Origin of the sequence: Stenotrophomonas rhizophila, from assembly GCF_003751305.1 — a bacterium.
GTDB classification, from domain to species: domain Bacteria; phylum Pseudomonadota; class Gammaproteobacteria; order Xanthomonadales; family Xanthomonadaceae; genus Stenotrophomonas; species Stenotrophomonas rhizophila_B.
Map to the genome: position 1 here is coordinate 1,292,151 of NZ_RJKV01000001.1, position 56,747 is coordinate 1,348,897.

Genomic DNA, 56,747 nt, shown 5'->3' on the forward strand with positions numbered 1-56,747 from the left:
GATCGGGGGCAAGCCAGCGCACGGCAGCGTTCACAGCATGGCCTCCGCATTGCCACCAATGGTGACGGTGCCTTCATCGGCCATGCGCTTGACGATCGCCAGGATCTCGCGCTGCGCCACTTCCACATCCGACAGGCGCACCGGACCACGGGCTTCCATGTCTTCCAGCAGGATCTCGGCCGCACGCTGGGACATGTTGCGGGTGATCTTGTCGCGCACCTTGATGTCGGCGCCGCGCAGGGCCAGGCCCAGGCGCTCGCCGCTGACTTCGCGCAGCACCAGCTGCAGTTCGCGGTCGTCCAGATCCACCAGATCGTCGAACACGAACATCAGGTCCTGGATGCGGCCGCTGAGCGGCGCATCGATGCGCGCGATCTCGCCCAGGATCGCCTGGTCCTGGCCACTGTCCATGAAGTTCAGGATGTTGGCCGCGCACTGCACGCCGCCGATGTTGGAGGACTTCAGGTTCTGGTTGCCGGCGAACTGGCGCTCCATGATCTCGTTGAGCTCATTGAGCGCGTTCGGCGGAATGCCATCCAGGGTCGCGATGCGCAGCAGCACATCCACGCGGGTACGCTCGGGCAGCAGCTTGAGCGCGTCGGCGGCCTGGTCGGTTTCCAGATGAGCCATCACGATGGCGATGATCTGCGGGTGCTCGTTGCGGACCAGATCGGCGACGGCGCGCGGATCCATCCACTTCAGGGCATCCAGGCCGGTGGTGTTGCGGCCGAGCAGGATCCGGTCGATCAGGTTGCCGGCCTTCTCCGTGCCCAGCGCCTGCACCAGCATGTTGCGGATGTAGTCGTCCGAGCCCACGCCCAGCGAGGTCTTGGACCCCAGTTCGGCACCGAACTGGTCCATGACCCGCTCGACCTGTTCGCGGGTGATGTCGGTCATGGTCGCCATGGCGATGCCGATCTTCTGCACTTCCTTGGGTTCCATGTGGCGCAGCACTTCGGCCGCATCCAGTTCACCCAGCGACAGCAGCAGCACGGCAGCGCGTTGAACGCCGGTCAAGGGCACGTTCTCAGTCATTGGCCACCCACCCCTTGACCACCTGGGCCACGCGCTTGGAATCGGTCTTTACAGCTTCACGCGCCATGCGCAGTCGTTCCTCGTAAGAGTCCACCGGCAGCGCCAGGGGTTCATGTCCAGCCGCGTTCAGGCGTTCGCTGCCGATGGCGGGCAAACCCTCGTCATCGTCGACCAGCTGCACGTCGGCCGTGTGGGGTTCCAGCTCTTCTTCCTTGCCCTTGTTCTGGCCGGTGATCGAGCGCAGCGCCGGGCGCAGCACACCAAACACCAGGGCCAGCACCACGATCGCGCCGAGCAGCAGACGCAGTGCGTCCTGGACCTGCGGCAGCTCCCACCACTTCGGGCCTTCGACCGGGGTGACTTCCCGCACGAACGGGGCATTCATCACCGAGACCGTGTCGCCACGCTCGGCATCGAAGCCGACCGCCTGTTTGACCAGCGCTTCGACGCGGGTGAGTTCGGCAGCGGAGAGGGCCTGGTCGGCCATCTTGCCGTTGGCACCGGCGCGCGGCACGTTGTCCACCAGCACCGCCACCGAGACGCGCTTGATGCGACCGGCCGGCTGGCGGGTGTGCTGCAGGGTGCGGTCCAGCTCGTAGTTGCGGGTCGCGTTCTTGGAGCTTTCCGTCGGTGCCTGCGCGGTGGCCGGTGCGGCAGCGGGGCCGGGCGGGGTATTGCTGGCGGCACCAGGCACGCCCTGCGGGCCGGGCACGTTGGTGCTGTTTTCGCTCATCTGCTCGCTGCGCAGCTTCTGCGGCTCGCCGTTATAGAGCTCACGGGCCTCCTCGATCACCGAGAAGTCCATGTCCACGCTCACTTCCGGGTTGACGCGGCCGGGGCCGGTCATCGGCTCGAGCAGCTCGCGGATGCGCTGGTTGAACGAGGTTTCCTGGCGGCGCACCTGCTCGAACTGCGCGGCATTCATCGCCGCCTCGCTGTTCGGGTCGGAGACGCTGAGCATGCGACCGCTCTGGTCGACCACGGTCACCCGTTCCGGGGCGAGGTCGGGAATGCTGGCAGCGACCATGTGCACGATCGCATCGATCTGGCCGCGCTCCAGTTGCTGGCCGCCGCGCAGCTCCAGCACTACCGAGGCGCTGGCGACATCGCGCTGGCGGGTGAAGGCGCTGGGCTTGGGAATGGCCAGGTGCACGCGCGAATCGCGGACCGGGCGCAGCGTATTGATGGTGCGCGAGAGTTCGGTTTCCAGCGAGTGCTGGTAGCGGGCGTTCTCCATGAACTGGCTGACGCCGAAGCCGGGGTCACGCTCCATCAGCTCAAAGCCCAGACGACCGCTGTCGGTCAGCCCGGAGCTGGCCAGCTTGAGGCGGGCATCGTGCAGGTTCTTTTCCGGCACGGTGATGCCACCGGTGGCCTGGTCCAGTTCAAACGGAATCTGCGCGGCGCGCAGCAGGTCGGTGGCTTCGGCCGTGGCCTTCTGGTCCAGCCCGGTGTACAGCGGCACCATGCCGGGCTTCTGCGACCAGAAGAACACGAACAGGCCTGCCGCCACAGCCACGGCGATCATCGCCATCAGGCCGAGCCGACGGGTGATCTGCAGGCTTTGCAGCCGGTCGAACCACTGCCCAGCCTTTTCGGTGTTCAGCGATTCTTTGGAGAGCGACAGGGCCATGCGTTTCTATCCTTACAGCGGCATGTTCATCACGTCCTGGTAAGCCTGGACGAGACGGTTACGGACTTCCACGGTGGCGCGGAAGGCGATCTGGGACTGCTGCGAGGCGACCATGACCTTGGCCAGGTCCGCACCGGGTTCACCCAGTTCGAAGGACTTGGCCAGGGCGCCGGATTTCTGTTGCGCATCGTTGACGCCGGCGATGGCGCCACGCAGGGTTTCGGTGAAGCTGGGGCCCTGGATCTCCTGGGGGGATACCAGGCCCTGGATGGCATTGCTGCGCGGCATCTCCGTCAGCGGGCTGACGGCAGGCTGCCCAATCTGGGTCTGGAAGGTGCGGATCTGAGAAAGGATCGAGGTGACGGAGTGCGACATCTGGAACGTTCCGAAGCAGGGGATGGGTTTCGAGTGAATACGTTGCAAGTGCCGTGCCGAAAGTGATGAGCGATTCAGTTTCGTAACGGTGGCGGGGGTTTGCGGGGTCAGCGGCTCCGGCGGGGGTGGCCGTGGTGTACGTGAGGTGCGGCTGCGTGACCCAGTGACGGTTTGACGCGCTGACGTGCCGGAGAGTCGACGCCGGAAAACCGGCGGAGGGTGCTCTGATCCTTCGAGGCGGAGACCGGCGGGTCGGTCGGGCGGTGGGCCACGATGCCCTTGCCGGCGAATGTCCCCCGGCGCCGGCCTGCGGCCGACCCCTCCTCCCTTATTTCGCCCACAAGGGCATCGCGACCCACCGTATCGAGGCTGCTGGCGGCCACCCGTCAGATCCACAAAAAAGCCCGGGACATGCCCGGGCTTCTGGTTTCCTTGTGGCGTTCTGCTCAGCCAGTCAGTTCGGTCTGGTCGCGTTCGATGCCGTACTTGCGCAGCTTCTCCACCAGGGTGGTGCGGCGCAGGCCGAGCAGTTGTGCGGCATGGGCGACGACGCCCTGGGTGCGCTCCAGCGCTTCGTTGATCAAGGTCAGCTCGATGTTGGCCATGTGGTTGCGCAGGTCCAGGCCGTCGTCGGGCAGGGCCGGAGCGCGGTTGGCCGGAGCGCCGCCGTTCTCCGCCGAGGTGGTGCCTTGGCTGCCCGGTGTGTGGAACGAAAAGCTGCGCAGGTCCAGGCGTTCATCGGCCAGCGGCGCCGGTGCTGCGGCGGCCACCGGTGCAGTGATGGCGAAATCACCGCGGTAGCGGGCCGGAAGATCCTGCACGCGCACGTTGCCACTGGGGTGCAGCACGGCCAGGCGTTCGACCAGATTGGTCAGCTCGCGTACGTTGCCCGGCCATTCGTAACTGGCCAGCGCCTGCATTGCTTCGGCGGTGAAGCGCACTTCGCCGCGGCCGGTGCGGGCCAGCTGGCCGGCAATGGTGGTCACCAGCGCCGGCAGGTCTTCGCTGCGCTCACGCAGGGCCGGCACATCGATGGGGAATACGTTGAGGCGATAGAACAGATCCTCGCGGAACTTGCCGTCGGCGATGCGCGTTTCCAGATCGCGGTGGGTCGCGGCGATCACGCGCACGTTGCAGCGGATGGTCTGGTTGCCGCCGACGCGCTCGAAGCTGCGCTCCTGCAGCACGCGCAGCAGCTTGACCTGCATCGGCAGGCTCATGTCGCCGATCTCATCCAGCAGCAGGGTGCCGCCTTCGGCCATTTCGAAACGGCCCTTGCGTGCGCTCAGTGCACCGGTGAAAGCGCCTTTTTCGTGACCGAACAATTCGCTTTCCAGCAGGTCAGGCGGGATCGCGCCGCAGTTGATCGCCACGAACGGCCCATCACGACGCGGGGAGCGCTGGTGGATGGAGCGCGAGACAACTTCCTTGCCGGTGCCCGATTCGCCCAGCACCAGCACGGTGGTGTCGAAGGCGGCGACCTGCTCGATCATGCGGCGCAGCTGGGTGACCGCAACGCCTTCGCCGGTCGGGCCCTGGTCCTGCACGGCACCGGCCTGGTGTTCGGCATCCAGGCGCTTGAGGCTGGCGCGGCGCAGCAGGCCTTCCATCTGGGCGTGGCGCAGCGGCGCCTCCAGCGGCCAGACGTTGGCTTCGTGCAGACCGTGCTGCTGTGCGAACGCGGTGGTATCGCCGTCGATCAACATCACCGGCGGGGGCAGGGCGCCCTTGCCCAGCCACGCGAACAACGCATCGCTGCGGTCGGAATTGTCCAGGCTGCCGATGATGGCAGCCATCCAGTCATTGGGGCGGTGGCGGGTGACGTCGAAATCGTTGGCATCGGCCACCCAGCGCGGGTTGAAGTCCATGAACTCCAGCAGCGCGACGGTGCGCTCAGCCCGGACCGCGTCGTTGTCCACCACCAGGATGCGCGATTCACTCATGGCCTGGTTCCTTCAGGCCTTCCAGGATCGGCATCACTTCCTGGATGTAGGAGAGCTTGCTGACGAAGTTGTCCGCCCCGGCGCGCAGGGCGTGCTCGCGGTGTTCAGCATCATCGAAATGGCTGGCGATCACGATATACGGCGCGTCATCCTGCGATTTGATCAGGCGCGTCGCCTGCAGGCCGCCCATTTCCGGCATGGCCAGATCCATCAGCACCACCTGCGGGCGCAGCGACTCGGAGCGTTCGATCGCTTCCAGGCCATTGGCAGCGCTGCCGATGACATCGAGCCAATCGACCTTGCGGAAGTGGCGCATCGCAGCGTTGATGAAACCCTCGTGGTCGTCGACCAGCAGCACGGTGAGCTTGTTCATGTCGTCCATTTCCTTCAGCCCACCCGGGCCAATTGCGGTGTGCTGGCATGGCTGCGGCGGCGTTCGCGCGCCGGAGCGATGTCCAGTTGTTCGCGGTATTTTGCAACGGTCCGGCGGGCAATGTTCACCCCCTGGCGCGAAAGCAGGCCGGCGATGGCCTCATCGGCCAGCGGGCGGGCCGCCGGCTCGGACTCGATCAGGCGACGCACCATGGCTTTGACCGCCTGGCCGGAGACGCTCGCACCTTCCAGGCGCACGGCGAAGAAGTGCTTCAGTTCCAGCGTGCCGCGCGGCGTCTGCAGATATTTGCCGGTGGTGATGCGCGAGACGGTCGACTCGTGCATGCCGATCTCATCGGCTACTTCCTTCAGGGTGAGCGGCGCCATCGCCTCCTCGCCACGGGTCAGGAAGCCGGACTGCCGTTCGATGATCACCCGCGCGGTGCGCAGCAGGGTGTCATAGCGCATCGACAGGCCACGGGTCAGCCAGCGGGCTTCCTGCAGCATGTCGCGCAGTGGCTGCGCCGCTTCGCTGGTCTCGGCCAGGGCCTGTTCGTAATGCGGGTTGATGCTCAGGCGGCGGCTGGTGGCCGGGTTCAGCGCGACGCGCCACTGGCCATCGGCATGCCAGGCGACCACGTCGGGGATCACCACACCATTGGTATCGGGCAGCAGGCTCTCACCCGGGCGCGGCTGCAGCGACAGGATCAGGCGGACGGCTTCGTGGATGTCGGCGACTTCGGCATCCAGCTGCTGGGCGAGCGCGGCGTAGTCATGCGTGGCCAGCGCGGCCAGCCCATCGTCTAGCACGCGCTGGGCCAAGTGACGGGCCGGCACGCGGCCGGGCAGGGTGCGCAGCTGCACGCTCAGGCATTCGTGCAGGTTCTGGGCGGCCAGGCCAGCCGGGTCGCCGTGCAGAATGCGCTGCCGGACTGCTTCCACGCCGGCGGCATCCACGTCGCAATGCGCGCTGGCGAGCAGGGTCAGCTGCGCCAGCGGGGCATCGAGATAACCGGTGTCATCGCAGTGTTCCAGCCAGAAACCGGCGACGGCCAGTTCGCGATCGTCCAGTTCCATCGCCAGGCGCTGCAGGACGCGCAGCTGCGGGTCGGTGGATTCGCCGGCGGCGACGCGCTGCATGCGGTCATCATCGCCGTCCTGCCAACCAGCACCGGCCACGTCCCACATGGTGCTCTCGGGCAGCTCGTCGAAGGCGGCCACGTCCTGGGCCGTGACGGCCTCGGCGGTGTCGGCAGCGACGGGCTCGGGGGCCTCTTCGATCTCCAGCAGCGGGTTTGTTTCCAATGCGCGGCGGATTTCCAGCTCCAGCTGCATGCCATCGAGCTGCAACAGACGGATCGACTGCAGCAGTTGCGGCGTGAGGTGAAGCTGCTGACCCATCTGGGTCGACATGGAGGCTTTCAAGGCGTTTCCCCGATCACGCCGAGTCCCCGGCGCGTTATGGAACACATCTTGCTTCTGTTCCGGTGGCACCGGAATCAGGGGGTTCCTGAGCGGGGTCGTCAAATCCCCGACACCATGTAGGGAAAACCACTACACCGACACGTCATTTTGACGCATTTGCTGGTGCAGCCCCCCATGGCAGCGGCCTGGCGGCCGTGTGCCGCATCAGAATCCTGACGTGGGAGCCAGTCCGTGGCCGAAAAGCGCCACCGAACCGTCGCCGATCATTCCAGCTCGTGCTGGTGGCGCGCGGCGAGCAGCACCAGATCGGTGGCGCGGCGGCAGCCCAGCGACTCCATCATGCGGGCACGGTGGGTCTCCACCGTCTTGACGCTGATGCCCAGGTCGGCGGCGATTTCCTTGTTGCTCTCGCCTTTCCCGATCTGGCGCAGGATCTCGCGCTGACGCGGCGACAGGGCCGCCACACCCACCGGCTTCTCCTTGCCGAGCATCGGCGCCAGCATCTTTGCCGAGATCTGCGGGCTCAGGAACACCTGGCCGGCATGGGCGGCGCGCAGGGCCAGTTCCAGTTCCTGGGGGGCGGCATCCTTGACCACGAAGCCGACGGCGCCACGGTCGAGTGCATCGCGCACATGCACGGCGTCATCGTGCATGGTCATCATCACCACGCGTGAGCCGGGGGTACGCAGCAGAATGTCGCTCAGCGCTTCCAGCCCGGTACGGCCGGGCAGGGAGAGGTCCATCAGCACCACGTCCGGCGCATGCTGCAAGCTCAGCTGCAGGGCCTGCTCGGCATTGCTCGCCTCGGCGACGACGTCCACGTCGGTGAAGCCCTGCAGGAGGCGGCTGAGGCCGGCACGGACCAGGGTGTGATCGTCGACAATGAGTACGCGCACAGGCTACTAGGGGAGCGGGGAGGCGGTAACCTTAACGGAGTGGCGGGCCAGCGCCAAGCCGACTGGGTCACAGTCGGTACCGTATGGTCAGCGCAGACGCCGCGCTTCGGCAATCTGGCGGCGATGCAGGCGGAACAAATGCCGCTCCAGTGCCATTTCCAGCGCGTCGCTCAGGCCCTCGAAGCGCAGCCACAGATAATGCGCGCCCGCGCCATTGGCGGTCTCGGCCACGATCACCACGGGCAGGTCGATGTGGTCGGGCAGCCAATCGCAGGGCTGCAGCCGGATCACGCCCTGGCTGCCAGCCGCGGCGCCGGTACGCATGCCCTGTTCAATCCGGATACCCCGGCGGGACCAGCGCAGCGGACGCAGTGGCAGATCCTGGGCGCTCTGGCGGACCAGCCTGCCCAGCAGCACCATCACCAGGTCCAGCTTGGCTTCCAGGCGCTGCACCTGCAGCGTGGCGTCGCTGCGGTCATCGTGCCCGTCATCGCTGCGGGCATCTTCCACCAGGGCCACGCTGCGCAGCAGGGTTTCGGCGGTGCCCGGGCGGATCACCGCGCTGCCGATGCGGAACTCGGCCGGCAGCGCCAGTTCGCAGCTCAGCGTCTCATCGAACAGCTCGCTTTCGGCGGGGTGATGGATCTCGCTGGCGCGAAGGTCGGTCATGACAAGGATTCTGCGGTCAGGTACGCATGCGCGGCGCGAAGTGACTGGCGGCCGTTGTGGAGATGCCGGCTGGCTTCTTCGCGCTGACGCATCATGAACAGCATGATGCGCTGCTGGCGTGCCTGCAGCGAAGACAGGCCCGGGACGTCGAACAATGCCGACGGGCCGGCCAGGTAGGTGGTCTGGGCGGCATCGAGGGCATCCAGCTGCAGGCCGGCCTCATCGAAGTTCTCTTCCTGCAACGCCGTCTCCAGAGCGTCCAGACGGGCGTTGAGCGAGCCCAGCGACGTCATGGGGTGGCCTGCTCAGCGTGGCGCTGCTGGTGCGGGATGGCATTCCAGGCCGCATCGATCTCGCCCAGCAGTTCCAGCGCCTCGGTCAGCGCGGCCGGATCGTTGTGCAGATTGGCTTCGGTCAGGCGCTGCATCACGTAGTCGTACAGCGAGGACAGATTGCCGGCGATCTCGCCACCCGCTTCATGGTCCAGCGAGCCGTTGAGGTGACCGACGATCGCACAGACCTCGCCGATCGCCTTGCCCTTGCGCGCCTGGTCGCCGCGTTCCAGGCAGGCCAGGGCGAGTCGAAGTCGTTCGCAGGCACCGGCGAGCAGCAGCGCGACCAGCTTGTGCGGGTCGGCATCGGTGATGGCGCTCTGTACGCCGACCTGGCGGTACTGCTCGGTGAATTGACGGTTGGAACCGTACATCAATCATGTCTCCTTCGTTCGGGGCCGCGAGGTTCGCGACATCGTCGGCACCGGGTGGAGCCTGCGGGGTGTCCTGCGTGTGGTATCGGCAGCGGACCGGTTCAACTTGAGTCCACTGCCGTGATCGATCAGCCGTTGAGCTGCGAGAGCTGGGTGGTCAGGCTGGACATCGTCTGGCTCATCTTGCTCATCAGCGAATCCAGCGCCAGAAACTGCTTCTTGTAGCGTTCCGACACGCCTTCCATGCGCACGTCCAGCGCCTTGCGACGCTTGTCGATATCGGTCAGCGTGCTGTTGATGCTCTTGGTGCGCGACACGAACGCGCCTTCCTTGCCCACGGCGGTGCTGACGTAGCCATCCACCACGGCAAACAGCTTGGCCGCCGCGCCATCGTCGCCGGTCAGCGCCTCACGGACTGCACCGCCCTGGTTGACCAGGGCCGCGTCGAACTTGGCGGCATCCAGGACCAGGCTGCCGTCGGCATTGGGATAGCCGCGGGTCTGCAGGCCGAGCGTCTTCGGGTCCAGCCCGTTGGCGGCCAGGTCCTTGAGAATGCCGCCCATCAGGCCGCGCAACTGGCTCGAGGCACCGCGCATCTGCGCATCGCCGGTCAGCGAAGACGGGGACTTGTTCTCGATGTCGTACTTGGTCGCGGTGTTGATCGCGGCGATCGCGCCGTTGTAGGCGGTCACGAAGTCCTGCATCACCTTGCGCGCTGCGGCGGCATCGGTGGTGATGGTGACGGTGCTGTCGCCTTCCTTCTTCAGGTTCAGGGTCAGGCCCGGCACCACATCGGTCACGGTGTTTTCGCTGCTGACCACGGCCACGCCGTCGATGGTCAGCTTGGCATCGGTCGCCGGGGTGCGCTCGCTCAGGCTGTCGGCCAGTGCCGTCAACTTGGCGTTGGACGGGTCGGCGGTCAGCTTGATCGCATTGGCCGTGCCGGACTTGCCCTGGGAGATCGACAGGAACTGATTGTCGCCCGAGGTGATCAGGGTGGCCTGCACGCCCGAGGCACGACCGGCCTTCTCGATCTTGGTCCGGATCGAGCTGAGCGTGTCATCGGCTGCGACGTCGATGTTGAGCGTCTTCTGCTTGTCGCCGACGCCGACGGTGAGCGTCAGGGTTCCGGCGCCGAACGTATCCGTCTTGGGCAGGGAGGTGTCGGCGATCCACTTGTGCGCCGTCGCCAGCTGTTCCACATGGATGGTGTGCGTACCGGCGGCGGCCAGGTTGGTACCGGTCGCTGTCAAGATTTCGTCGGTACCGGATTTGCTGGCGCTCACGGTGCGCGCATCGAACGCGGTCTCGGCCTTCAGCGCTTTGAGCGCCGTATTGAGCGTGTCGAACGCGGATTTGACCGTGCCGATCGCCGAAAGCTGCATCTTGGCCTTGGACTGCTGCAGGTTCAGTGCATTGTCCGCCGGCTTGCGATCGGCAGCCACCAGGCTGCTGACCATGCCGGAAATATCGAGTCCTGAACCGATGCCGCCGTAACCGAAGTCCGCCACGTTGTATCTCCTGTGTGTTGCCACTGCCACATAGTGCAGGGCGATGCCATCAACGAAATTAGCGGCCGTAGCCGCCGGGTCTTTAGAACTCTCGTTGATGCAGGAGTTGTGCCAGCAACCTGGCGCCGGATTTGGCACGGCGGTTGCAGGTAGCTCGGGGCAGGGCGGCGATGTGCGCTCATGCCAGAGGGTCTGTAAAAAACCCTCCTCCAATGCAGAGGAGGGGTCAGGCTACTGAAAAACGGGGGGAGACGAAGCCACCCGAGGTGTTCAGTCAAACAACCAGCGCTGATAACAGTTCTGCCGCAGGGGCGGGCCATGGCCACGAAGATGTGGCGACCGGGAGAGAGTCCGGCTCATGGCCATGGCCCGTTCCTGCGTGACGATTGCGATGCTTCGGGTTGCTCCCGCCGCCGGCCGAAGCCGGCGGCGGAGGCGGTACTTCTTTGGATCAGCGCAGGAGGCTCATCACGTTCTGCGGCACCTGGTTGGCCTGGGCCAGCATGGCCGTACCGGCCTGCTGCAGGATCTGGGTGCGGGTCAGCTCGGCGGTTTCCTTGGCGAAATCGGTATCGCGGATACGGCTGCGCGAGGAGGCCAGGTTTTCCGACGAGGTCTGCAGGTTCGCGACCACCGAGGTGAAGCGGTTCTGCACGGCGCCCAGGTCAGCACGGGTGCTGTTGATAGCGTTCAGTGCCTGATCCACCACCTCAAGGGCCTGCTGGGCGCCGAGCACGGTGCTCACGTCCAGGTCCTGTACATTGGCGGCGGTGGCGGTGCCGGCGGTATAGCCCGCAGCTGCGGCTTTGGCGCCCCACACGCCGGTGCCGGCATTCAGATCGCTACGTTCCAGGTCGATGTCGGCGGCAACAACCGCAACGCCTTCCTTCACCGAGCTCAGCTTCAGCGTGCCGTTGGCGTTGGCTTCAGCATAGATGCCAGCCTCACCGATCTTGGCATTGATCCCCGTGGCCACGGCCTTGGCGGCTTCTTCCAGCGTTGCGCCGGCCTTGATCTCGACCGTACCGATATCCACGCCCATCACCGTACCGGTGAAGCGTGCGCCGTCGCCGCCCACAGCCACCGCCGCGGTGGTGCCGGTGGCGAAGGTGGTGGTGCCCAGGGAACCTGCCTTGGCATCGACAACCTTGTCGATGGCGATGGCCTGACCGGCGTTGGCGCCGACCTGGAACAGCTGGCTGGAGAACGAACCGTCCAGCAGCTTGGTGCCGTTGAACTCGGACTGCTTGGCCACGCGGTCGATTTCGCTGACCAGCTGGGTCACTTCCGACTGCAGCGCCTTGCGGTCGCTGGCAGAGTTAGTGGCGTTGGAGGACTGCACCGACAGCTCACGGATACGCTGCAGGTTGTTGCCGATTTCGGTCAGCGAACCTTCGGCGACCTGGGCCAGCGAGATGCCGTCGTTGGCGTTGCGGATGGCGACGTCGGTACCGCGGATCTGGGTGCCGAAACGCTCGGAGATGGCCAGGCCAGCCGCATCGTCCTTGGCGCTGTTGATGCGCGAGCCGGACGACAGGCGCTGGATGGTGGTGGCCAGCGAGGCGCCGCTGCTGCTCAGGTTGCGCTGAGCATTGAGCGACATCGTGTTGGTGTTGATGACTTGTGCCATGGAAATTCCCTCAGGCAGTAGTAAAACGTAACGTTTGGGGCGCGGCGCCGGTCATTCCCGGCGCCGCGTACTCAGCTGGATCAGCGCAGGAGGCTCATCACGTTCTGCGGCACCTGGTTGGCCTGGGCCAGCATGGCCGTACCGGCCTGCTGCAGGATCTGGGTGCGGGTCAGCTCGGCGGTTTCCTTGGCGAAATCGGTATCGCGGATACGGCTGCGCGAGGAGGCCAGGTTTTCCGACGAGGTCTGCAGGTTCGCGACCACCGAGGTGAAACGGTTCTGCACGGCGCCCAGGTCAGCACGGGTGCTGTTGATGGACTCCAGGGCCTTGTCGACGATTTCCAGCGCCTGCTGGGCACCGGCAACCGTGTCGATCTTCAGATCGGACAGGTGCGACTTCACCGCGTTTGCAGCGACATCGGTGGTGGTTGCCACTGCGGCACCCAGGCCAGTCACCGCCAGCTTGGTCACATCTGCATCGGCCTTGATGGAGGTCAAGGTGATTTCACCTGCAATAGCAGCACCGTTGGCATCGACGGCCTGTGCAGCCATCAAGCCGGTTTCGCCGAGCTTGGCGTTGATCGCCGCGGTAACCGCGTTCAGCGCATTCTGCTTGTTGCTGGCCACGGTCGGCGCCCGCGATGCATTGGAGGCATTAGCGGCGTCAATGGCGGCCTGCTCAGCAGGCGTGGGGCTGCCAGGAATGGCCGGGGTCGGAACAGTAGCAACAGCGGGAACTGCGGAGACGCTGAAGCTGATCTTGCCCAGGTCGATGTCGCCGACCTTCATGCCGGTGATCTCACCGCTGGCCAGGTTCGGATCGGCGGCCAGGACGATGCTGCCCGCCGTAGCAAATCCTGCAGCGCCCAGCGAGCCGGACTTCGCATCGACCACCTTGTCGATGGCGATGGCCTGGCCGGCGTTGGCGCCAACCTGGAACAGCTGGCTGGAGAACGAACCGTCCAGCAGCTTGGTGCCGTTGAATTCGGACTGCTTGGCCACGCGGTCGATTTCGCTGACCAGCTGGGTCACTTCCGACTGCAGTGCCTTGCGATCACTTGCCGAATTGGTGGCATTGGCCGACTGCACCGACAGCTCGCGGATACGCTGCAGGTTGTTGCCGATTTCGGTCAGCGAACCTTCGGCGACCTGGGCCAGCGAGATGCCGTCGTTGGCGTTGCGGATGGCAACGTCGGTACCACGAATCTGGGTGCCGAAACGCTCGGAGATCGCCAGGCCGGCCGCATCGTCCTTGGCGCTGTTGATGCGCGAGCCGGACGACAGGCGCTGGATGGTGGTGGCCAGCGAGGCGCCGCTGCTGCTCAGGTTGCGCTGAGCATTGAGCGACATCGTGTTGGTGTTGATGACTTGTGCCATGGTGGTTTCCTTTTGCGATGCGTCAGGTGTCGCCGTGATCGCCTGCGCTGGTCAAACCAGCGCAGGCCTTGAGTAGGCTGCTTAGCGCAGGAGGCTCATCACGTTCTGCGGCACCTGGTTGGCCTGGGCCAGCATGGCCGTACCGGCCTGCTGCAGGATCTGGGTGCGGGTCAGCTCGGCGGTTTCCTTGGCGAAATCGGTATCGCGGATACGGCTGCGCGAGGAGGCCAGGTTCTCCGAGGAGGTCTGCAGGTTCGCGACCACCGAGGTGAAGCGATTCTGCACGGCACCCAGGTCAGCACGGGTGCTGTTGATCGAGTTCAGCGCCTTGTCGACGATTTCCAGGGCCTGCTGTGCACCCTTGACGCTGTCGATGTTGACGTCGCTCAGCAGCTTGCCGGCCGGTGCGGCCGTGGTAGCCGCCGGGGCAGTCGAATTGAAGCCGGTGATGCCGGCGCTGGTGCCAGCAGTGACGGTCATCGCGGTGAAGGCACCCGCGCTGTTGACGCTTTCCTTGACCGAGGTCAGGTTGATCTTGCCGGCGGTGGCGTCGATCTCGGCGTACACGCCAGTCTCACCGATCTTCGCATTGATCGCGGTGGTCACGGCATTGACCAGCGCCTTCTGATCGTCAACTGCAACGCCGGTGGAGGTGACCTCGACCTTGTCGATGGTGATCGCAGACGCGACACCGCCGCCGCCGATCTTCAGGCCGTCGAACGAAATCTTGGTGCCCGCGTTGGCAGCGGTGACGGTGCCGGCGGCGATGGTGATCGCACTGGCATCGAACACGGCGTTGCCCAGAGCGTTGGCTTTGGCATCGACAACCTTGTCGATGGCAATCGCCTGACCGGCGTTGGCGCCGACCTGGAACAGCTGGCTGGAGAACGAGCCGTCCAGCAGCTTGGTGCCGTTGAACTCGGACTGCTTGGCCACGCGGTCGATTTCGCTGACCAGCTGGGTCACTTCCGACTGCAGCGCCTTGCGGTCGCTGGCAGAGTTGGTGGCGTTGGAGGACTGCACCGACAGCTCACGGATACGCTGCAGGTTGTTGCCGATTTCGGTCAGCGAACCTTCGGCGACCTGGGCCAGCGAGATGCCGTCGTTGGCGTTGCGGATGGCGACGTCGGTACCGCGGATCTGGGTGCCGAAACGCTCGGAGATGGCCAGGCCAGCCGCATCGTCCTTGGCGCTGTTGATGCGCGAGCCGGACGACAGGCGCTGGATGGTGGTGGCCAGCGAGGCGCCGCTGCTGCTCAGGTTGCGCTGAGCATTGAGCGACATCGTGTTGGTGTTGATGACTTGTGCCATGAGGAGAGGTCCTTGAGCAGTTGCACGAGAGTTGGGTTAGACGCCCCTGACGTGCTTCAGGAGCGGCTCATGTCAGCGCTGCAACAGGCTGAGCACGTTCTGGGGCACCTGGTTGGCCTGGGCCAGCATTGCCGTACCGGCCTGCTGCAGGATCTGGGTGCGGGTCAACTCGGCCGTCTCCTTGGCAAAATCGGTGTCGCGGATGCGGCTGCGGGAGGCCGACAGGTTTTCCGAGGAGGTCTGCAGGTTCGCGACCACCGAGGTGAAGCGGTTCTGGATGGCGCCGAGGTCGGCACGGACGCTGTTGACCGATTCCAATGCCTTGTCGACGATTTCCAGGGCCCGCTGTGCGCCGACGTACGACGAGACATTCAGGTCCTTGACGAACTGGCCGGTGGCCGTTGCGGCCACCGAGGTCGGGGCGGCTGCAGTGGAATCCGCCAGGCCCAGCGTCGCTGCACCGTCGATCACCAGGTCACGGTCGGCCTGGACCGAGGTCAACTTCAGGGCATGGGTGTCCGGGGTGCCGGCGGTGGTGACCACCTCGGCATACACACCGGTCTCGCCGATCTTGCTGTTGATCGCCGCGGCAGCTGCCGCCGAGTACTCGGCGGTGGTGGCCTTGGCCGGGATGGTGCCGATGCTGGCACCATTGATGGTGACACCGCTCAATTCGAGCGTTGCAGCCGCGGCGATGTCGGTGCCCGTCGAGGCGGCGGCAAACTTTGCGTTGCCCAGCGCATCGGCCTTGGCATCGACGACATTGTTGATGGCGATCGACTGGCCGGCGTTGGCGCCCACCTGGAACAGCTGGCTGGTGAAGCTGCCGTCCAGCAGCTTGGTGCCGTTGAAGTCGGACTGCTTGGCGACGCGATCGATTTCGCTGACCAGCTGCTCGACTTCGGCCTGCAGGGCCTTGCGGTCGCTGGCGGAGTTGGTCGCGTTGGAGGCCTGCACGGCCAGTTCGCGGATACGCTGCAGGTTGTTGCCGACTTCGGTCAGCGAACCTTCGGCAACCTGCGCCAGCGAAATGCCGTCATTGGCATTGCGGATGGCGACGTCGGTGCCGCGGATCTGGGTGCCGAAGCGCTCGGAGATCGCCAGGCCGGCGGCGTCGTCTTTTGCGCTGTTGATGCGCAGGCCCGACGACAGGCGCTGGATGGTGGTAGCGAGCGAGTTGCCGCTGGTGCTCAGGTTGCGCTGAGCGTTGAGCGACATCGAATTGGTGTTGATTACCTGTGCCATGGGTCGTCTCCCTTATTGGAATCCCGGTGGTGAAAGGAACGAAGCGCCGCCGTTTTTTTGTTTTTGGCTGTGTGCTTCGCTGTTGCCAAATCAATAACGGCGCTTTGTCAACAACCTTTAGGCGGAGATTTGGCTGGGATTGACGGGGAGGCCCGATAGGGCGGAATTCACGGGCCCATGTGGCGTTGGCTGGGGCAGGGGCGACGGGAGAGGGCACTGCGGGCAGGCAGGAAAGTCGCCGTGGAGACCTTCGAGGGGAGGTGGTGCCGGCCTAGGTGCCGATGCCTGTACCACGCCCAGAACGAAAAAGGCCGCGATGCTCAGAGCATCGCGGCCTTCAGGCCAACCCAGGTTGTAGGGGGGGTCAGCGGATCGTGTTGAACAGCGACATGGACTGCATCTGTGAGAACAGGGTCTGTGCCGCCTGCAGGGCGGTCTTTTCCAGCTGGTACTGGCTCAACGCATCGGCGTAATCCAGGTCGCGCATCTGCGAGAGCGTGGTCTTGAGGGTCACGACATTCGATTCGCGCATGTCCGCAGCATTGTCCAGCATCTTCAACTGAGCACCGCCGGAAGCGCGGGAGTCGATCATCCGCTCGGAGGCACGGGCCACGTCGCGCAGGCCGCTTTGCAGCAGGTTCTGCTGCGCTGCCTGCTGGGCAGGGGTGCCCGTATCCATCTTCAAGGCCCCGATCAGTGAATCCAGGGTGCCGAAGATGTCGCGGCTGGAGGCGGGGCTCACCTCGAAGGTGTCACCTGCGGCCGGGACGCCGTCGATATGCAGGCGCACGCCGTTGACCACCACGTCATCGCCGGTCTTCAAGGTGCCGGTGGAGACCACGGTGCCGCCGGCATCGACCAGTTCGTAGGCATCGGCGGCGGTGAAGCGCACGCTGAAGCCCTCGCCATTCCAGCCGCCATCGCCGTTGCGGGTAACGTTGGTGAGCACGCCGGTGCCCGTGTTGCCGGTGGCCGCCGCAGCATCCACATGTCCATCGCCGGTGACGATGCGCATGAAGATTTCGCTGCCGGGCAGGGCATCAAGCACGTACGTGTCCGGGCCGACCTCGACCTGGCGCTGGTTCTGGTCGCCGTTGTAGACGATCCGGCCATCGATCTGGCTGAAAGGCGGGCTGCCGTCATCGGTGCCACCGAATACATAGCGGCCGGTGCCGTCGGTACTGTTGGCCACCGCCAGCAGATTGCCGCGGATCGCCTCGATTTCCGTGACCATGGATTGCTTGTCAGCCGCGGCCAGCGCCGGGTTGTTGGCGTAGATGGTCAGTTCGGTGATGCGGCCCATCATGTCGCCGACCTGGGCCAAGGCGTTTTCCTGGATGCCCAGCCGGTTCTGCACGTTGCCGGCGTTGAGCTGCATGCGGTCCAGCGAGGCCAAGGTACGGTCCAGGCCGACCGCGCTGCCGGCCGAGACCGGGTCGTCCTTGGCGGACACGATCTTGCTGCCGGTGGCGATCTGCCGCTCCAGGTGGCTCATCTTGGCCTGTGAAGCGAGCATCAGCGACACCGACTGATTGAACATCATGCCGGTGGAAATACGATTGTTCATGAGCGTACGGCTCCGAGGATCGTCTGGAACATGGTGTCGGCGGTGGAGATCAGCTGCGAGGCGGCCTGGTAGGCCTGCTGCAGGCGGAGCATGTCCGAGGCTTCTTCATCCAGGTTGACGCCGGAGATCGAGTCGCGGGCGGCCTGGGCCTGGTCGGTGATCACCTGCTGGGCCATCAGGGAGTATTCCGCCGAACGCGCAGCCGCACCGACCTGGGTGGTCAGGCCGCCGAGGGCGCCACTGAGGGTGACCGTGCCTTCGTTGAACGCCTTGGCCTGCTCGACCTTGGCCAGCAGCAGGGCATTGCTGTTGTCCGACGAGCCGGCCGGGGTCGGTCCGATGTTGAAGGTGTCGCCGGTCTTGGGCGCGCCGTCGAGGACGAAGCTCCAGCCATTGGCGGTGATGGTCTGGCCAGCGGTGTAGGTGTTCGGCCCCACGCCATCGATGGTGTACTCGGTGGCACTGGTGAACACGATCGCCGCGGGATTGCGCAGCGCGGCGTTGTCCGCGTCGGTCACCTTGACCCCGGTCAGCTTGCCGGTGCCGGTGTTGGCCATCGCGGCGCTGCCCTTGATCGGGGCGGCTGCGGCCAGGCGCGAGGTGTCGGTGATCGCCACAGCCATGCTGCCGGCCACGCCCGCAGTCGGCTGCAGCAGGAAGCGGTCGTCGGTGGACGGGGTGCCGGTCATGACCAGCTCGACGCCGTTGAGCACCAGCGGGTCGGCAGCGGTGCCGGCGCCGGTCATCGGGATGCTGGCACCGGTGTCCGCCCGCGTTGCCAACCACTGGGTACCGTCAAACTTCATCACGATGTTCTGGCCGTCCAGCTTGGCCAGATCGCCGAAGCGCGCGGTCATCTGGGCGGTGCCGGCATTGTTGCTGTTGGCGGTGATGCGCGGGTTGCCGATGGTGAAGAAGTCGCCGCCCATCTGGCCGTAAAGATCGGCACCCTGGCGGTGGACATCGTTGAAGCTGCTGGCCATGCCGATCGCCAGCTTGCCGAGCTCGGCCTGGGCCGGGGTCAGCACCGTGTCGCGGAACTCCAGCAGGCCGCCGATCTGGCCGCCGAGGGTCTTGGGCTCGATGGTGATCTTCTGGCCCTGGCTTTCCAGCGCCAGCTGCAGGCGCTCAGGCTGGTAGGGGTCGGTGACGGTGGTGACCCTGGAGGCCGTGGTACCCACCACCAGCGCCTGACCGCCGGCGGTGTAGACGTTCATCAGCCCGCCGTCCTGCATCACCGCGTTGCCGCCGGTGTAGCCGACCAGGTTGGCGATCAGCTCGTCGCGGCGGTCCAGCAGATCCGGGGCCGCGGTGGCGGCGTTGCCACCGATCGCACCGTTGAGCTGGGCGATTTCCTTGGCCAGCCGGTTGATCTCGGTGGCGCCGGCGATCAGGCCGTTGTTGACCTCGCCGTTGAGGTTGTTGAGCTGGGTGTTGAGCTGCTGGAAGCGGCCGGACAGGGTCTTGCCGGCATCCAGCACATTCTGGCGGTCGGCGCTGCCGGAGGCATTGGAGGACAGGCCGCTGACGGAGTCGAAGAAGTTCGACCACACACCGGCGACGTTGGTGGCGGTGTCGGAGAACATGGCGTCCACGCGGTCGGCCATGGTGGACAGCTGCTTCAGGCGCGCCAGTTCACCGCTGCCGTCGAGCAGGCGCGAGATCGCCAGCTGGTCGGCGACACGGCGCACATCGGTGATGCGGGTGCCGTTGCCGACATCGCCATACCCGTAGTTCTGCGGGTTGGCAGTGGCGAAATCCACCTTCTGCCGGCTGTAGCCCGGCGTCTTGATGTTGGCGACGTTATGGCTGGTGGTCGCCAGGGCGCGCTGGAAAGCGAGCAGGGCGCTGGTGCCGGTGGAGAGAACGCTGGACATGGATTACCTCAACGACGGATGACACCCAGCCCGGTCGGGCTGGCGGTGCTGGCAAAAGTTCGACCCAGGCGCTGGCCGGCATCGGTCACGGCCGCGACGGCGCGCTCGATGGTCGGGCCGCCGGCAATGGCGGCGATCTTGGCGGCATAGGTGGGGTCGGTGGCATAGCCGGCGCGCTGCAGGCCCTGCGCGAAGCTGCGGACGTCGCTGCCGGCCTGGAGGGCGTTCTGGTAACGCGGGCTGGTCTTCAGCAGGCGCACGTAGTCGGCGAAGCTCTCGCCCACCGAGTTGTAGGCGCGGAAGCTGGCGGTTTCGTTACGACGCACGCCATTGACGTACTCGTGGGTGCCACTCGTGGCGCGCTCGCCCTGCCAACCGTTGGCCTTGATCCCGAACAGGTTGTGCGAGCTGTCGCCGCCACTGCGGCGCACCAGCTTGCGGCCCCAGCCGGTCTCCAGCGCGGCCTGGGCGACCAGCGCCTTGGCATCCACGCCCAGTTCGCGGGCCGCCTGCTGGGCATGGCCCCAGATGCTGGCGACGAAGCCGGCCGGCGTGTGCGGGCCCAGTTCCGCAGCCGCGGTGGAGGCGGCCAGGTTGTCCACCGCGCTCGGACCGGTGGCGGCCGTGCGGTTGACGTCCTGCCAGCGATCATCGGCCATTGCCCAGTTGGCGCTGGCCGGATCCACGTCGGCAGTGGCGGCATACGGATCACGACTGCCGATCGCCTCGTGCATCTGGCTGCTCTCGCGCCCGGCGATCAGGTCCAGCGCGCGCTCCATCGGCTGCAGGACCGCCGATGGCTCGCTGCCGCCCAGCTGCTGCAACAGATCCACTTCGCTCGGCACCACCGGCGCCGTTGCTGCCGGCAGCGGCAGGCCAGCGGCGGCCGGGGCATTGAGGCGATAGGCCCGCAACGCCGCGGCGGGGTTGAGTGAGGTATCCACCGGCTTGGCGGTCTCGCCTTCGCCGCCACCGAGCTGGCGCGCGATCATGCTGGACAGGCCCAGCCCGCGGCCGCGCGTCATCGCATCGGCGATCTTCTGGTCGTACATCTCGCGGAACATGGTGTTTTCGCCGGGGAACAGCGAATCGCCGAAGCTGGCCTCACGCATGCTCTTGATCAGCATCTGGGCGAACTGGCCCTCCAGCTGGCGGGCGACCTTGTCGACCTTGGCCGGGCTGTTGGGCTGGGCGGGGTTGAGTTCCAGCGCCGGTTGAATGCGCATGTCAGATCACCTCCAGCTCGGCACTCAGTGCACCGGCCTGCTTGAGGGCTTCCAGGATGGCGATCAGATCGCCCGGGGCCGCGCCGACGGCGTTCACCGCGTGCACGATTTCATCCAACGTGGTGCCGCCGTTGAACTTGAACATGCGGCTGCCATCGTTGGTCGCGGTGATCGTCGACTGGGGCGTGACCGCCGTCTGGCCGCCGCTGAAGGCGCCTGGCTGGCTGACATTGAGGTTCTCGTTGATGGTCACGGTCAGCGAACCATGCGAGATCGCTGCAGCGCCAACACGCACCTGTGAGCCGATCACCACGGTGCCGGTGCGCGAGTTGACCACCACCTTGGCCGGCGCGCTGCCGGGGGTGAGTTCCAGATTCTCGATCCGCGCCAGCAGGCCGATGCGTGCGCCCGGATCGGACGGCGACTGCACCGACACGGTGACGCCGTCGATGGCGCGGGCAGCGCCTTCACCGAAGGCGTTGTTCAATGCCGCCACCATGCGCGAGACCGTGGTGAAGTCGTTCTTGTGCAGGTTCAAGGTGATGTCGCCACCACCGCTGAACACGTCCGGCAATGCACGTTCGACGGTGGCACCGTTGGGAATGCGGCCAACGCTGGGCACGTTGACCGAGACCCGCGAGCCATCCTTGCCCTGCACGCCGAAGCCGCCGACGATCAGGTTGCCCTGGGCGATCGCATAGACCTGCCCATCGGCACCGCGCAGCGGCGCCATCAGCAGCGAGCCGCCGCGCAGCGAGACCGCGTTGCCCACGGAGGAAACGGTGATGTCGATCGGCTGGCCCGGCTTGGCGAACGGCGGCAGCTCGGCGTGGATCGCCACGGCCGCCACGTTCTTCAGCTGCGGATTGACGTTGGCCGGCACGTTGACGCCAAGCTCGCCGAGCAGGTTCTTCAGGCTCTGCACGGTGAAGGGGGCCTGGCTGGTGCGGTCGCCGCTGCCATCCAGGCCGACCACGAGGCCGTAACCGACCAGCGCGTTGCCGCGCACGCCGCCGACCTGCGCCAGATCCTTTATGCGCTCTGCGGAGGCGGGCGCAACCAGCGCGAACACGGCCAGCAGCGCCAGCAGCGCCCGCGTCGCGCCGTGCGACACCACGCCTCGTTGCTTCGACGTGTAGAGCGACGCCGCGCCCCATGACCAGAGGGCGCCGGTCGGCTCGAGGCGTCGCCACGCGCCCGGATCTGACCGCGCCGCCTCTGGGCACGCTTCGGCGCTTCGCTGACGGCAAATGAGGGAAAGGAAGAAGGTCATGTCAGGCTCAGTACGGCGACAGCGCCGAGTTGAAGAAGCGGCTCAACCAGCCCATCGCGTTGGACTGGGCGATCGCACCGCGGCCGCCGTAGACGATGCGGGCATCGGCAACACGGCTGGAGGGAATGGTGTTGTCCGGGAAGATGTCCGCTGCGCGCACGATGCCCTGCACCTGCACCAGCTCATCGCCGCGGTTCAGGCGCAGGTTCTTGGCGCCCTGTACCACCAGGTTGCCGTTGGGCAGGCGCTGGATCACGGTGACGGTCACGCTGCCCTGCAGGCGGTTGCTCTGCGCGCTGGTGCCCTTGCCGGTGAAGTCGCGCGACCCGGCCGCACTGGCGCTGAGGATGTCCTTGCCGCCCAGCGTGACCGGCGCACCGAAGATCGTCGGGGTGCCGATGCTCAGCTCCGATTCTTTCGAGGTGGAGGTGTTGGCGGTGGTCTGCGCGGTGGTGTTCTCGGTCAGGGTGATCGTGAGCAGGTCACCCACATCGCGTGCCCGGCGGTCCGAGTACAGCTGCAGCCCGGGGCCGGCGGCGTAGATCGCCCCGGCGGTGGCTTCGGCGGACGGCGGCATGACCGGCATGACCGGCGCCATGGCCGGGTACGGCCGGACATCGCCGGCAATCACGCAACCACTCAAGGTGGCGACGATGACGGCAGCGGCGAGCAGGCGGAGGGTAGGGGCAAGACGCGACATGGCAGGTTTCCGGTTCGACCGATCAGACGTTCTGGTTGAGGTAACCGAGCATGGCGTCGGTGGTGGAGATCGCCTTGGCATTCATTTCGTAGGCGCGCTGGGTTTCGATCATCGAGACCAGCTCTTCCACCACGTTGACGTTGCTGCCTTCCAGCGCGCCCTGGACGACGGTGCCCAGGCCGTTGAGGCCGGGATTGCCGTTCTGCGCGGGGCCGGAGGCGGTGGTTTCCAGGAACAGGTTTTCACCGCGGGCCTGCAGACCGGCCGGATTGACGAAGTCGGTCAGGGTCAGCGCGCCGATTTCCACGGTGGCGGCGTCATCGGCCATCTTCACGCTGATGGTGCCGTCGGTACCGATGGTCAGCGACTGCGCGCCTTCCGGAATCTGGATGCCCGGCTGCACCGGGTAGCCGCTGTTGGTGACCAGCTCGCCATCCTGGTTGCGCTGGAACGAGCCATCGCGGGTGTAGGCCGAGGAGCCGTCCGGCATCTGCACTTCAAAGAAGCCGCGGCCGTTGACCATCACGTCCAGCGCGCGGCCGGTCTGCTGCTGGCTGCCCTGCTCGAAATTCTTGGCGGTGGCGACCACGCGCACACCGGTACCCAGCTGCAGGCCCGAGGGCAGCTGCGTCTGGGCGGAGGAGGCGCCACCCGGCTGGCGGACCTGCTGGTACAGCAGGTCTTCGAAGCTGGCACGGTCCTGCTTGAAACCGGTGGTATTGGTGTTGGCGAGGTTGTTGGAAACCACCGACATGCGCGTCTGCTGCGCATCCAGTCCGGTTTTGGCGATCCACAATGCCTGGTTCATGGCGTCATTCCTGTGTTGTAGCGGATGGCCGCGTGGTGCGGCCCTTGTGAAGGGCAATGCATGGCGCGTGCCACAACTGCGCCGGGATTACGTCACCGGCGGCGATCAGCCGCCCAGGCGCAGCAGGCTGTTGGCGCTGCGGGCGTTGTCGTCGCCGTGCTTGATCACCTTCACCTGCATTTCGTACTGGCGCTGCAGCTGGATCATCTGCACCAGCGCGCCGGCGGCATCGACGTTGCTGCCTTCCAGCTGACCGCTTTCCAGCGATTTGCCCTGGGCCTGCACGAACGGCTGCTGCGGGTCGGTGTTGCGCATCAGCCCGTCCAGGCCGCGCTCCAGCCGGGCGTCCTCGGCCTGCACCACGCGGATGCGGCCGATGTTGGCCATCGTCTGCGGGCCTTCGCCCAGCGGGATGATCGAGATCGTGCCGTCGTTGCCGATATCCATGGCCTGGTGCGGCGGCACCGCCAGCGGATTGCCGTTCTCGTCCAGGACCGGATGGCCGCCGGCGGTGACCAGCTGGCCATTGGGCGTGATCGACAGTGCCGCACCACGGGTGTAGGCCTCACCACCGTCGGCACCGGGCGCCTGCACGGCCAGCCAGTTGCCGGCCTGCAGGGACAGATCCAGCGGGTTGCCGGTGAGCTGCTGTCCGCCCATCCGCCGGTTGAAGCCGGCGTCGACGTGCATCGCATCCACGCGCGAGGCGTAGCCGGTCCCCTTCACCGGGAAAGCCTCGGTATTGGCGAGTGCCTCCTTGAAGCCGGGCGTGTCGGTGTTGGCCAGGTTGTGCGACAGCGTGCCCTGCGCCTGCAGGGAGGCGCGTGCACCGGTCATCGCGACGTAGAGTGCCTTGTCCATCGGTGTATTCCCGTGTTGCGGTCAGTGGCTCATCAACGCAGGTTGATGATGGTCTGGGTGATCTGGTCCTGCGTGGAAACCATCTGCGAGTTCGCCTGGAAGTTGCGCTGGGCGGTGATCATGTTGACCAGCTGCTCGGTCAGGTCGACCGTGGAGGCTTCCAGCGAGCCGGCCTGGACCTTGCCCAGGTTGGAGCTGTCCGGCGCACCGGTGCGCGGGGTGCCGGAGTTGAAGGTTTCCACCCACAGGTTGTTGCCCTTGGCTTCCAGGCCCTGCGCGTTGTTGAAGGTGGTCAGCGCAACCTGGCCCAGCGGACGGTCATCGCCGTTGGAGTAGCGCGCGTAGACCACGCCTTCCTCGGACACGGTGACTTCGTTGAGCTTGCCGGCCGCGTAGCCGTCCTGCTGGGTGTTGCGCAGTGCGAACTTCTCGCCGTACTGGGTCGAGCCGGTGATATCCAGGGTCAGTGACAGATCACCCGCGCCGGTGGTCGGGCTGAACGCGGTGAACGCGATCTTCCCGTTGGCTGGGACGGTCAGTGCACCGGATTCATTGAACTCCATCGCAGTGGGAGCGCCGACCGGTTGTCCGTCGACGAAGTTGTGGACCTGCCAGGCATTGGTACCGGCTGTTTTGACGAAATACGAGGTCTGGGTGTGGCTGACACCCAGCGAGTCGTACACGGTGATGCCACCGGTCGAATGGTTGTAGCTGTTCGAATCGGTCGGATCGAACGCGGCGACGGTCGGCGGCTTGGCATTGGCCGGCAGGGTGAAGCTGATGTTCACCCCGGTGGTCTGCTTGGGCGGACTGTCGGTGGTCAGCAGCTGCAGATCTGTCAGACGGCCGGCATCGAAGTTGGTGCCATCGGCGTTGGGTGCGAACACCTGCAGACGTGCACCCTGCGGGTTGATCACATAGCCGGCCTGGTCGGTCTGGAAGTTGCCGGCGCGCGAATACACGCGGGCGCCGTTCATGGTCATGGTGAAGAAGCCCTCACCGGAAATGGCCATGTCCAGGCTGCGCCCGGTCTGTTCGTTGTTGCCCTGCGAGAACTGCTGGGCGACATTGGTCAGGCGTACGCCCGAGCCGACCGCGTTCTTGGACAGGCCGTAGCTGGTGGCCGAGAACAGATCGGCGAACTCGGCGCGCGACTGCTTGAAGCCGGTGGTGTTGACGTTGGCGATGTTGTTCGCCGTGACGTTCAGATCGGCATTGGCTGCGTTGATGCCGGACAACGAGACGTTGAAGCCCATGGGTTGCTCCTGTGGATTCGGGTGGTGCGGCTCAGCTGATGCGGAGCACGTAGTCGATCGGGGCGGTGCCCAGACCCTTGAGGTTGAGGTACAGGCCATCCGTGCCGACCGTCACGCTCTCTACCGGGGCCTGCACATACGTGTTGAGCTTGGTCTTGGCGCCGGCCGTATCGGTATGCGAAGCGGCGATGGTGTAGGTGCCTTCGGCCATGCGGTTGCCGTTGGCGTCCTTGCCGTCCCAGTCGAAGGTGACTTCGCCGGACGCCTTGGCTTCCACGCTGATCTGGTTGACCTTCACGCCGTTGGCATCGGTGATGTCCACCGTCACGAAGCCGGCGCCGGGCGCGGCGACCATGCCGGTGACGTCGCCGTCCTTCTCCAGCGCGAGCTTCTCCGACGGCACCAGCACTTCGTGACCCACCAGGGCCGCGCCGCGCAGGATCTGGTCGCTGGACATCGAATCCTGGAAGCCCTTGACCGTGTTGTTGAGGTCGGTGATGCCCTGGACCTGCGACAGCTGCGCCATCTGCGCGACCATCTGGGTGTTGTCCATCGGCTTGAGCGGATCCTGGTGTCGCAGCTGCTCGGTCATCAGGCGCATGAAATCGGCCTGGTCCAGCGTGCTCTTCTTCTTGCTGGTGTCGCTGTTGGGTGCGTTCAGACCCAGCGCGGTGTAGATGTCGCTGCTGTTCTGGCCAACGCCGTTGGTGGTGCTCATGGGGGTCGATTCCTGGGGAGTGAGGGTCAGCGACCCATGGTCAGCGTGGCCAGCGCCAGTTCCTTGGCGGTGGTCAGCATCTCCACGCCGGCCTGGTAATTGCGCGAGGTCGAGATCAGGTTGACCATTTGCGCGACCGGGTCGACGTCGGGCTGGTAGATGTAGCCATCGGCATCGGCCAGCGGGTGGCCGGGCTCGTAGCGCTGGATCGGCGCGGCGTTGCTCTGGCTGATCTCCTTGACCTGCACCGTGGTGATGTTCGGGTCGGTGCGGCTGGTGACCGACTGGAAGATCGGCTCCAGCGGCTTGTAGACCGCGTCGGCCGAACCGGCGACGGTATCGGCGTTGGAGAGGTTGGAGGCGATGGTGCTCATGCGCACGGACTGCGCCTGCAGCGCGGAACCGGCGATATCGAAGATGGGCAGATTGCTCATGGCTTATTGCCCCGTGATCGCGGTGAGCATCGAGCGCACCTTGGATTCGACGAAGCTCAGCGAGGCGCGGTACTCCAGCGCGGCGCGGCCGTAGGCGGCACGTTCGGCATCCGGGTCGACGGTGTTGCCGTCGATGCTCGGCTGCACGCCCTCTTTGGCGATCTGGAACGGGTTCAACCCGCCGCCGATCTCATAATGCTGTTCGTTGGTGGTTTTCATCAGGCCGTTTGCATCCAGGCCCTGGGCATTACGCAACGCGGCATCGAAATCCAGGTCCTGGGCCTTGTAGCCGGGGGTATCGGCGTTGCTCAGGTTGCTGGCGATCAGCTTCATCCGCTGCTCGCGCAACGGCATGGCCTGGGCATGGACACCCAGATAGTTGGAAATCAGATTGGGCATGGCGCACTCCCACGGGACGATGCCAGGGGCAGTGCAAGCGGCGTGCCAGAGGGCAAGGCGCGAAGATGCCTGGCGGCATGTTCACGCCAGGGACTTCAGCACCGGAGGGTAGATCCACGCCATGCGTGGATAAGGAAATCAGACCCGGGGGTAGATCCACGCCATGCGTGGATGCCGTCCACCCAACGGGACGGGCGCCGGCGCCAGGGCCGGCCGCCCCTTACGCCGCCATCGCGACCTTGCGCAGGCGGTCCAGCAGGAAGTCCGCCAGCTCATGCGGGGAGTACTTGGCCACGAACGCATTCGCGCCGACCCGCTCGACCATCGCGTTGTTGAACACGCCCGACAGGGAGGTGTGCAGCAGCACGTAGAGGCCGGCCAGCCCCGGATGACGCCGGATTTCCGTCGTCAGGGTGTAGCCATCCATCGCCGGCATCTCGATATCGGAGATCACCATCGCGTAGCGCTCGGCCGGGTTCTCCCCGGAGGCGTGGATCTGCAGGAGGTGGTCCAGCGCCTGTTTCCCGTCCGAGAGCAGGGTCGCCCCGACCCCCAGCTGGTCCAGCACGCTGCGGATCTGCTGGCGGGCCACGCGGGAGTCATCGACGACCAGGACCTGCATCGGCGGGGCATCGGCGGGCAGGGCCATCGACGGGTCCAGCACGGCCTCACCGCGCACCTGCGCGATATCGGCCAGCACGCTTTCCACGTCGATCACCTGGATCAGCTCGCCCTGGAAACGGGTCACCGCGGTCAGATAGCTGGACTCGGCGCCCAGTTCCGGTGGGGGATGGATGTCTTCGACGGCAATGTTGACGATGCGTTCCACACCGCTGACCAGGAAGCCCTGGATGGAGCGGTTGAACTCGGTCACCACCAGGTAGCCCGGCGCCTTGTCGGCATCGGGTTCACGCTCGGGGTGGCCGATCGCCAGGCCCAGGTCCAGCACCGGCACCGAGCGGCCACGGACATCGGCCACACCGGCGAACTGGCTGGGCAGGCCCGGCACCTGGAACAGGCCCGGGCGCCGCAGCACTTCCTGCACCTTGAAAACATTCACGCCAAAAAGCTGACGTCCGCCCAGCCGGAACAGCAGCAGGGCCAGACGATTGTGGCCGGCCAGTCGCGTACGCTGGTCGATGCGGTTGAGCAGGTCATGGGACATGGACTTGGTATCGGCGGCACCGGCGGCGACTTGAGCGCCCTGCGCGCAGGAGTTCGGCATGACCCTTGCATCGAGCTGCGCATGATCCTTGCCCGTGGAGTGCCCATGCGTTCTCTTGTCCTTGCCGCGCTGTTGCTGGCCGCGCCCGCCTGGGCCGCCGGTGGCTGGCAACCCGTGGAGAGCATCCGCCAGGCCGCGCTGGGCACGTTGCCGGCCGGCAGCGAAGGCGACACCACGCTGGATTCGGCACTGCGCCTGCCGGCGTGCGGTCAGCCGCTGGCCGCCCAGCCCACCGGCACCAGCACGGTGGAGGTCAGCTGCCCGGATGCCGGGGGCTGGCGCCTGTTCGTCCCTGTAAAGGTGCGGCGCAACCAGACCGTGCTCATTCTCAATAGAGGTGTGGCTGCTGGAGAAACCCTGGCAGCGGCCGATATCACCACTGGCCAGCGTGATGCGGCACGGATCGCCGGCGCTGCGCTGGCCGATCCGGCCGCGGCGGTTGGCCGGGTGGCACGCAGGACCCTGAGTGCCGGCAGCCTGCTGTCGGCCAACGATCTGGTTGCCCAGCGGCTGGTTCGGCGGGGCGACAGTGTCGCCCTGGTGTCCCGGCGCGGCGGGGTGGAGGTCCGGGTTGCCGGGCGCGCCATGGCCGACGCGGGCGAAAATGAGCGGGTCTCGGTCGAGAACCTCTCGTCGCGCAAGATCGTGCAGGGCACCGTGGCGGCCAGCGGTGACGTTTTAGTGACGCGCTGACCATATTTGTGAATACGGGCCACTTTCCTCGCGAAACCTGCAATATTCCCCTAAAGATGGCGGCTGATTGGCCGTTATCCCTTGTGAACCGCAATCCCAGGACGAACCCATGAGCCAGAAAATCGACGGCAACCTGCAGGCCACCGCCCATCTGCGCAGTGTTGCGCTCGGCAACAAGCCCAGCGTCAGCACCGATGCCCCGGCGCGCCCGGTGGAGGCTGCCGACAGCCTGCGCCTGACCGGCGAAGCCACCAGCCTGCAGGCCATGCAGCGTGAACTGTCCACGGCCCCGGCCATTGATGCCAACCGTGTCCAGGCCGTGCGTGATTCGCTGCAGAACGGCACCTACAAGATCAATCCCGACGCGATCGCTTCGCGCATGCTTGAGCTGGACCAGCAGCTGCAGGGATGAAGCTGGCGATGAGCGAGCCGCTGCAGCGCCTCAGCGATGCCTTGGACGTCGAGCGCCAGGCATTGGTCGAGCATGACGTGCAGGCCCTGATCCGCGCGACCGGTGCCAAGCTGGAGGCGTTGCGTGCCCTCGAGGCCGCATTGCCGCTCGGCCAGGCCGAGCGCGTGCAGGAGCTGGCCGAGCGCAATCGCGCCAACGGCGTGCTGCTCTCGCGGCGCCGCCGCGAGGTCAACTGGGCGCTGCGCCAACTCGGCCGCAGCGAAGATTCCTCGGCGTACGACGCCAAGGGCCAGTCGCACACGCTGCACACCCGGCGGCCGCTCGCGGTCGCCTGAGCAGCCCGATCCGGCGGCCGCAGGCTGCCGACGATGACGTCACCGCGTATATTGGGCGCCTGTTTCCAGCCGCCTCGATGTGACCGTGACCGTAACGTCTTCCCTTGTCACCGCCCCGTTGCCCCCGCATCCGGTTCTGCTCGCCCTGTTCGAGCGGATCAAGGAAGGGGTTCTGCTGTTTCGTGAGGACGGCAGCGTCGCGCTGGCCAACACCGCGGTCAGTGAGATCCTCGGCCAGGCCGAACGCGATGCCGACCTGACACCTGCGCAATGGCTGCGCCAACTGCTGCCGCCGGATGCGCTGGAGCAGGCACGCCTCCACGGCCACTGGAATGGCAGCCTGCCGGTGGGCGAGCGCATGGTCATCGCCCACGTCTACCATCATGACGATGGCGGTCAGCGGCACTATCTGGCGCTGTTCCGCCGTATCGAAGGCCAGGAAGACTACGAGCGTGAGCTGCAGCAGCGCCATGCCGAACTGCGCCAGGCTTACCTGCGCCTCAATGGCACCCAGGAAAAGCTCCTGCAGTCCGAAAAGATGGCCTCCATCGGCCAGCTGGCGGCCGGCGTGGCGCATGAGATCAACAACCCGATCGGTTACGTGCACTCCAACCTGGGCAGCCTGCAGGAATACCTGCGCAGCCTGTTCACCGTGATCGAAGCCTACGAGCGTGCGCTGCGCGCGCCCGACCCGAAGGCGCTGATCCCGGAGATCGACGACATCCGTCAGCGCTTCGACATCGATTTCATCAGCCGCGATCTGCCGCAGCTGATGGCCGAATCGCGCGAAGGCATCGAGCGGGTGACGCGCATCGTGCGCGATCTGAAGGACTTCTCGTATTCCGGCCGCGATGAATCGTGGAAGCTGGTCGACCTGCATGCCGGTCTGGAATCCACGATCAACATCATCTGGAACGAACTCAAGTACAAGGTGACCCTGCACCGCGAGTTCGGCCAGCTGCCGCTGGTGGAATGCCTGCCGTCGGAGTTGAACCAGGTCTACATGAACCTGCTGCTCAACGCTGGCCATGCCATCGCCGACCGCGGCACGATCAACGTGCGTACCGGCGTGGATGGCGAGACGGTCTGGGTGGAATTCGAGGATACCGGCGGTGGTATCTCACCGGATCTGCGCCAGCGCATCTTCGATCCGTTCTTCACCACCAAGCCGGTCGGCAGCGGCACCGGGCTGGGGCTGTCGATCTCCTACAGCATCATCAACAAGCACCACGGCCGCATCGACCTGGACAGCACGCCGGGCGTAGGGTCGAAATTCCGCGTGGTGCTGCCGATCAAGCAGCCGCGCTGATCGGACGGCAGGGTAGTGCCGGCCAGCGGCCGGTACTACCTTGCCATCACTCGTCTGCCGCGCCGGCGGCCACCATCGGCGAGGTATTCGCGCGGCGTTGTTCTTCATGCGTGCGGAACGCCTGATGGATATGCTTGCGCAGCTCATCGTCGTTCCACGGCTTGGTCAGGAACCGGTAGATCGCGCCGCGGTTGATCGCGTCCGTCACCGTGTTGAGGTCCGTGTAGCCGGACAGCACCAGCCGGATCGTGTCCGGGTAGAGCATCTTCACCCGGCCGAGGAACTCGGTGCCGCTCATGTCGCTCATGCGCTGATCGGACAGGATCACCTGCACGTCGTTGATGGCCAGCAGATCGAACGCATCGCGCACGTTGCCGGCAGCGAGAATGCGGTAACCGTCGCGGCGGAACAGGCGCACCAGTGAGCGCAGCACGTTCTCCTCGTCGTCCAGCAGCAACAGCGTGCGATCCGGGCGGGTCTCGGCGAAGGCCTCCGGGCGCAGGTAGCGCCGGCGCAGGGTCATGCCGGCGGCATCGGCCGACATCGGTTCGCCGAACAGATAGCCCTGGAACACATCGCAGTCGTTGCGGCGCAGGAAGCCCAGCTGTGCCTGCGATTCCACGCCGTTGGCGATCACCGTCATGCCCAGCTGGTGGCCCATGGCGATGATCGCGCGGGCGATCGCGGCCTCGCGGTTGCCGGCCGGCGCGCTCTTGATGAAGCTGCGGTCGATCTTCAGCTTGTCCACCGGGTAGCGGACCAGCGCGCTGAGGCTGGAATCACCGGTGCCGAAGTTGTCCAGGCTCAGGCTGATGCCTTCGTTGCGCAGGTTGACCAGCGTTTCGTGGACGAAGTTGACGTTGTTGGTCAGCGCGCTTTCGTTGATCTCCAGTGTGAGCATGTGCGCCGGCACGCCGGCCGCCTGCAGCAGCGACATCACCTCGGCGAAGAAGTTCGGGCGCAGCAGCTGCAGCGTGGAAACGTTGACCGCGATGGTGAAATCGTCGAAGCCCTGGTCGCGCCACAGCTTGGCCTGTTTCAAGGCGCCTTCCAGCACCCACGTGCCGATCTGCACGATGATGCCCAGCCGCTCTGCGGTGCGCATGAAGCGCTCCGGCACCAGCATGCCCAGCGTGGGCGACTGCCAGCGCAGCAGCGCCTCCATGCCGACCACGTGGCCGTCGCGGGCGCTCACCAGCGGCTGGTAACGCAGCTTGAGCTCGCCATTGGGGATCGCGTCGACAATCTGGCGCGCGATGATGCTCTCGCTGTGCGCGCTGGAGGGCGTATCCACCGCATGGATGCGCACCGCATTGCCGCCTTCGCGGGCGGCCTGGTGCAGCGCGTCTTCGGCGTGATCGAGCAGGCGCGACACGCCGGTGGCGTGTTCGGGGCACAGGCTCACGCCCAGCTTGCCGGTCATGAACAGCGTGTACGGCAGCACCGACAGCGGCAGCTCCAGCTGCTGGCGGATCTCCTCGGCCAGATCTTCGGGCAGCGGCATCTCGGCCGTGCGCGGCACCGCCAGCAGGAACTCATCGCTGCCATGCCGCCACAGCTTGCCGCGCCCGCGAAGGTGGTGCTGCAGGCGCTGGGCGACCAGGACCAGGGCCTGATCGCCCACTTCGGCGCTCATGTTCTCGTTGACCGAGGCGAAGTGGTCGATGTCCACGTGCATCAGCATCAACGGCGTGCCGCCGGAGGCAGCCTCGGTCACCATGGCCTGCAGTTCAGGGTTGCCGGCGCCCAGGCGGGGCGGTGCGTCCTCGATGCTGACCAGGGGCAGGGAAGGGTTCCACATGGGCTCAGTGTTCCAGAGAGTCGTGAGCCGTCGCGCCGGAGGCGCGGTACGGCAGGTAAAGGTCGATCAGGGTACCGGCGCCGTGCGCCGATTCAATGCGCAGGGTGCCACCCACGCTCTGCGCGCGCTCGCGCATCACGATCAGGCCGAGGCCGCGCGGGCCTTCCGGGTCGAAGCCTTCGCCGTCATCGCGGACCTGCAGGTGCAGGCCCTGGTCGTCGACGTCGCGCAGGTGCAGATTGACCTGGCTGGCGCGCGCATGGCGCAGCACGTTGGTGAGGCTTTCCTGCGCGATGCGGAAACAGGCCTGCTCGATATCGCCGGCCGGCCGGCGTGGCAGGGACTGGATATCCGGCAGCAGTTCGATCGCCGCCGAGCGGAACAGCACGCCGGCCTGCCAGCGCAGCGCCGCTTCCAGGCCCAGTGCATCGAGCTGCGGCGGGCGCAGCAGGGTGGAGATGTCGCGCAGCTTGCCCACGGTGGCGTCGGCCAGCTGGATGATCTGGGCCAGGTCCTCATCACGGCGCGCGGCATCCTGTTCGTCCTGCGCCGCGTAGGCGGACAGCTTCATCGCGGTGATGGCCTGGCCGATGTCGTCGTGCAGGTCGCGCGAGATCGCCCGGCGTTCGTCTTCCTGCAGCGAGAACAGGCGGCCGGCCATGGCCTGCAGTTCGCGGTTGCTGGTCTCCAGCGCTTCACGGATGCGCTCGGGCTCGCTGAGGTCACGCACGATCAGCAGCTTGCAGTTGCGACCGCCGTAGCGCACATCGCCCACCGCCAGGCCGGCCTGGAAGCGCTGGCCGTTGAGCCGGCGCATGCCGATCACCTCGCCCGCACCGACGCTCTGCTGGGGCACCTGTGCGAACAGCTGTGCGCGGACCCGCGGCATATCATCAGCAGCGACCAGTCCGGCCAGTGGTTCGCCGAGCAGCGTCTGCTGGCCGTACCCGAACTGCGCCGCTGCGCAGGCATTGGCGTACAGCACATGCTCTTCGGAAAGGATCACCACGCCATCGGGCAGCACCCGCACCAGCTCGCGGAACTGCTCCTCACGTTCGCGCAGCAGGCGCCGCGACTGCTCACGCTCGGTGACGTCCTGCAGGGTGCCAAGCACGCGCGGCCGGCCGGCATCGTCCTGCCCGCTCTCGGCGCGCAGGTGCACCATCAGTGACCGTCCGTCCATGGCCAGCAGCGGCAACAGCACGTCGATCTGCACCGGCTCACCGGAGCCCATGTCCTGCAGCAGCTGCTCGCTGAGCGCGGCGGTGGCCGGGTCGGCCGGCACCAGCAGCTCTTCGAAGCGATGCCAGCGGCGGGCTTCGGGCGGACGCCGGCCGAGCAGGCGATAGACCTGGTTGGCGTAGCGGCCCAGGCCCGTGGCCGGGTCGATCTCCCATGCACCGATGCGCGCCATCTCGTGCGCCTCCTCGACCCGCGCCAGCGCCTGGTCGCGGCGCAGCAGGGCCTGGTCTTCACGGGTGCGGTCGATCGCGATCAGAAGGCGTGCACGGCGGCCGCCATAACTGATCAGATTGCTGCGCATCTCCATGCGCCGGGCGCTGCCATCGCTCAGGCAAAGATCGGCGGTGATCACGCACAGCTGCTCGGGGTTGTCGCGGATCTGCGCCAGCTTGGCTTCCAGCGCCGGGACATCGCCGGGCGGCCACAGGGCATTGATCGACATCGCGGTGAAGACGTCACGGCTGTAGCCGAAGAAGCTGGCGGCGGCGGGATTGACGTCCAGGATCGCCAGCGAATCCAGGTCATAGACCAGGATCGGCCCGGGGTTGCCTTCGAACATCTGGCGGTGGCGGGTCTCCGAGGACTCCAGGCGGGCATGGGTGCTCAGGACGTGCTGGGCCAGCGGGCGCAGCAGCAGATAGATCAGGGCGGCACTGGCGAGTACGAAGAAGGTGCCCTTGATGGTCTGCCATTGGGCCGCGGTCTGCATATCGCCGGCCACCACCTTGACCGCCGCGTCGCTGCACAGGATCCACACCAGCGCCAGCACCAGGTAGGCCACTACCACGCGCCAACGGTCGCGGCGCAGGTCGCGGGCCAGCGAGGTCGCGGCGGCGGGGGCGGGGTGGCCTGGCAGGTCGGTGGGCATGGGGCAGGGCGGGCCGATCGGGAAAGGCGAGCGTCATCTTACCTGTCCGGGATGAGGATGCAGGTGGCCGGAGCGCTCAATAATCCGCAAAACCCGCCGCTAACGATTGCGTTCCCGGCTGTCGGGTGCGTTATCGGAGTTACAGGCGTGGACCAAGGGATTATCGCGAGTCTGCTGCAGCACCCGCTGGCTTCGGCGCTGGTCATCCTCGACCGTGCCGGTCGACCCCTCGCGGCCAACCCGGCCGCGCGTGAGCATGGGCTGCCGGCGACGATCGCTGCGTACGGTGAGATGCTGGAGGACCTGCGCCTGCTCGCCGCGGATGGCGGCCTGATTCCCTGCCAGCTGCCGGGCGGCCCGGCCGGTCGCTTCGATGGTTGGATGCGCGCCGTGCACGACCCCGACGGCCACCTGTTGGCCTTTACCGTGAGCGTGCCCGAGCCGGTCGCCAGCGTTGCCGGCAGCCGCTGGGAAGTAGCGCTGGATCACGCGGGCCACGGGCTGTGGGACTGGGATCTGCCCAGCGACAGCGTGCGCCGCTCGCGCCGCTGGGATGGCCAGCCGATCGAGGAGTCCGATGCCCATGCAGACGGCGTCAGCGCGCTGCTGGAGCATGTCCACCTCGACGATCAGCCGGCCGTACGCGCCGCACTGGATGCGCACCTGCGCGGGGACAACGCCGCCTACACTGCCCAGTTCCGCGCCCGCCACCCCGATGGCGAGTGGCGCTGGGTGCTGGACCGCGGCCGCGTGGTCACCCGGACCGCCGATGGCCAGCCGCTGCGCATGGTGGGTACCCATACGGACATCCAGGCCCAGAAGCAGATGGAAGCCCAGCTGCGCGAGCAGCAGGTGCACCTGCGCGAAGCCCAGCGCATCGCCAGCATGGGCAGCTGGTCGTGGGATCCGGAGGCGCGCCAGTTCTGGTGGTCGCCGGAGTTCCGGGCCCTGCTCCAGACCGGCGATGACCCCATGCACGGCCGGCGCCACTGGCTGCGTCAGCTGGAACCGCAATCCCGCGGCCGGCTGCGTCGCGCCTGGCGCCGGATGTGGCGCGATGGCGCAGCGGCCACGCTGGAGCTGGAACTGACCCGCAGCACCGGCAATGCGCTTTACCTGCGCGTGTGGATGCAGCCGCTGGTCGGCCCGGAAGGGCGTATCCAGCGCCTGCTCGGCCAGGTCCAGAACATCACCGAACAGCACCAGACCGACGCGCTGATCCGCTGGCGCACCGAACTGCTCAACCGCGTCTCGGCCCTGGGCCGCATCGGCGGCTGCGAGATAGAAGTGGCCACCCGCCACATGCAGTGGACCGAGGAGTGCTACCGCATCCATGGCCTGCGCAAGGAACCGATCACGCTGGACCAGGCCCTGAGCCTGTACACGCAGGACTCGCGCGACGCGTTCGAGGCGGCGTTGCTGCGTATCGCAGACGGTGGCCTCCCCGAGCAGCTGGACCTGTGCTTCTACCGCCAGTCCGGCCTGCGCATCTGGGTGCAGGTGCTGATCGAGCTGGACCACCGCGATGGCCTGCCGACACGGTTCGTGGTGCTGTTCCGTGACATCACCCGCGAGCGCGAAGCCAATGAGCGCATCGAGCTGCTGGCCCACTACGATCTGCTCACCGGCCTGCCCAACCGCATGCTGCTGCGCGAGCAGACCGCCGATGCGATCGAGGAAGCGCGCGATCGCGGCAGCCCGCTGGCGATGCTCTTCATCGATCTGGATGGCTTCAAGACCATCAACGACACCTTCGGCCACGCCACCGGCGATGCGCTGCTCAAGGCGGCCGCTTCGCGCCTGCACCAGAGCCTGCGCAACAACGATCTGTTCGGCCGTTTCAGTGGCGACGAATTCATCGTCGTGCTGCGCGACCTCGCCGCACCGGAAGACGCGGGCCACGTGGCACGCAAGCTGATCGCCTCGCTGGCCGAACCCCTTCACCGTGGCGAAAGCACGCTGAAAGTCGGCGCCAGCGTCGGCATCGCGATGCTGGACGACACCCGCCAGGATTTCGAAACCCTGCTGCGCGCCGCCGATGCGGCGATGTACGCCGCCAAGGAAGCCGGGCGCAACACCTATCAGTACTACAGCCAGGACGCACTGGCCAAGATCCAGCGCAAGCTGGAGATCGAGCACGCGCTGCTCGGTGCGATCGAGCGCGAAGAGTTCACCCTGGCCTACCAGCCGCTGCTGCACGCCGAGAACGATCAGCCGCCGGCCATCGAGGCGCTGCTTCGCTGGCATCGGCCCGGATTCGGCTACTGCAGCCCCGCTGAGTTCATCCCGATCGCCGAGAAGTGTGGAGAGATCGTGCGCATCGGCGATTGGGTGCTGGCCGAGGCGTGCCGACAAGCGGCGGCCTGGGATGCGGCCGGGCTGGAGTTCGACCGTGTGGCCGTGAACGTTTCGGCCGTGCAGCTGCGTGACCGCGGCTTTGCCGAGCGCGTAATCGATATCTGCCACGCGCACGGCTGGCCGCCGCAGCGGCTGGAGCTGGAACTGACCGAGTCCGCGCTGATCCGTGACACCGACGTGCTGCGCCACTGCTTCGATGTGCTGGAGCGTCACGGCGTGCCACTCGCGGTGGACGACTTCGGTACCGGCTTCTCGAACCTGCACTACCTCAACCGGTTCCCGGTCGGTCGCCTGAAGATCGACCGCAGTTTCGTCCAAGGGATGCTGCACGATGCCGGCACCGCCGAAGTCACCCAGGCGATCGTGCACCTCGGCCATGCCCTGGGCATGAAGGTCGTGGCGGAAGGCGTGGAGACCGCGCAGGAAGAAGCCATGCTGCGCCGCCAAGGCTGCGATGAGATACAGGGTTACCTGTACTCGCGCCCGTTGGCGCCCCGCGATCTGGCGAAGTGGTTGAAACTGGGCACCCAGACGCCGGCGCGTGAGAGTCTGGAAGTGGCGACGCACGCGGTGCAACTGCAAGACTGATCCCCAGGCGTCTGCGTTGGCGCAGACCGGAACATCTTCGCGCCGCATGCCTGCCGCGCGAAGGATGCCGGGTGGCAGCGGGTCTCTACCAATCTTCGCGGTGCGGCAGCAATGCCCATGCCTTCAGTGCGTCCTGTCTGAACAGGTGCAGCTCCCCGTCTTCCGCCAGGCCCTGCCAACCAACGGCAGCGTCTGAAGAACTCCGCTGACCGTGGCGGGCGTTTGCCTTCCTCGAACCCCCAGCCAGGGAGATACTCCCGTTGATGCCGGCGCAGTTGCAGGTGTGGCGGAATCAGGTCGCCTGCATCACGCTGCCCGCGCACGGGGAAGGCGATCATCCAGCCAGCGCGAAGGCGGGTCGTGCGTGGCGTAAGGGGGTGCCCGCACGGCTGTTCCATCAGAGACGTGAGTTGACGGACATGGCCGTCGTGTCCGGAGTAGATACCGGCGAAGCGTCAGTCCGGAAACCGGTGCTTTTGAGGGTGACGCGTCGCCACCCATGCACGCTCAGCGCGCAGCAGCACCCAGATCATCGCCGCTGAGGCCCAGGTCCCAGGCCAGGCCGGCGAGGGCAGGATCGATGGGCGCGGCAGCGGGATCGACGGGCTGTCTGGCCAGCATCGCCAGCTCCTGCTGTGCCAGCCGTTCCAACTGCGCGATCAGGGCGCGGCCCTGCAGCGGAGCGTGTTCTTTGATGGCTGCCCGGAGGGCGCCGTCGGTGGCCTGTACCACCGGCTCCGGGTCGGTGGGTGTCACGGATGCAACGGACAACAGGGACGCATTCAACATCGGTCGATCATCTGCAGCCAAGGCGGGTAGTACAAGCACAACGGCCCCGGGGTGAACCGGGGCCGCAGGGTGTGCCGGGATGGACACGGTAACGCTGGATCAGAACAGCTCGACCGCGCCGGCGGCCATGCTCTGCTGGGCGACCGCCTTGTGCGGCGGGCGCTCCCACTCGGTGCGCATTTCGCGCAGGCGGGTGCCGGTGCGCTGCAGGGCCGACACCACCTCTTCGTCGAACACGCCGCCATTACGGTGCAGCAGTTCCTGCAGGGCCACCGCTTCGCGGTTGATCGCGGTCAGGCGGTCCAGGTGGGTATGCACGCCGCCCAGTGCCTGGGTGGCGATGTCTTCGAACTGCAGGGCGCGGACCGCTTCGGCCACGCTGCTGTCGATGGCGCGACCGCACTCGGAGATCTCGCGCATGCCATCGCCCAGCGAGGCATTGATCTGGGCCACGTTGTCCAGCATCTGCGCCGCTTCATGGCGAGCTTCGCGGGAACGGTCCATATCGCGGGAGGCCATGTGCGAGACCGTCTCGCGCACCTTGGCGATGGCATCCTTGGAGCTGTGGGCCAGCTTGCGGATCTGCTCGTTGAAGGTGGTGGAGCGCTCGGACAGGTTGCGGACTTCGTCGGCGACCACTGCGAACCCGCGACCGGCTTCACCGGCACGCGCTGCTTCGATGGCGGCGTTCAAGGCCAGCAGGTTGGTCTGGTCGGCAATCGACTTGACGTCCTCCAGCAGCGCGAAGATCCCATCCAGGTGCTGCGCCATCTGATCGATGTGCTGCACGGTGTTGCTGCTCTGGCCGCTGACCTGTTCCAGCGCTTCGACCAGCTGTTCCATGCGGTGGCTGGCGTGCTGGGCAAACCGGGCCACGTCGACGCCGGCACCGCCATCTTCACCGGCGCGGTCGACGATGCGGGCCAGGGCCTGGCTTTGCTGGCGGGACTTGCGGTTCATGGCGTCGAAGCTGCCACCCAGGCCGCTGACCGCATGGCGGATCAGGTCACGGGCGCGTTCGACTTCGCCGCGGGAGCCTTCGATTTCGTTGCCGACGAACGAGCGCAGCTCGCTCAGCAACTGGTCCTGCTCACGCAGGATGCGGGCCTGCTCGGGCGACCGCTGGGTCTGGGCGCGAGCCGACCACCAGGCGAAGCCCAGCCAGCTGAGCGTCATCGTGGTCAGGATCGCCCAGCGAAGGGCGGCTGGCCACTCGAAGCCGATGGCAACGGGAAGCAGAAGAGTGAGGACCAGGGGGGCGGCCAAGCGGATGAAGAGGCGTGAGTACATGGACGTTCTCGGGGAGGTGCACGGATGCTGTATCGGCCGTACCCCCGTTTGCTTTAGCCATCCGCGTAATTTTCATGCATCACCGCGGCGGGCTCGCGACCCTGCACACGCCCCGGTGCCGGCCCCCGCAAGGGCCCGGCGACCGGGTTTTCCGTGGTTCAGCTCAGCGCAGCTGACGGGCAACCGCTTCCAGCATCGCCTTGCGCGAGAACAGGAAGTCCCAGTACTGCCCGCCGGTCTGGCGCCACAGCACGGCCGAGCGGACCGCGGCCAGGAGCAGGGCGCGGATCTCGGCGACCACGCCGGCCTGGCCGAGGTAGTGCGGGTTGCCCTGGACCATCACGCGTGGCTTGAGATTGCTGATCGTGTCGGCGTACAGGCCACCCAGGGCGGCAAGCACGTCCGGGTGGGCGCTGTCACCCAGCTCGGTGGCCTGGGACTGGGCACGCTCGATACCGGTACTGACCGTGGCCACGATCCCGTGCTCGCGCACGAACCGGCGTTCGAGCTGCAGCACCGACAGCGCAAGGCGGGGCAGATGCTCGTCCTGTCCCTGGCTGCTCAGGTAGTTGTGCAGCAGGCGCAACCCGGGCGCGACATTGCTGGCGCTGCCGTAGATTTCCTGGGGGGTGGCGGCGTCAATGCGGAACACGCTGTCCACCGCAGTGCGGACCACGGCAGCTTCGGAGTGGCCGGTTTCGGCGATGCGGCGCACCTGCTGCAGGGCCTGGGCGATGCCGGCCAGAGCAAGAACGCGGTCGTCGACGGAAAAACTCATGCAGCAGATACCTCGAAAGGAGAAGGGGTGGCGCGCAGGCGCTGTTCCAGGGGGGCGTCGGTGGCCGCAATGACGGCGCCACCAAGGCAGACCTCATCGTCATACAACACCAACGATTGACCGGGGGTGACGGCGCGCTGCGGTCGGGCGAAGCGCACCGCCAGGGTGCCATCGTCGCGCACGGTGACCGTGCATGGTTCATCGGGCTGGCGATAGCGGGTCTGTGCAGTGCAATCGAACTGGCGCGCGGGCGGAGCGCCGGCGATCCAGTGGGCGGTCTCGGAATGCAGCCGGGTCGACTGCAGCCACGGACTCTCGCGGTCCTGGTCGACATACAGCACGTTGCTGGCAACATCCTTGCCGACCACGTACCACGGCGCGGCCGGCCGGCCGCGCACGCCGCCGATGTTCAGGCCCTCGCGCTGACCCAGTGTGAAATAGAACACGCCGGGATGTTCGGCGATCAGGGCGCCATCCGGATCGCGGATGTCGCCGCTTTTCGCTGGCAGGTAACGGCCGAGGAACTCGCGGAAGTCGCGTTCACCAATGAAGCAGATGCCGGTGGAATCCTTCTTGGCATGGGTCGGCAGGCGCGCGTCCCGGGCGATCCGGCGCAGATCGTTCTTCTGCAGGTCGCCGATCGGGAACAGGGTCGCCGCCAGCTGTTGCTGGCCCAGCTGGTGCAGGAAGTAGCTCTGGTCCTTGCTGCGGTCGGCGCCGCGCAGCAGCGCCCAGCGCGCGCCGACCTGGGCGATGCGGGCGTAGTGCCCGGTCGCGATGCGCTCGGCGCCGAGCTCGCGCGCGGCGTCGAGGAAATGTTTGAACTTCACTTCGCGGTTGCACAGCACGTCCGGATTGGGGGTGCGCCCGGCGGCGTACTCGGCCAGGAAGTGTTCGAACACGCCCTGCCAGTACTCGCCGGAGAAATCGCGGAAGTGGAACGGGATGCCGAGCAGGCCGCAGACCGCCACGGCGTCGCGGCGGTCATCCTCCGCGCGGCAGTCGCCGCTGCCGTCATCGGCCCAGTTCTGCATGAACAGGCCGGCGACCGGCTCGCCCTGCTGCACCAGCCGCCAGGCGGCCACCGAGGAATCCACGCCCCCGGAGACGCCCACCATTACGCGCGGCGTGCTCATCGGGCCTCCCGCACGATCGACAGCGGGTGGCGCTGGCCGGCCAGATAGTCGGCCACCACCTCCCACACCAGCGGGCTGCGCAGGCGGGTGGGGTCGGCCTTGAGCTCGGCGGGCGTCAGCCACAGGGCACGCAGGATCCCGTCGTCCAGTGGACGATCGGGATCGTGCGACAGCGGCTCGGCCGCATAGGCAAAGCGCAGGAACGGCGTGCCATCCGGGGCGGTCCACTGGTAGGTGCCGATGAAGGCGCTCAGGCGCACCGTCCAGCCGGTTTCTTCCAGGGTTTCACGGCGGGCGGCCTCGGCCAGGGTTTCGTCCGGCTCCAGGTGCCCAGCCGGCTGGTTCAGCACCTGCCGGCCGTCGATGGCTTCCTCGACCAGCAGCAGACGCCCGTCGCGGACCACAACCGTGGCCACGGTGACATGGGGCGCCCAGCGCGGTTCCTGCACGTCATTCACCTCAGTACTCGTCCTGCTCGGTCAGCTCCAGCTCCATCGCATCGGCGGTGCGGACCGCCGCATCGATGGCGTCGCTGAGTGCCTCGGGGGTGGCATTGGCGTCAACCTTGACCACGAACATCGCCAGCTGATCCTGCTTCACCCACGCGCCCATCTTGGCATCCTGGGAGTCTTCGAGCAGGCGGTTGGCCACGGCGGCCGGGAACTGCTTGCCTGGCGAGTTGTAGGCCGGCGACCAGATCTCCCGGATCTTGTGCTTGCCGAATTCCTCGACGGTGGAGCGCACGAAAGCCAGCTGGCTGCGGCCATCATCCATGTCGAAGACCATCTTGTAGTCGCCGTCTTCGTCCACCTCGTAGGTGTACTTCAGCGTGTCCAGAGCACGCCCGACAGCCTTGTCCGCTTCGGCCGCATGGGCGCTGGTGGCAGTGATGGCCAGCAGCAGTGCGGCAGCAATCCTTTTCATGAAATCCCTGTGAAAGTCTGGTTGGAGAGTGCAGATTGTGAAGGGCGGCGGGGGGCAACGTCCAATCCGGCGGGGCAGGGCCCTATAATGTGGGGATGCCCCGCGAGACTTCCCACGAAACTCATCACGACCATGGCGTGCTGCTTGAGCCTGCACGCCCCGAGGTCGCGCCTCCGCCGATGTACCAGGTGATGCTGTTGAACGACGACTACACCCCGATGGATTTCGTGGTGACGGTTCTGCAGCACTTCTTCTCGATGGATCTGGACAAGGCCACCCAGGTGATGCTCCACGTGCATACCCGCGGCCGCGGCGTGTGCGGGGTGTTCACCCGTGAAGTCGCCGAATCCAAGGTCGCCCAGGTCAATGAATTCTCGCGCATGAACCAGCACCCGCTGCTGTGCACGATGGAAAAGACCAGCGGCTGACCGTTGGCGCGGGCCAGCACTGCGAGCGCCCGCGATCCGCACTGTTCCATCCACACTGACATCCGGCCCTCAGCGGCCGGCGTGTCCCTGCGCTGTATCTGCTGCGAAGCCCGTGCTGGCGGTCCGGCCATGGTAGCCGCGCCACGCCCTTCTCCGCGCCAGCGCCCGTCCGCCGCCACCTCCTCGGCTGATCGTGACAGTGCCATCACGGCCAAGCTGCCATTTCGTGGCCGGAAGATCGTGCATGATGGAGGCTCGTCGAATGGACGGAGCGATCAGGCAAGTGCTAACGCCGTCTGAACGCACTGATCCGCTAGGGTGATGGAAATCGTGAAGGTTGGCCGCATATTGTTCCTAACTGCCGCCGGAGTTAATCATGTTCAGTAAAGACCTCGAACACACCATCGGACAGTGCTACAAGCGCGCCCGTGAGGCCCGGCATGAATTCATGACGGTGGAACACCTGCTGCTGGCACTGCTCGACAATCCGTCCGCCCAAGCCGTCCTCAAGGCCTGCGGCGCGGATGCCGACCGCCTGCGCCAGGAACTGGAACAGGCCATCGAGGCCTCGGTCTCGCGCCTGGCCGAAGATGATGGGCGCGATACCCAGCCGACGCTCGGCTTCCAGCGCGTCCTGCAGCGCGCGGTGTACCACGTGCAGTCCTCGGGCAAGAAGGAGGTCACCGGCGCCAACGTACTGGTGGCGATCTTCGGCGAGAAGGACTCGCACGCCGTGTACTACCTCAACCAGCAGGACGTCACCCGGCTGGACATCGTCAATTACCTCTCCCATGGCATCGCCAAGCTGGGTGAGGAGGGCGAGGTGCCGCCTGCTGCTGATGGTGAAGGGCGTACCGAAGGGGCGGAAGGCGAAGGCAAGGGCGATGCCCTGGCCGAGTTCGCCAGCAACCTCAACGAGCAGGCCCGCAACGGCAAGATCGACCCGCTGGTCGGCCGTGCCGATGAAATCGAGCGCACCATCCAGGTCCTGTGCCGCCGCCGCAAGAACAACCCGCTGTACGTGGGCGAGGCTGGCGTGGGCAAGACGGCGATCGCCGAAGGCCTGGCCAAGCGCATCGTGGAAGGCTCGGTGCCGGATGTGCTCGCCGATGCAGTGATCTACTCGCTGGACCTGGGCGCCCTGGTGGCCGGGACCAAGTACCGCGGCGATTTCGAGAAGCGCCTGAAGGGCGTGCTGACCGCGATGAAGAAGCTGCCCAACGCAGTGCTGTTCATCGATGAGATCCACACCATCATCGGTGCCGGCTCCGCGTCGGGCGGCACCATGGATGCCTCCAACCTGATCAAGCCGGCCCTGGCCTCGGGCGAGCTGCGCTGCATCGGCTCGACCACCTTCCAGGAATACCGCGGCATCTTCGAGAAGGACCGGGCGCTGGCCCGCCGCTTCCAGAAGATCGACATCGTCGAGCCGACCGTGGGCGAAACCTACGAGATCCTGCAGGGCCTGAAGCCCAAATACGAAGCCCACCACGGCGTGACCTACGCCGATGACGCGCTGCAGGCCGCGGTGGATCTGTCGGTCAAGCACATCAACGACCGCCTGCTGCCGGACAAGGCGATCGATGTGATCGACGAGGCCGGTGCCCGCCAGCGCCTGCTGCCGGACGGTGAGCGCAAGGAACTGATCGACATCGAGGAGATCGAGACCATCGTCGCCAAGATGGCCCGCATCCCGGCCAAGCAGGTCAGCGCGACCGACAAGGACGTGCTCCAGCACCTGGAGCGCAACCTGAAGATGGTGATCTTCGGCCAGGACCCGGCCATCGAGACGCTGTCCTCGGCGATCAAGCTGGCCCGCTCGGGCCTGGCCAATCCGGAAAAGCCGATCGGCAACTTCCTGTTCTCCGGCCCGACCGGCGTGGGCAAGACCGAGGTGACCAAGCAGCTCGCGCTGCAGCTGGGCATCGAGCTGGTCCGCTTCGACATGAGCGAGTACATGGAGTCGCATTCGATCAGCCGCCTGATCGGTGCCCCTCCGGGCTATGTCGGGTTCGACCAGGGTGGTCTGCTGACCGAGAAGATCGTCAAGACCCCGCATTGTGTGTTGCTGCTGGACGAGGTGGAAAAAGCCCACCCGGACATCTTCAACATCCTGCTGCAGGTCATGGACCGTGGTGTGCTGACCGACACCAACGGCCGTGAGGCGAACTTCAAGAACGTGGTGCTGGTGATGACCACCAATGCCGGCGCGGCCCAGGCCTCGCGGCGTTCGATCGGCTTCACCCGCCAGGACCATGCCACCGACGCGATGGAAGTCATCCGCAAGAGCTTCACGCCGGAGTTCCGCAACCGTCTGGATGCGATCGTGCAGTTCCAGGCGCTGGGCTTCGAGCACATCCTGCGCGTGGTGGACAAGTTCCTGATCGAGCTGGAAATGCTGCTGCAGGAAAAGCATGTCAGCCTGTCGGCCACCCCGACCGCGCGCGACTGGCTGGCCCACCATGGCTTCGACCCGCTGATGGGTGCGCGCCCGATGGCCCGGGTCATCCAGGACAAGATCAAGCGTCCGCTGGCCGACGAGCTGCTGTTCGGCAAGCTGGTCAACGGTGGCAAGGTCAGCATCGACGTCCGCGACGACCAGTTGTTCGTGGAGACCGAGGCCGAGCCGGAGCGTCTGCTGCCAGCCACGGTGTAACGCCGGCCTCGACCGCGGCGATGAAATCGAAAAAGCCCCCGCAAGGGGGCTTTTTTGTGCGCGGACCCGCGGCTTGCTCAACGGCGCATGCGTGCCTTGCGGGCGAATTCTTCGGCGCTCAGGGGCTCCACCGCAGCCACGGCGCAGCTCTGTGAACTGGTCTGGAGCTTGGTCACCCCGGCGCCGCACAACTGGCCATCCTGGCCGGGGGTGGCGAACGTCAGTTTCGGGGACATCGCAGCGCTGGTGCACGAGCGTTCAAAGCGCACGAGGTAGTGCTGGTCGCCATTGCGCAGCAGCACATCGCGATCGGCGCGGTTGCGCACCACCTGCTGGTCGGAGGACAGGGTGATGCAGTCCGTGGGTGCGGCGGGCTCGGCGGCCTGGGCGGACGCAGTGGTGGCAACGCAGGAGGCGAGCAGGAGCAGGGAGAGCAGGCGCTTCATGGCGGGGGCCATCGGGCAGGATCCGGATTGGATCGAGAGACATCGTGGACCGTTGCGCGCAAGGGCGAATCTGCATCAAGGCATCCTGACCGACGTCAGGGTGCACTGGGTCAGGGTGTCGCTTGGCAGGGTAAGGACGCCGCCGGCTGAATGCCGCCCACGCGAAAAGGCCAGCACCTGGCTGGCCTTCTGGCGGGAACAACCCCCGGACCGCTTATTTCATGCGGTAGGTGATGCGACCCTTGGTCAGGTCGTACGGGGTCATTTCGACCTTGACGCGGTCGCCCGTCAGGATGCGGATGTAGTTCTTGCGCATGCGGCCGGAGATGTGGGCGATGATTTCATGCCCATTTTCCAGTCGTACGCGGAAAGTGGTGTTCGGCAGCGTCTCGCTGACGGTGCCTTCGAACTCGATGGAGTCGTCTTTCGACATGTAGTCCTGTGCAGTTCTGTAACCGGCCGAGCTGGCCTGAAGAGCGGGCATTTTACGCGCGTCGGGCGTTTGATGCAAAGTTTTGGTTAAGACCGGTCCGGATCAGCGATTTCGGCGGCCGACAGCGTGCCGAACAAATCCACCCAATCGCCTGCGGCGACTGGCTGTTGGACCTGTTCACGGACCAGCGCGAGAAAGTGCTGCCGCGGCCAGTGCTCAGCGCCCATGCGCAGCAGATGGTCATTTTCGACCTGCGCATCGATCAGTGGCCACCCCCAGCTGGCCAGCCGATGGGCCAGCCCGGCCAGGGCGACCTTGGAGCCGCCCGATGCCGCACTGAACATGCTCTCCCCAAAGAACATCCGTCCGATCGCCACCCCGTAGATGCCACCGACCAAGGCATCGCCATCGAATACCTCCACCGAGTGCGCGAAGCCGAGCCGGTGCAGGTCGACATACGCATCGCGCATGTCACGCGTGATCCAGGTGCCGTCCTGGCCGGGGCGTGGGCTGGCCGCGCAGGCATCGATCACCTGCTCGAAACAGGTGTCTGCCCTCAGCGTCCAGGTGCTCTGCCGGAGCGAGCGGCGAATGCGGCTGGACAGGTGCACGCCATCGGTGCGGAACACCATGCGCGGGTCCGGCGACCACCACAGCAGCGGCTGGCCCTCGGAGAACCACGGAAAGATGCCGCCGGCATAGGCGTTGAGCAGCCGCACCGGCGAGAGGTCGCCGCCGAGCGCCAGCAGGCCGTCGGGATCGCGCAACGCGGCCTCGGCGGGCGGGAACGGCGCGTCGGGTGCCTCGTCCAGACGCCAGGGCAGGTGGCGGGTCACGCCGGGTCGACCTTGTCGGCCTTGAACGGGCTGTGCGCCGCCAGCACCCGCGCATAGTGGGCGACCTCGGCGCGTTCCTGCGCGCACCACGCCACCAAGGCTTCGGCAAAGGCCGGTTCTGCGATCCAGTGGCGGCTGCGCACCGGGTGCGGCAGGAAGCCGCGGGCCAACTTGTGCTCACCCTGGGCGCCGGGCTCGAAGCGGGCCAGTCCCTCGCGCAGGCAGTACGCGATGCCCTGGTAATAGCAGGTCTCGAAGTGCAGGCCGGGCAGGGTGGCGCCGCCCCAGTAGCGCCCGAAGAGCGTGTCCGTGCCACGCAGGCACAGCGCACCGGCGACCGGCTCGCCGTCGAGCACGGCCAGGAAGATCACCAGCGCGCGCGGCATCGTGCGGGCGAGATGCTGCAGGAACGGGAGCGTGAGCGCGGGCGAGTTGCCGTATTCGGCGAAGGTCTGCAGGTAGAAGCCATGCATGGCGCGCAGGTCGGCCTCGGTCGCCTCATCGCCATGCACGATGCGATACGTGACACCACTGCGCGCGAGCTTGGCGCGTTCCTGGCGGATGTTCTTGCGGTGCTTGTGGTCCATCGCGCCGAGGAAGTCGTCGAAGGTCTGCCAGCCACCGGGGTTGTGCCACTGGAACTGGATGTCCTCGCGCAGCAGCCAGTCCGGGCTGAAGGCGGGGTCTTCATCGGCGGGATGGAAGTTGATGTGGGCCGAGGACCAGCCCATGCGTGCCACTTCGGCCGCCAGCGATGCCAGCAGTGCGCCACGATCTTGCGTGGTGCCGGCGAGCAAGCGCGGGCCGGTTACCGGCGAATACGGCACCGCGCCCAGCCACTTGGGGAAGTAGTCCAGCCCGTGCTGGGCGTAGGCATGCGCCCACGCATGGTCGAACACGAACTCGCCGTGCGAGTTGTCCTTGAGATAACCCGGGATCGCCGCGACCAACGTGTCCCCGTCCCACAGGGTGAAGTGGCGCGGGCGCCAGCCCCACTCCGGGCGCAGGCAGCCGTGTTCTTCCAGGCCGGCCAGGAAGGCATGCGACAGAAAGGGGTTGCGGCCGTCGTGCAGGGCGTCCCAGGCAGCGGCGGGGACATCGGAAAGACGATGCAGAAAGCGTGGATCGGGCATGGGCAGAGGATAGAGCAGGTGGGACGGGTGCAGGGCGCGCGGAACGTACCGGCCAGTAAAAAGGCCGGTGAATGATTCACCGGCCTTTGTGTGCTACGCGGAACGGGCGGCAGATCAGCTCGCCTGACCCTTCGCATCCAGATAGCGCTCGGCATCCAGCGCGGCCATGCAGCCGAAGCCGGCCGAGGTGATCGCCTGGCGATAGTGCTGGTCGGCCACGTCGCCGGCGGCGAACACGCCTTCCACCGAGGTCTGGGTGGCGTTGCCGCCCAGGCCCGAACGGATGTCCAGGTACCCGTTGTTCATGGTCAGCTGGCCATCGAACAGGCTGGTGTTGGGGTGGTGGCCGATCGCCACGAAGAAGCCATGGGCCTCGATATCACGAGTGCTGCCGTCCAGCGTGGACTTCACGCGCACGCCGGTCACGCCGGCCTCGTTGCCCAGCACTTCGTCCACCTGGTGGTGCCACACGGTCTCGATCTTGCCGGCTTCGACCTTGGCGAACAGCTTGTCCTGCATGATCTTTTCCGCCTTGAGGGTGTCGCGGCGGTGGACCAGGTAGACCTTGCGGGCGATGTTGGACAGGTAGAGGGCCTCTTCCACGGCGGTATTGCCGCCGCCGACCACGACCACGTCCTGGTCACGGTAGAAGAAGCCATCGCAGGTGGCGCAGGCAGACACGCCGCGGCCCTTGAACGCCTCTTCGCTGGGAATGCCCAGGTACTTTGCGGTGGCGCCGGTGGCGATGATCAGGGCGTCGCAGGTGTACTCGGCGCTGTCACCGATCAGCTTGAACGGGCGCTGGGAGACATCGGCGGTGTGGATGTGATCGAAGATGACCTCGGTCTCGAAGCGCTCGGCGTGCGCCTGCATACGGGTCATCAGGTCCGGGCCCATCAAGCCGTGTGCATCTCCAGGCCAGTTGTCCACCTCGGTGGTGGTCATCAGCTGGCCGCCCTGCTGCAGGCCGGTGATCACGACGGGCTTGAGGTTGGCGCGCGCGGCGTAGACGGCGGCGGTCCAGCCGGCCGGGCCGGAACCAAGGATCAACAGGCGGGAGTGCTTGGAGTTGCTCATGTAAGCTCGCAATAGAAGGTAGGGCGGGACGCTGGCAGGGTGATTGCGCGGCGTCCGAGCGAAGTCATAGAGTGGCGGCAGGGGCGGGGCGATTCAAGGCGCGCAGTGGAACGCGGCGACCCGCGAAGCACGACGCCCATTCCGGTGCCGGAGTTTTGACGCTGACCATGCCGGCCAGCGGCCGGCACCTACCGGGGTGGGGTCCAGTCGTTTATTATCAAGCACTAACAGTGCATTCCCAAGGTGTGGTCTAAGGTGGCGAAACAGGTCCCGGAACGAGCCAAGGCGTCCGACAGCAAGGCAGCGCCGCGCAAACCGGCTGGCGAGGACAATCCGCGCCGGCAGCGCCTGTGGCGCGATCTGGGGTTGATCGCGGTCGCCCCGGCATTGCTGTATCTGGTCGCCAGTCTGTTCACCTACTCGGCCACCGACCCCGGCTGGTCGCATACCGGCAGCGTGGTCGCGCCGGTGCACAACATGGGCGGTCGCGCCGGTGCCTGGATCGCCGACGTCCTGCTGCAGCTGTTCGGCTACATGGCCTTCGTGCTGCCGATCGTGCTGGGCGCACTGGCCTGGATCGCGATGTTCGGGCTCAAGCGCGAGGCCAAGGGTGAGCATGACCTGGATCCGGCACTGCGCCTGGTCGGCCTGGTCGGCTTCCTGATCGCCGGCACCGGCTTCCTGCATCTGCGCCTGTTCGTGGCCGATGTGGCCCATGCCGGCGGCATCCTCGGCAAGCTGGTGGGCAGCTCGCTCAGCGTCGGTTTCGGCGCATTGGGCGCCAACCTCTTCGTGCTGGTCCTGCTGCTGGCCTCGATCACCCTGGCCACGGGCATCTCCTGGTTCGTGGTGATGGAGAAGATTGGTAACTGGGTGCTGGCACTGCCGCCGCTGTTCAACAAGAAGAAAGAGCAGGCCACCGAGTGGCAGCAGACCCGCGCGATGCGCGAGGAGCGCCAGGAAGTGCGCAAGGTCGACGCCGAAGTCCGCGCCAAGCGCGAGCCGGTCAAGATCGAGCCGCGGCCGGAGCCGGTGCTGGAGAAGAGTGATCGCGCCAAGCGCGAGACCCAGATTCCGATGTTCCGTGGGGTCAACGGCGATGGCTCGGACGTGCCGCCACTGGCACTGCTGGACGATCCCAAGCCGCAGCCCAAGGGTTACGACGAGGGCACGCTGGAGACGCTCTCGCGCCAGATCGAGTTCAAGCTCAAGGATTTCCGCATCGATGCGCAGGTGGTCGGTGCCTATCCCGGCCCGGTGATCACCCGTTTCGAGATCGAGCCGGCCCCAGGCATCAAGGTCAGCCAGATCAGCTCGCTGGACAAGGACATCGCACGCGGTCTGTCGGTGAAATCGGTGCGCGTGGTCGATGTGATCCCGGGCAAGTCGGTGGTGGGTCTGGAGATCCCCAACGTCACCCGCGAGATGATCTATCTCTCCGAGCTGCTGCGCTCCAAGGAATATGACAAGTCCGCCAGCGTGCTGACCCTGGCGCTGGGCAAGGACATCGCCGGCCGCCCGACCGTGGCCGACCTGGCGCGCATGCCGCATCTACTGGTGGCCGGCACCACCGGCTCGGGCAAGTCCGTGGCGGTCAACGCGATGGTGCTGAGCCTGCTGTACAAGGCCTCGCCGAAAGACCTGCGCATGCTGATGATCGACCCGAAGATGCTCGAGCTGAGCGTCTACCAGGGCATCCCGCATCTGCTGGCGCCGGTGGTCACCGACATGAAGGAGGCCGCCAACGGCCTGCGCTGGTGCGTGGCCGAAATGGAGCGGCGCTACAAGCTGATGAGCGCGGTGGGCGTGCGCAACCTGGCCGGCTTCAACAAGAAGGTCAAGGATGCCCAGGACGCCGGGCAGCCGATGATGGACCCGCTGTTCAAGCCCAACCCGGAACTCGGCGAGGCCCCGCGTCCGCTGGAGACGCTGCCCTTCATCGTCATCTTCATCGACGAATTTGCCGACATGATGATGATCGTCGGCAAGAAGGTGGAAGAGCTGATCGCGCGCCTGGCGCAGAAGGCGCGTGCGGCCGGCATCCATCTGATCCTGGCCACCCAGCGCCCCTCGGTGGACGTGATCACCGGCTTGATCAAGGCCAACATCCCGACCCGTATCGGCTTCCAGGTCAGCTCGAAGATCGATTCGCGCACCATCCTCGATCAGTCCGGCGCGGAAACGCTGCTGGGCCACGGCGACATGCTGTATCTGCCGCCGGGCACTGCGTTGCCGGACCGTGTGCATGGCGCCTTCGTCTCCGATGAAGAAGTTCACCGCGTGGTCGAGCACCTCAAGGCCAGCGGCCCGACCGATTACATCACCGGCGTGCTGGACGAAGTGCAGATGATGGGCGATGGCGTCGTGGTCGGCCCCGGTGGCCTGCCCGAGGCGGGCGGCGGTGGCGGCGATGAGTCCGATCCGCTGTACGACGAGGCCCTGCGCATCGTCACCGAAACCCGTCGTGCCTCCATCTCCGGCGTGCAGCGTCGCCTGAAGATCGGCTACAACCGTGCCGCGCGCCTGATCGAAGCGATGGAGGCGGCTGGCGTGGTCAGCCCGCCCGAGCACAACGGCGACCGCAGCGTGCTGGCGCCGCCCCCGCCCAAGTAACGCCGGGCCCGGCCTGGCTGCGTAGAACCCGGGCGCGGCCCGGGTGTTGCCGAGCACAAGGAACCTGCAATGAAGCCGATGATCTGGACGATGCTGGGCGCCATGACGCTCGCGCCGGTAGTGGCGTGGGCCGATGCCCAGCCCGTGCCGGCACCCGTGACACCCGCGGCACCGACCAGCCCGGGCCGGCAGGTCGGCCCGGCCGCGGGCGCCGAAGCGCAGGCCAACAACAACTTCAGCTTCGTGCGCTATCGCGCCGACTACGTGGTGCGCCCGGATGCGGGCAATACGCAGACCGAAGAGTACGAGATCCTGCTCAAGACCAAATCGGCGGTCGAGCAGTTCAGCCAGGTGCGGCTGAGCTACAGCGAAAAGATGGAAACGCTGGAGGTGCTGCAGGCCTACACGTTGACGGCGGACGGCCAGCGTCGGGACGTGCCGGCCGACCGCATCTACACGCAGGAAAGCTATTCCAGCGCGGCAGCGGCGATGTACGCCGACCGCAAGGTGCGCGTGGTGGTCTTCCCGAATCTGGCGCCCGGCACGCGCGTGGTTTACCAGACCCGCCGCACCCAGAACACGCCGTACTTCCCGGGCTACTTCGGCCTATGGGAAACCTTCAGCGTGTTCACCCAGTACGACGACGCCCGCGTGACCCTGAGCGCGCCTGCCGATCTGCCCATGCAGGTGGAACAGCGGGGCGTGCAGGGCAGCCAGACGCCGCGTGTGCGCAATGGCATGGCGCGCTGGGAGTGGACGTACCGGCGCACGGATCCGCTGAAGGCGCAGAACTGGTCCGCCGCCGCGTGGGAGTACAGCCCCACCATCATGGCCAGTACGTACCGTGACTGGTCGCAGGTGGCGCAGGCCTACCAGCTCAAGGGCGGCGAGGCCGCCGCTGTCACGCCGCAGATCCAGGCGCTGGCCGACGAGCTCACCCGGGGCATTACCGACCGTCGCGAGCAGGCTGCCGTGCTGTATCGCTGGGTGGCGCAGAACATCCGCTACGTGGCGGTTTACCTGGGCAATGGCGGGCTGGAACCCAACCCGGCGCAGAGCATCCTCGACAACCATTACGGCGACTGCAAAGACCATGTCGTGATCCTGGAGGCGTTGTTGGCTGCGCGTGGCATCCAGAGCACGCCGGTGCTGATCGGTGCCGGCGGTGGGCCGACGCTGCCGGCGATTCCGTTGCTGGGCCGTTTCGACCACGCCATCACCTACATCCCCGAGTTCGACCTGTACCTGGACTCGACCGCGCCCTATGCGCGTGTTGGCCAGTTGCCCGAGGGGGATCTTGGCGCGCCGGTGCTGCATACCCGCCAGGCCGTCGTGGCGCGCACCCCGGCCAACGATGCCTCGCGCAACGGCACCGGGATCGAGGCAACGTTCCGGTTCGATGCGGCGGGCAATCTGTCTGGCCGGACCGTGCTCCAACCGAGCGGCGTGACCGAAATTGGCATGCGCGGCGCCTTCGCACGGCTCAACGCGCAGAACCGGGCGCGTGCCGAAGAGTCGATGATGGCCGCGTCCGGCTTCGACGGCAGTGGCGCACTGACGCTGCTGGGTGACCCGCAGGATCTGACCCGGCCGTTCAACTTCCGCTATGACTTCCTGGCCAGCGACTACGTCGATTTTGGCGTGGTCGGCGGGATGGTGCTGCCTGACGCACCGGGCAGCCAATCGTTCCGTGACCTGTATGCCAGCACGTCGGCGCCGGAAAACGCCACGCCGTTCTACTGCAACGACAGTCTGCGCGATGAGCGCTACCAGCTGACCTTCCCGGCGAACGTGCCGATCGTAGCGATCCCGCGCAGCCAGCACTTCGCCAATGCGGCGGGTGAGTATCAGGTGGACTGGACGCGCGAGGGGCAGCTGATCACCGCGCACCATCGGCTGCACCAGCGGGCCGTACGCGGGGCGGATGCACTGTGCCAGCCGCAGGATTACGCCGCCTTCCGCGAGCTGTACCAGCAGGTCCGTCGCGGCTTCCGCGGGCAGGTGGTGTATGGGGACCTCAAGACGGTGCAGGCCGGGCGGTAAACCGCGTTCGGGCAAGCGGGTTCCAGCGCATAATGTGGCCCTGATCGCCCATTCAGGATTGAATGGGCACACTGCCTCCCATCCTTCCCATTCGCCTGGATACCTCGCATGCACACCACCTTCCGCCGCTCCCTGCTTGCCGCCACCCTGGTCGTGGCCAGTGTCGGCTCGGCTTCGGCCTGGGCAGGCGCCCGTGATGAACTCAACCGCTTCACCCAGGGCCTGAAAGGCCTGGACGGACAGTTCAGCCAGCAGGTGTTCGACAGCAAGGGCAAGGTCAAGGAAAACACCAGCGGCCGCGTTGCGTTGTCCGCGCCGCGCCTGTTCCGTTGGGAGTACATCAAGCCGCACGAACAGCTGATCGTGGCCGATGGCAAGAAGGTCTGGGTGTATGAGCCGGACCTGGAGCAGGCCAGCGTGCGCCCGCAGGGCCAGGAAGAGCAGAACAGCCCGCTGACCGCATTGATCAATCCGGCGCTCCTAGACAAACAGTACGACGTCAGCGAAGAGGCCGCCGTGCGCGATGGCCTGCAGTGGCTGTCGCTGAGCCCGAAGCGTGAGACCGACACCGCCTTCCAGTACGCCGCGTTGGGCTTCAACGGCCAGGGTCTGGCCCGCATGGAAGTGGTGGACGCGGTGGGTCAGCGCACGGTGATCAACTTCACCGGGTGGAAGCGCAACCCGAGCTTTGCTGCCGGCACCTTCAGCTTCACCCCGGCCAAGGGTGTGGACGTCATCGGCGAGTAACGGCCGCGGGCGTTCGGCCGCGATAGAATAGCGACGTGGCCAGAAACCGAACGACATTCAATGGGCCCGATCTGCTGACCGTGGATCGCGACAACATGCGTCCGCTCGCCGAGCGGATGCGCCCGCAGACGCTGGATGAAATGGTGGGCCAGAAGCGCCTGCTCGCGCCGGGCAGCGCGCTGCGCCGGGCCGTCGAGTCCGGCCATGTGCACTCGATGATCCTGTGGGGCCCGCCAGGCTGCGGCAAGACGACACTGTCGCTGCTGCTTGCGCATTACGCCGATGCCGAGTTCCGTGCGATCTCGGCCGTGCTGTCCGGTCTGCCCGAGGTGCGCCAGGTGCTGGCCGAAGCCGCGCAGCGCTTCGCCGAAGGGCGTCGCACGGTGCTGTTCGTGGACGAAGTGCACCGTTTCAACAAAGCCCAGCAGGATGCGTTCCTGCCGCATATCGAACGCGGCACCATCGTGTTCGTGGGTGCCACCACCGAAAACCCTTCGTTCGAACTGAACTCGGCGCTGCTGTCGCGGTGCCGCGTGCACGTGCTGGAGTCGGTGTCTCCGGCGGACATCGTGGAGGCGCTGGAGCGTGCGCTGCAGGACACCGAGCGTGGCCTGGGCGCGGAGCAGCTGCAGGTGGCGCCGGAGGCGTTGCTGGAGATCGCCACCGCCGCCGATGGCGATGTGCGACGCGGCCTGACCCTGCTGGAGATCGCGGCCGAGCTGGCCAGTGGCGACGGCGGGCGGATCAGTCCGGAGATGCTGGTGCAGGTGCTGGCAGACCGCACGCGTCGCTTCGACAAGGGCGGCGAGCAGTTCTACGACCAGATCTCGGCGCTGCACAAATCCGTGCGCAGCTCCAACCCGGATGCCGCGCTGTACTGGCTGACGCGCATGCTCGATGGTGGCTGTGATCCGTCGTATCTGGCACGTCGCCTGACCCGGATGGCGATCGAGGATATCGGGTTGGCCGATCCGCGCGCGCAGTCGATGGCGCTGGAAGCCTGGGACATCTACGAGCGGCTGGGCAGCCCGGAAGGCGAGCTCGCGTTCGCGCAGCTGGTGCTGTATCTGGCCAGTACCGCCAAGTCGAACGCCGGCTATGCCGCCTTCAACAAGGCCAAGCAGGAAGTGCGCGAGACCGGTACCCAGGAGGTGCCGCTGCACCTGCGCAACGCGCCGACCAAGCTGATGAAGGAGCTGGGCTACGGCAAGACCTATCAGTACGATCACGATGCCGACGGCGGCATCGCGCTGGACCAGACCGGTTTCCCCGATGCAATGGGCGAGCGGGTGTATTACGAGCCGGTGCCGCGCGGGCTTGAGATCAAGCTGAAAGAGAAAC

At 66.4% G+C, this 56,747-nt stretch carries 52 protein-coding genes (2 of these 52 cut by a window edge); 11 read left to right on the forward strand and 41 right to left on the reverse strand.

Going from position 1 to position 56,747, the window contains the following annotated elements; all coding sequences use genetic code 11:
• From EDF74_RS05945 to EDF74_RS06080, 28 genes are all read right to left on the reverse strand, one after another.
• Window positions 1-34, reverse strand: the start of a protein-coding gene (locus tag EDF74_RS05945) for a FliH/SctL family protein (protein WP_123729201.1). 605 nt of this gene lie to the left of the window's left edge; only the first 34 of its 639 coding nucleotides appear in the window; it begins with the start codon at window positions 32-34; its stop codon lies off the left edge, out of view.
• Window positions 31-1,017: a flagellar motor switch protein FliG gene (gene fliG / locus EDF74_RS05950; RefSeq protein ID WP_123729202.1), complete on the reverse strand. Its 987-nt coding sequence runs from the start codon at window positions 1,015-1,017 to the stop codon at window positions 31-33. Before fliG ends, EDF74_RS05945 begins: the two co-directional genes overlap by 4 nt.
• 10 nt (window positions 1,018-1,027) lie before the next feature.
• Window positions 1,028-2,668, reverse strand: coding sequence for a flagellar basal-body MS-ring/collar protein FliF (gene fliF / locus EDF74_RS05955; RefSeq protein ID WP_123729203.1), 1,641 nt, complete (start codon window positions 2,666-2,668; stop codon window positions 1,028-1,030).
• A 12-nt stretch (window positions 2,669-2,680) separates the two neighbouring features.
• The gene (gene fliE, locus EDF74_RS05960) at window positions 2,681-3,043 is read right to left on the reverse strand and encodes a flagellar hook-basal body complex protein FliE (protein WP_123729204.1); all 363 of its coding nucleotides are present in this window, start codon (window positions 3,041-3,043) and stop codon (window positions 2,681-2,683) included.
• A gap of 446 nt (window positions 3,044-3,489) precedes the next feature.
• The gene (locus EDF74_RS05965; RefSeq protein WP_123729205.1) at window positions 3,490-4,986 is read right to left on the reverse strand and encodes a sigma-54 dependent transcriptional regulator; all 1,497 of its coding nucleotides are present in this window, start codon (window positions 4,984-4,986) and stop codon (window positions 3,490-3,492) included.
• Window positions 4,979-5,359: a response regulator gene (locus EDF74_RS05970; protein ID WP_123729727.1), complete on the reverse strand. Its 381-nt coding sequence runs from the start codon at window positions 5,357-5,359 to the stop codon at window positions 4,979-4,981. Before EDF74_RS05970 ends, EDF74_RS05965 begins: the two co-directional genes overlap by 8 nt.
• A 14-nt stretch (window positions 5,360-5,373) precedes the next feature.
• The gene (rpoN, locus tag EDF74_RS05975; protein WP_123729206.1) at window positions 5,374-6,783 is read right to left on the reverse strand and encodes an RNA polymerase factor sigma-54; all 1,410 of its coding nucleotides are present in this window, start codon (window positions 6,781-6,783) and stop codon (window positions 5,374-5,376) included.
• A gap of 263 nt (window positions 6,784-7,046) precedes the next feature.
• Window positions 7,047-7,679: a response regulator gene (locus tag EDF74_RS05980; RefSeq protein WP_123729207.1), complete on the reverse strand. Its 633-nt coding sequence runs from the start codon at window positions 7,677-7,679 to the stop codon at window positions 7,047-7,049.
• 87 nt (window positions 7,680-7,766) lie between these two features.
• Entirely contained in the window at window positions 7,767-8,348 is a 582-nt protein-coding gene (locus EDF74_RS05985) for a PilZ domain-containing protein (RefSeq protein ID WP_123729208.1), read from the reverse strand.
• Complete coding sequence (locus tag EDF74_RS05990; RefSeq protein WP_123729209.1) at window positions 8,345-8,641, reverse strand: hypothetical protein; 297 nt, start codon at window positions 8,639-8,641, stop codon at window positions 8,345-8,347. Before EDF74_RS05990 ends, EDF74_RS05985 begins: the two co-directional genes overlap by 4 nt.
• Window positions 8,638-9,054, reverse strand: coding sequence for a flagellar export chaperone FliS (gene fliS / locus EDF74_RS05995; RefSeq protein WP_123729210.1), 417 nt, complete (start codon window positions 9,052-9,054; stop codon window positions 8,638-8,640). The genes EDF74_RS05990 and fliS overlap by 4 nt, the downstream gene beginning before the upstream one ends.
• 128 nt (window positions 9,055-9,182) lie before the next feature.
• Entirely contained in the window at window positions 9,183-10,565 is a 1,383-nt protein-coding gene (gene fliD, locus EDF74_RS06000; RefSeq protein WP_123729211.1) for a flagellar filament capping protein FliD, read from the reverse strand.
• A 451-nt stretch (window positions 10,566-11,016) separates the two neighbouring features.
• Window positions 11,017-12,195 (reverse strand): flagellin, encoded by a 1,179-nt coding sequence (locus EDF74_RS06005; protein WP_123729212.1) that lies wholly within the window; start codon window positions 12,193-12,195, stop codon window positions 11,017-11,019.
• 80 nt (window positions 12,196-12,275) lie between these two features.
• Window positions 12,276-13,571, reverse strand: coding sequence for a flagellin (locus tag EDF74_RS06010; protein ID WP_123729213.1), 1,296 nt, complete (start codon window positions 13,569-13,571; stop codon window positions 12,276-12,278).
• Window positions 13,572-13,652: 81 nt separating this feature from the next.
• Window positions 13,653-14,882: a flagellin gene (locus EDF74_RS06015; protein WP_123729214.1), complete on the reverse strand. Its 1,230-nt coding sequence runs from the start codon at window positions 14,880-14,882 to the stop codon at window positions 13,653-13,655.
• A gap of 72 nt (window positions 14,883-14,954) precedes the next feature.
• Window positions 14,955-16,127, reverse strand: coding sequence for a flagellin (locus EDF74_RS06020; protein WP_123729215.1), 1,173 nt, complete (start codon window positions 16,125-16,127; stop codon window positions 14,955-14,957).
• A 364-nt stretch (window positions 16,128-16,491) separates the two neighbouring features.
• A complete protein-coding gene (flgL, locus tag EDF74_RS06025; RefSeq protein ID WP_123729216.1) occupies window positions 16,492-17,694 on the reverse strand; it encodes a flagellar hook-associated protein FlgL in 1,203 nt (400 codons plus the stop codon).
• The gene (gene flgK / locus EDF74_RS06030; protein ID WP_123729217.1) at window positions 17,691-19,571 is read right to left on the reverse strand and encodes a flagellar hook-associated protein FlgK; all 1,881 of its coding nucleotides are present in this window, start codon (window positions 19,569-19,571) and stop codon (window positions 17,691-17,693) included. The genes flgL and flgK overlap by 4 nt, the downstream gene beginning before the upstream one ends.
• 8 nt (window positions 19,572-19,579) lie before the next feature.
• On the reverse strand, window positions 19,580-20,797 hold the full coding sequence (gene flgJ, locus EDF74_RS06035) for a flagellar assembly peptidoglycan hydrolase FlgJ (protein ID WP_123729218.1): 1,218 nt from the start codon (window positions 20,795-20,797) through the stop codon (window positions 19,580-19,582).
• 1 nt (window position 20,798) lies between these two features.
• On the reverse strand, window positions 20,799-21,914 hold the full coding sequence (locus EDF74_RS06040) for a flagellar basal body P-ring protein FlgI (RefSeq protein ID WP_260232188.1): 1,116 nt from the start codon (window positions 21,912-21,914) through the stop codon (window positions 20,799-20,801).
• A gap of 163 nt (window positions 21,915-22,077) precedes the next feature.
• Complete coding sequence (flgH, locus tag EDF74_RS06045) at window positions 22,078-22,770, reverse strand: flagellar basal body L-ring protein FlgH (RefSeq protein WP_123729219.1); 693 nt, start codon at window positions 22,768-22,770, stop codon at window positions 22,078-22,080.
• A 22-nt stretch (window positions 22,771-22,792) separates the two neighbouring features.
• Window positions 22,793-23,578, reverse strand: a complete 786-nt coding sequence (flgG, locus tag EDF74_RS06050) for a flagellar basal-body rod protein FlgG (protein ID WP_123729220.1) — start codon at window positions 23,576-23,578, stop codon at window positions 22,793-22,795.
• A gap of 105 nt (window positions 23,579-23,683) precedes the next feature.
• Window positions 23,684-24,439 carry a flagellar basal body rod protein FlgF gene (locus EDF74_RS06055; RefSeq protein ID WP_123729221.1) on the reverse strand — a complete coding sequence of 252 codons (756 nt, stop codon included), beginning with the start codon at window positions 24,437-24,439 and terminating at the stop codon, window positions 23,684-23,686.
• A gap of 32 nt (window positions 24,440-24,471) precedes the next feature.
• Complete coding sequence (gene flgE / locus EDF74_RS06060; RefSeq protein WP_123729222.1) at window positions 24,472-25,695, reverse strand: flagellar hook protein FlgE; 1,224 nt, start codon at window positions 25,693-25,695, stop codon at window positions 24,472-24,474.
• 31 nt (window positions 25,696-25,726) lie between these two features.
• Entirely contained in the window at window positions 25,727-26,413 is a 687-nt protein-coding gene (locus EDF74_RS06065) for a flagellar hook capping FlgD N-terminal domain-containing protein (protein ID WP_123729223.1), read from the reverse strand.
• A 26-nt stretch (window positions 26,414-26,439) separates the two neighbouring features.
• Window positions 26,440-26,847 carry a flagellar basal body rod protein FlgC gene (gene flgC, locus EDF74_RS06070; protein ID WP_088435081.1) on the reverse strand — a complete coding sequence of 136 codons (408 nt, stop codon included), beginning with the start codon at window positions 26,845-26,847 and terminating at the stop codon, window positions 26,440-26,442.
• A 3-nt stretch (window positions 26,848-26,850) separates the two neighbouring features.
• The gene (gene flgB, locus EDF74_RS06075; protein WP_123729224.1) at window positions 26,851-27,246 is read right to left on the reverse strand and encodes a flagellar basal body rod protein FlgB; all 396 of its coding nucleotides are present in this window, start codon (window positions 27,244-27,246) and stop codon (window positions 26,851-26,853) included.
• 220 nt (window positions 27,247-27,466) lie between these two features.
• Window positions 27,467-28,411, reverse strand: coding sequence for a chemotaxis protein (locus EDF74_RS06080; RefSeq protein WP_123729729.1), 945 nt, complete (start codon window positions 28,409-28,411; stop codon window positions 27,467-27,469).
• 105 nt (window positions 28,412-28,516) lie between these two features.
• On the opposite strand from EDF74_RS06080, the gene flgA reads away from it, so the two are divergent.
• The 4 genes from flgA (at window position 28,517) to EDF74_RS06100 (ending at window position 31,220) form a co-directional block, all read left to right on the forward strand.
• The gene (gene flgA, locus EDF74_RS06085) at window positions 28,517-29,164 is read left to right on the forward strand and encodes a flagellar basal body P-ring formation chaperone FlgA (protein ID WP_123729225.1); all 648 of its coding nucleotides are present in this window, start codon (window positions 28,517-28,519) and stop codon (window positions 29,162-29,164) included.
• A gap of 109 nt (window positions 29,165-29,273) precedes the next feature.
• Window positions 29,274-29,576, forward strand: coding sequence for a flagellar biosynthesis anti-sigma factor FlgM (gene flgM, locus EDF74_RS06090; protein WP_123729226.1), 303 nt, complete (start codon window positions 29,274-29,276; stop codon window positions 29,574-29,576).
• Entirely contained in the window at window positions 29,573-29,911 is a 339-nt protein-coding gene (locus EDF74_RS06095) for a flagellar protein FlgN (RefSeq protein WP_123729227.1), read from the forward strand. The genes flgM and EDF74_RS06095 overlap by 4 nt, the downstream gene beginning before the upstream one ends.
• A 79-nt stretch (window positions 29,912-29,990) precedes the next feature.
• The gene (locus EDF74_RS06100; protein ID WP_428999134.1) at window positions 29,991-31,220 is read left to right on the forward strand and encodes an ATP-binding protein; all 1,230 of its coding nucleotides are present in this window, start codon (window positions 29,991-29,993) and stop codon (window positions 31,218-31,220) included.
• Between the two features lie 46 nt (window positions 31,221-31,266).
• On the opposite strand, the gene EDF74_RS06105 is transcribed toward EDF74_RS06100, so the two are convergent.
• Together EDF74_RS06105 and EDF74_RS06110 are read right to left on the reverse strand one after the other, a co-directional pair.
• Window positions 31,267-33,021, reverse strand: a complete 1,755-nt coding sequence (locus EDF74_RS06105; protein ID WP_123729228.1) for an EAL domain-containing protein — start codon at window positions 33,019-33,021, stop codon at window positions 31,267-31,269.
• Window positions 33,022-33,025: 4 nt separating this feature from the next.
• Window positions 33,026-35,131, reverse strand: a complete 2,106-nt coding sequence (locus EDF74_RS06110; RefSeq protein WP_123729229.1) for a PAS domain S-box protein — start codon at window positions 35,129-35,131, stop codon at window positions 33,026-33,028.
• Window positions 35,132-35,278: 147 nt separating this feature from the next.
• Between EDF74_RS06110 and EDF74_RS06115 the strand changes: the two genes are divergently transcribed.
• On the forward strand, window positions 35,279-38,077 hold the full coding sequence (locus EDF74_RS06115) for a bifunctional diguanylate cyclase/phosphodiesterase (protein WP_123729230.1): 2,799 nt from the start codon (window positions 35,279-35,281) through the stop codon (window positions 38,075-38,077).
• Between the two features lie 507 nt (window positions 38,078-38,584).
• Here the strand turns inward: EDF74_RS06115 and EDF74_RS06120 are convergent.
• From EDF74_RS06120 to EDF74_RS06145, 6 genes are all read right to left on the reverse strand, one after another.
• Entirely contained in the window at window positions 38,585-38,866 is a 282-nt protein-coding gene (locus EDF74_RS06120) for a hypothetical protein (RefSeq protein WP_123729231.1), read from the reverse strand.
• A gap of 99 nt (window positions 38,867-38,965) precedes the next feature.
• Complete coding sequence (locus EDF74_RS06125; protein ID WP_123729232.1) at window positions 38,966-40,156, reverse strand: methyl-accepting chemotaxis protein; 1,191 nt, start codon at window positions 40,154-40,156, stop codon at window positions 38,966-38,968.
• A 163-nt stretch (window positions 40,157-40,319) separates the two neighbouring features.
• The gene (gene hflD / locus EDF74_RS06130) at window positions 40,320-40,934 is read right to left on the reverse strand and encodes a high frequency lysogenization protein HflD (RefSeq protein ID WP_123729233.1); all 615 of its coding nucleotides are present in this window, start codon (window positions 40,932-40,934) and stop codon (window positions 40,320-40,322) included.
• Complete coding sequence (gene mnmA, locus EDF74_RS06135) at window positions 40,931-42,070, reverse strand: tRNA 2-thiouridine(34) synthase MnmA (protein WP_123729234.1); 1,140 nt, start codon at window positions 42,068-42,070, stop codon at window positions 40,931-40,933. The genes hflD and mnmA overlap by 4 nt, the downstream gene beginning before the upstream one ends.
• Complete coding sequence (locus EDF74_RS06140; RefSeq protein WP_123729235.1) at window positions 42,067-42,528, reverse strand: NUDIX hydrolase; 462 nt, start codon at window positions 42,526-42,528, stop codon at window positions 42,067-42,069. The genes mnmA and EDF74_RS06140 overlap by 4 nt, the downstream gene beginning before the upstream one ends.
• A 1-nt stretch (window position 42,529) precedes the next feature.
• Complete coding sequence (locus EDF74_RS06145) at window positions 42,530-42,994, reverse strand: hypothetical protein (protein WP_123729236.1); 465 nt, start codon at window positions 42,992-42,994, stop codon at window positions 42,530-42,532.
• 95 nt (window positions 42,995-43,089) lie between these two features.
• Between EDF74_RS06145 and clpS the strand changes: the two genes are divergently transcribed.
• A complete protein-coding gene (gene clpS, locus EDF74_RS06150) occupies window positions 43,090-43,422 on the forward strand; it encodes an ATP-dependent Clp protease adapter ClpS (protein ID WP_123729237.1) in 333 nt (110 codons plus the stop codon).
• Window positions 43,423-43,798: 376 nt separating this feature from the next.
• Complete coding sequence (clpA, locus tag EDF74_RS06155; protein WP_123729238.1) at window positions 43,799-46,078, forward strand: ATP-dependent Clp protease ATP-binding subunit ClpA; 2,280 nt, start codon at window positions 43,799-43,801, stop codon at window positions 46,076-46,078.
• A gap of 77 nt (window positions 46,079-46,155) precedes the next feature.
• Here clpA and EDF74_RS06160 read toward each other — a convergent pair whose 3' ends face one another.
• The 5 genes from EDF74_RS06160 to trxB all read right to left on the reverse strand — a co-directional run bounded on the left by EDF74_RS06160 (window position 46,156) and on the right by trxB (window position 50,003).
• Window positions 46,156-46,536, reverse strand: a complete 381-nt coding sequence (locus EDF74_RS06160; RefSeq protein ID WP_123729239.1) for a hypothetical protein — start codon at window positions 46,534-46,536, stop codon at window positions 46,156-46,158.
• 202 nt (window positions 46,537-46,738) lie between these two features.
• Window positions 46,739-46,957, reverse strand: coding sequence for a translation initiation factor IF-1 (gene infA, locus EDF74_RS06165; protein ID WP_005409596.1), 219 nt, complete (start codon window positions 46,955-46,957; stop codon window positions 46,739-46,741).
• Window positions 46,958-47,043: 86 nt separating this feature from the next.
• Complete coding sequence (aat, locus tag EDF74_RS06170; protein WP_123729240.1) at window positions 47,044-47,793, reverse strand: leucyl/phenylalanyl-tRNA--protein transferase; 750 nt, start codon at window positions 47,791-47,793, stop codon at window positions 47,044-47,046.
• Entirely contained in the window at window positions 47,790-48,926 is a 1,137-nt protein-coding gene (locus EDF74_RS06175) for a GNAT family N-acetyltransferase (protein ID WP_123729241.1), read from the reverse strand. Before EDF74_RS06175 ends, aat begins: the two co-directional genes overlap by 4 nt.
• Window positions 48,927-49,040: 114 nt before the next feature.
• Window positions 49,041-50,003 (reverse strand): thioredoxin-disulfide reductase, encoded by a 963-nt coding sequence (trxB, locus tag EDF74_RS06180; protein ID WP_123729242.1) that lies wholly within the window; start codon window positions 50,001-50,003, stop codon window positions 49,041-49,043.
• A 255-nt stretch (window positions 50,004-50,258) separates the two neighbouring features.
• Here trxB and EDF74_RS06185 point away from each other — a divergent pair, with 255 nt between their 5' ends.
• The 4 genes from EDF74_RS06185 to EDF74_RS06200 all read left to right on the forward strand — a co-directional run.
• Window positions 50,259-52,616, forward strand: a complete 2,358-nt coding sequence (locus EDF74_RS06185) for a DNA translocase FtsK (protein WP_121036781.1) — start codon at window positions 50,259-50,261, stop codon at window positions 52,614-52,616.
• Window positions 52,617-52,694: 78 nt separating this feature from the next.
• Window positions 52,695-54,659 carry a DUF3857 domain-containing transglutaminase family protein gene (locus tag EDF74_RS06190; RefSeq protein WP_184997160.1) on the forward strand — a complete coding sequence of 655 codons (1,965 nt, stop codon included), beginning with the start codon at window positions 52,695-52,697 and terminating at the stop codon, window positions 54,657-54,659.
• Window positions 54,660-54,767: 108 nt separating this feature from the next.
• Window positions 54,768-55,406 (forward strand): outer membrane lipoprotein chaperone LolA, encoded by a 639-nt coding sequence (lolA, locus tag EDF74_RS06195; protein ID WP_123729244.1) that lies wholly within the window; start codon window positions 54,768-54,770, stop codon window positions 55,404-55,406.
• Between the two features lie 95 nt (window positions 55,407-55,501).
• Window positions 55,502-56,747, forward strand: partial view of a replication-associated recombination protein A gene (locus EDF74_RS06200; RefSeq protein ID WP_260232189.1) — the 5' portion only. It continues 56 nt past the right edge of the window; 1,246 of the gene's 1,302 nt are visible here — the first part of the coding sequence; its start codon is at window positions 55,502-55,504; the stop codon falls past the right edge of the window.

Excerpts from the sequence above, each read along its gene's own strand:
- EDF74_RS06145 (WP_123729236.1), bottom strand. The coding sequence starts at position 42,994 with ATGAAAAGGATTGCTGCCGCACTGCTGCTGGCCATCACTGCCACCAGC.
- flgE (WP_123729222.1), bottom strand. The coding sequence starts at position 25,695 with ATGGGCTTCAACGTCTCGTTGTCCGGCATCAACGCAGCCAATGCCGAT.
- flgB (WP_123729224.1), bottom strand. The coding sequence starts at position 27,246 with ATGCCCAATCTGATTTCCAACTATCTGGGTGTCCATGCCCAGGCCATG.
- EDF74_RS05985 (WP_123729208.1), bottom strand. The coding sequence starts at position 8,348 with ATGACCGACCTTCGCGCCAGCGAGATCCATCACCCCGCCGAAAGCGAG.
- EDF74_RS06020 (WP_123729215.1), bottom strand. The coding sequence starts at position 16,127 with ATGGCACAGGTAATCAACACCAATTCGATGTCGCTCAACGCTCAGCGC.
- fliE (WP_123729204.1), bottom strand. The coding sequence starts at position 3,043 with ATGTCGCACTCCGTCACCTCGATCCTTTCTCAGATCCGCACCTTCCAG.
- flgH (WP_123729219.1), bottom strand. The coding sequence starts at position 22,770 with ATGTCGCGTCTTGCCCCTACCCTCCGCCTGCTCGCCGCTGCCGTCATC.
- fliF (WP_123729203.1), bottom strand. The coding sequence starts at position 2,668 with ATGGCCCTGTCGCTCTCCAAAGAATCGCTGAACACCGAAAAGGCTGGG.
- EDF74_RS06110 (WP_123729229.1), bottom strand. The coding sequence starts at position 35,131 with ATGCCCACCGACCTGCCAGGCCACCCCGCCCCCGCCGCCGCGACCTCG.
- flgC (WP_088435081.1), bottom strand. The coding sequence starts at position 26,847 with ATGAGCAATCTGCCCATCTTCGATATCGCCGGTTCCGCGCTGCAGGCG.
- infA (WP_005409596.1), bottom strand. The coding sequence starts at position 46,957 with ATGTCGAAAGACGACTCCATCGAGTTCGAAGGCACCGTCAGCGAGACG.
- EDF74_RS06125 (WP_123729232.1), bottom strand. The coding sequence starts at position 40,156 with ATGTACTCACGCCTCTTCATCCGCTTGGCCGCCCCCCTGGTCCTCACT.
- flgJ (WP_123729218.1), bottom strand. The coding sequence starts at position 20,797 with ATGCGCATTCAACCGGCGCTGGAACTCAACCCCGCCCAGCCCAACAGC.
- EDF74_RS06095 (WP_123729227.1), top strand. The coding sequence starts at position 29,573 with ATGAAGCTGGCGATGAGCGAGCCGCTGCAGCGCCTCAGCGATGCCTTG.
- EDF74_RS06080 (WP_123729729.1), bottom strand. The coding sequence starts at position 28,411 with ATGTCCCATGACCTGCTCAACCGCATCGACCAGCGTACGCGACTGGCC.
- EDF74_RS06190 (WP_184997160.1), top strand. The coding sequence starts at position 52,695 with ATGATCTGGACGATGCTGGGCGCCATGACGCTCGCGCCGGTAGTGGCG.
- trxB (WP_123729242.1), bottom strand. The coding sequence starts at position 50,003 with ATGAGCAACTCCAAGCACTCCCGCCTGTTGATCCTTGGTTCCGGCCCG.
- EDF74_RS06015 (WP_123729214.1), bottom strand. The coding sequence starts at position 14,882 with ATGGCACAAGTCATCAACACCAACACGATGTCGCTCAATGCTCAGCGC.
- EDF74_RS06005 (WP_123729212.1), bottom strand. The coding sequence starts at position 12,195 with ATGGCACAAGTCATCAACACCAACACGATGTCGCTCAATGCTCAGCGC.
- flgG (WP_123729220.1), bottom strand. The coding sequence starts at position 23,578 with ATGAACCAGGCATTGTGGATCGCCAAAACCGGACTGGATGCGCAGCAG.
- EDF74_RS06105 (WP_123729228.1), bottom strand. The coding sequence starts at position 33,021 with ATGTGGAACCCTTCCCTGCCCCTGGTCAGCATCGAGGACGCACCGCCC.
- EDF74_RS06010 (WP_123729213.1), bottom strand. The coding sequence starts at position 13,571 with ATGGCACAAGTCATCAACACCAACACGATGTCGCTCAATGCTCAGCGC.
- EDF74_RS05970 (WP_123729727.1), bottom strand. The coding sequence starts at position 5,359 with ATGAACAAGCTCACCGTGCTGCTGGTCGACGACCACGAGGGTTTCATC.
- flgK (WP_123729217.1), bottom strand. The coding sequence starts at position 19,571 with ATGTCCAGCGTTCTCTCCACCGGCACCAGCGCCCTGCTCGCTTTCCAG.
- EDF74_RS06120 (WP_123729231.1), bottom strand. The coding sequence starts at position 38,866 with ATGTTGAATGCGTCCCTGTTGTCCGTTGCATCCGTGACACCCACCGAC.
- EDF74_RS06160 (WP_123729239.1), bottom strand. The coding sequence starts at position 46,536 with ATGGCCCCCGCCATGAAGCGCCTGCTCTCCCTGCTCCTGCTCGCCTCC.
- EDF74_RS05990 (WP_123729209.1), bottom strand. The coding sequence starts at position 8,641 with ATGACGTCGCTGGGCTCGCTCAACGCCCGTCTGGACGCTCTGGAGACG.
- hflD (WP_123729233.1), bottom strand. The coding sequence starts at position 40,934 with ATGAGTTTTTCCGTCGACGACCGCGTTCTTGCTCTGGCCGGCATCGCC.
- EDF74_RS06065 (WP_123729223.1), bottom strand. The coding sequence starts at position 26,413 with ATGAGCACCACCAACGGCGTTGGCCAGAACAGCAGCGACATCTACACC.
- flgA (WP_123729225.1), top strand. The coding sequence starts at position 28,517 with ATGCGTTCTCTTGTCCTTGCCGCGCTGTTGCTGGCCGCGCCCGCCTGG.
- lolA (WP_123729244.1), top strand. The coding sequence starts at position 54,768 with ATGCACACCACCTTCCGCCGCTCCCTGCTTGCCGCCACCCTGGTCGTG.
- fliS (WP_123729210.1), bottom strand. The coding sequence starts at position 9,054 with ATGTACGGTTCCAACCGTCAATTCACCGAGCAGTACCGCCAGGTCGGC.
- EDF74_RS06055 (WP_123729221.1), bottom strand. The coding sequence starts at position 24,439 with ATGGACAAGGCACTCTACGTCGCGATGACCGGTGCACGCGCCTCCCTG.
- mnmA (WP_123729234.1), bottom strand. The coding sequence starts at position 42,070 with ATGAGCACGCCGCGCGTAATGGTGGGCGTCTCCGGGGGCGTGGATTCC.
- EDF74_RS06175 (WP_123729241.1), bottom strand. The coding sequence starts at position 48,926 with ATGCCCGATCCACGCTTTCTGCATCGTCTTTCCGATGTCCCCGCCGCT.
- clpS (WP_123729237.1), top strand. The coding sequence starts at position 43,090 with ATGCCCCGCGAGACTTCCCACGAAACTCATCACGACCATGGCGTGCTG.
- flgM (WP_123729226.1), top strand. The coding sequence starts at position 29,274 with ATGAGCCAGAAAATCGACGGCAACCTGCAGGCCACCGCCCATCTGCGC.
- EDF74_RS05965 (WP_123729205.1), bottom strand. The coding sequence starts at position 4,986 with ATGAGTGAATCGCGCATCCTGGTGGTGGACAACGACGCGGTCCGGGCT.
- flgL (WP_123729216.1), bottom strand. The coding sequence starts at position 17,694 with ATGAACAATCGTATTTCCACCGGCATGATGTTCAATCAGTCGGTGTCG.
- clpA (WP_123729238.1), top strand. The coding sequence starts at position 43,799 with ATGTTCAGTAAAGACCTCGAACACACCATCGGACAGTGCTACAAGCGC.